We start from the raw sequence: 57671 nt of genomic DNA, 5'->3' as shown, positions 1-57671 counted from the left end.
ACTGAACCGGGAATTAAAGGTGATACGGCTAGTGGTGGAACGAAGCCAGCGACACTAGAAACAGGCTTAACCGTTCAAGTTCCTTTCTTTGTTAATGAAGGTGATGTATTAGTAATCTCTACAGCAGATGGTAAATACGTTTCCCGTGCTTAATATCCGATTAAAATCAAAACTACTAAGTGACCATCACTTAGTAGTTTTTCTTTGTATTAACTAACTTTTCAAATAGAACCATGACTATCAACTAAGCCACATAATCATGAACAGAACCCATAAACTGCGCAGCAACTTTTATGTTCCTTCCTCCCATCGTTTAGGAGATGAGTGCAAGTCCAACGCTGCGGAAAAACACTCCCTTTCCGTGGGGAACGCTTCAGTCTCCTCGCGAGCAAAGAACGCTCACTGCGGGGTCTTCAGACTGTTCCTCTCCCACAGGAGTGTCGCATTTTTCCGCAGCTTAGAGTAGTTTCCTGGATAAGTATGAGGGAATCCATAGAATATACTCCATTAGTTCTATTCCTCCAAAAATAAAAGAATTACTACTAGCGCAGGCAGAATACGTAGACTCCAGTGGGAACAGCGCGAGCTGAAGATCCACTTGGTAAAGTGATTTTCTTTACCAAGTTAGCTGAAGCCGTGCCCACGGAAAGCGAAGTATTCTGCCGGAGCGGTATTTCAGCACTTCCTATGGATTGAATGGAGCAGAGAAATTTGATTTTCACTATTTCGCAGTTTGTATCTACTATGTAATATAAGAGGTACGGAATCGGGCAGGCTACTGTCCGGTTTTTTTGTTTTATCACGAAGTTAATTATCTGTAAAACCCCCACTTATAGAAGTTTCACTCTATGATTGTATGAGTTAAGGATTATGGTATATGGGCTTTTGAGATAAGGACTCTGCAATAGTCCAAGTTTTTCTAATGCTCTTATCTATCTTTGGTAATATCTATTAATGGCTCGCATAGAATGTCTATAGAAATAGCTTAAGGAAAAGAGGAAATGTTTATGGATAGTGTTTTGAAAATACTTCCGAGCCACATCTCTGAAAAAATTAACTATTTCTTAGATAAGGAAGGTATAGATATACAGGAGATTAGACTAAGAGTGAATCAACCAATTGAATTAAACGATGGTAAAAGTGTCACATGGTTAAAACAGACATTTTTCAGCCAGTCAGATGCAAAAATGTTTCTCAATAAAATTAGTGACTTTTCTTTATATCGACTAGAAGAAGAGTTAAGACATGGATTTATTACTATCCAAGGTGGTCACCGAATTGGTATTTCAGGTTCAGTCATTTTAGAAAATAAACAAGTAAAGGCGATACACCATGTAAGTTCTTTTAATATTAGAATAGCCAAACCTCAATTCGGTATTATTCAGCCTTATCTATCTTATCTAATGACAGATACCATTCAAAACACATTAATTATAGGTCCACCACAATCAGGTAAAACGACATTTTTAAGAGACCTTGCTAATTATTGTGCAAGTCCAAGTTCAAAGCTTGAACTAAAAACAGCGATTGTCGATGAACGATCTGAAATATGTGCTTCTATTAACGGTGTTCCTCAGCATTTGCTAGCACCACGAATTGATGTATTAGATCGCTGTCCAAAGGCTGAAGGAATGATGATGTTTGTTCGTTCCATGTCACCTGATGTCATTATCGTAGATGAAATTGGAAGTGAGCGGGATGCTGAAGCAATTGATGAAGTCATCCATGCTGGAGTTCAACTAGTTTGTACCGTTCATGGCAGGTCATTGACTGATATAAGTCAAAGACCAGCTATTCAAAAAATACTTCAAAAAAACATATTTCAGAGATTTGTGGTCCTGTCGAATCAGCATCAGGCTGGAGAAGTAACAGATATTTTAAATGGTAAAGGACAACCTCTCTATCAAAGAAGTGTGATGTTATGATCAAGCTTTTGGCGTGTTTATTCATTATAGGATCTTTAACTTGGATTGGACATGAGTATGCCAACAACCTAGCTAATAGACCCAAGTTTATTAGATTGTTCAAAAATGGATTGCAAATCCTCGAGGCTGAAATTGTCTATAGTCAGGCAACCATTAAAGAGTCGTTAACTTCTGTAGCTCAACAGATACCAGACCCAATTTCTAATCTCTTTCAAAATATTGCAGATGATATTCAACAAGACAAAGAACAACTTTATCCAATTTGGGAAAGACACGTAGAAAAGTTTTATCACAAACATCCGCTACAATTAGAAGACAAAGAAATTCTTCAACAATTTGGGAGAACGTTGGGACAGCATGATATTGTCCAACAACAAAAATATATTCGCTTAACGATTAACCACTTAGAAAGAATGCTGTCAGAAGCAGAAGAAAAGAATCATCGCTATGGGAAAATGTCAAGAAGTGTTGGATTTCTTGTTGGTACTTTTATCGTTTTACTCTTGCTATAGAGAGGAGATATCACGTGATTGGAGATACAAGTGTTTTATTTCAGATTGCAGGCATCGGAATTATTGTTGCGATGATTCATACAATTTTAAAGCAAATGGGGAAAGAAGAATATGCACAATTTGTAAGTTTGGTAGGTTTTATTATCGTTCTGTTATTTGTGCTTAACAGTATTTCGGATCTCTTTCAGCAGATAAGAGCTGTATTTTTTCTAAAAGGATAATGGTTTATGGAAATCTTTGAAGTAATCAGCGTAGGAATCATAGCATCCGTATTATTTTTATTATTAAAGGACAAGCAGCCCAGTATTGCATTTCTAATTATTGTTTTAACCGTTCTCTACTTTTTTGTTTTTGTTATTCAGTATGTACAAGAAATTCTCCATCTCATTACTTATTTAGGTGAACAAGCAAATATTAATGAAGTATATATCAAGACCATACTTCAAATCATTGGGATATCTTATATTACGGAAATCGGAGCAAACATTGTAAAAGATGCAGGTTTAGAATCGGTAGCAGTTAAAATAGAAATGATAGGAAAAGTATTTATCCTCATTTTAGCTATTCCGATATTTAAATCATTAATTGAAACGATAATAAATATTTTTCCGATCACATAGTTAGGAAGGATATACATGAGATTTACTAGAAAACTTGCTTTCATTTTAGTACTTTTCTTTTTAATGATTCCAATACAACTTACAGCAGATGTCACCAATCAAAAAGACGCCTACCAACAAATGATTGAAGGGAGCGAACTAGAAGGTTATTGGGATTATTTGGGGGATGAATATCAAGAAGCACTTCCTGAACTTAATAAAGAAAATTTATGGTCTATAGTAAAAGGAGAAGGAAGTCTCTCCATAAAAGAATGGTTGAAAGGTTTTCTCCGCTTCTTCTTTTACGAGATTGTGGAGAATGGTAAATTACTTGCGACATTAATGTTGCTCACATTATTTTGTTTGGTCTTACAAACTATACAAAATGCTTTTGAAAAACAAGTCGTAAGTAAAGTAGCATATGCGATTGTTTATACCATGTTGATCATTATAGCACTGAAAAGCTTTCAGCTGGCATCTAGTTATGTACTTGATACAGTGGAAATGGCCCAAAATTTTTTAGTTGCTTTATTACCGTTGTTATTAGGTATATTAGCTTCTCTTGGACACCTTGTAACAATATCATTCTTTCATCCTATCATTATTTTTCTAATTCATACAAGTGTATTTGTTATTTCCAAAATTGTTATTCCATTAATATTAATTTCAGCTATTCTTCAAATTGTAAGTACCATTAGTACAGAGTATAAAGCAACGAAATTAGCAAATTTAATAAAAAATATAGCGATTAGCTTGATGGGGATTCTTCTAACGGTTTTTCTTGGGGTTATATCAGTGCAAGGAGCTGCGAGTGCGATCCAAGATGGTATTGCGATGAAAACTGCTAAATTTGTAACCGGTAATTTCATCCCGGTAATTGGTAGGATTTTTACAGATGCCACCGATACTGTATTAAGTGCAACTATTTTAATTAAGAATGGCATTGGCATGATTGGTGTAGTGATTTTAATTGGTATCGTGTTGTTCCCGGCGATCAAGATTTTTACTATCTCTTTAATGTATAGAGTGGCTACTGCCATATTACAACCTATTGGTGACGGGCCAGTTATAGAGTGTTTGGATATTATTGGGAAACATATTCTTTACTTATTTGCTGCGCTTTTATTAGTTACATTTATGTTTTTCTTCACTATTGTCATTCTCATTATATCCAGTAATTTAACAATGATGGTGAGATAAGGGGGGGAGAATCATTGAATACCTGTCAGGTTGGATATTGCAAGTTATTATCTTTATGATTCTAGCAATGATTGTTGATCTCATTCTGCCCAGTTCCACACTAAAACAATATGTGAAATTAGTAGTGGGACTATTGCTTATTTTAATTATTCTACAACCTTTGCTGTCTATTTTTAATGTGGATGTTCATAAAATGGTTGATCAATTTTTTGTGACAAATAGTGACCCATCGGTGGAATCCAAAATAGAAAGTGTAATGAATCAGCAGAAAAATGAAATAGAACAGATACAAGATGCATATGTATTAGAAGAGATGGTTGTCCAAATGAAAAATATAGTAGAGGAGGAGTTACAAGAAACATACAATTATCAAATTGAGGACCTAGAAGTAAATTGGGCGAGTCATCCGACTTCTGAAGAAAATGAGCTAGAGCGTATATATGTTCAACTTGCCATAAAGGATGATGCTTCTGCCAGAGTCGAAGAGGTGAATATACAAATTGGCGACTCATTACCTCAGACTTCCGAATCTCCACCACAGAATACAACAGAAATAAAAAATTTCTTAGCTGATCAGTGGGGAGTAGAGGAGGAGATAATTCATATTGGATGGAAGGAGGAATAAGGTGCCTAAATGGATGGAGAAGTTTCTGTCAAATTTAAAAGAGAAAGATAAAAAACCAACAAAAATGCAGTATATTGCTTTGCTGGTATTAATTGCAGTTTTCATATTGTTAGTTAGTAATGTATTCAGCTCCAATCAATCGAATAATCAAATTACTGATCCTCCTAGAATGATTGAATCGACTTCGGACGATGAAGAGAATGAAACATGGCAACAGTCAAATGTATCTGATGCAACTTCAAAGATTGGAGATTTAGAAGCATCATACGAAAGTGATTTAGTGGAATTACTCAACAAAATCACAGGGGTATCAGAAGTTGAAGTGATGGTCAATCTAGATGCAACAAATAAACAAGTATACGAGAAAAATTTAGTGATAGGCTCACAAACAACAAATGAAACAGACCAAAATGGTGGTACAAGAAAAATTGACGATGAAACGAGAGAACAAACCGTTGTCGTTATTCGCCAAGGTGAACAAGAAATTCCATTATTAATCCAGACTAAAAAACCAAAAGTTAGAGGTGTGCTGATAGTTGCGGATGGGGTGGACAACCTAGAAGTGAAAAAATGGGTATTAGAAGCCGTATCCAAAGTATTGGATGTACCGGCTCATAGAGTTTCGGTTATGCCGAAAAACACATAGAACTATTAGGAGGGAAAAGATATGTTGAAAAAGCAAACAGTATGGTTGTTAACGATGTTGAGTTTAATGATTGTGTTAAGTGTGTATTATTTAAATGCACCTTCTGAAGGGGATTTGGCATACTTTGATTCAGATCAGGAGCAAGAGGATCAAACCACATCATTATCCAATGTGGACAAATCAACTGATGAATCGGTATTAGAGGAGTCAGAAGAAACAGGAATGGAAGGTACAAGTACCGAAAACATAAATACATCATCAATTAATTCTGATGAATATTTCGCAGCAGTACGCATGGAAATTACCAATCAAAGAAGTATGGAAAAAGAAAGACTGGAATCGATTGTTGCTTCAAGCGAAGCTAGTTCAGACGAGAAGAATAAAGCTTATGAAGCAATGAAAGAAATAGAGATGGTAAATAAAAAGGAAAACATTCTGGAGGACACACTAAAATCTCTAAATGGATATGAAGAAGTTCTTGTCCGCAATGTATCAGACAATAATGTCGTGATAACTGTACAAGCAGACAGTCTTTCACGGAAAGAAGCAAATGAAATCATTCAACACGCAAAAGATGAATTTGGTGAAATACAAATTGATGTCAGCTATAAGCCAAGCTAAATCCGTTGTCTTTTGTTTCAATACACGTTAACATGTCCTTGAGATTTCTCGAGGGCATTTTTATTTTATAAGGGATAGTAAAAATGCGTGAAAACATAGACTGAGAAATAACAGTCATATGGATTACTTCTTCCATTCTTTTATTGATGAGTGCTTGAAGGTCACTGCGGAAAAAAACTCTCTTTTATCCAGGGCACAAGTGCAACATTTCAGCCTCCTCAGAGCAAAATCACTTCTTATGGGGTTCAGTTGTTGCTGTTTCGAAGAGCAGGACGATCAAGTGTCGGCGTTGGTCACTGGACGTGGCCTCTTTTAGCCGTTCCACGGAGTGTCGAATTTTCCCCAGCGATGAATTAGCATTCAACTTGAAGAATGGGTGAAAGCTACACTAATCAGAAGTTTCATTGGTTCGAGTTTTATATCTAGTACTAATACGTACTGTGTTGGTTTTTCTTATTTCACAGTCTCAGTATTTATTAATATCGCTCCTTAAAAAAGAAAGGTTGCAGTTTTTATATCTATTGCGTAAAATGTTAGAAGGAGTTATTAGTACCTGTTATTAATTGTAACAAAAGTTGAAGGGGTGCAAAAATGTTAACAATTCAAGAAATCAATCAATTAATTGACAAATTAGATCAATCGACTATTGAAGAGTTCTCTTATGAGGCTAATGGTGGCAAAATTAAACTGAAGAAAAATGCAGGTGAAACTACAACACATGTAGCGCCACGACCTGTAGTACAAACGGAAGAAGTAGTATCGCAAGCAAATCCGGAATCAACAACAAAACCAGAAGTTTCAACTGAAGAAACAGTAACAAAAGAAGAACCACAGCCAAAGGCGGATTATGATCATGAAATTGTTTCACCTATGGTAGGAACTTTCTATAGTTCACCATCTCCAGATAAACCAGCTTATGTACAAGTTGGTGATCAAGTTAATGAAGATTCCATTGTATGTATCTTAGAAGCAATGAAATTATTTAATGAAATAGAAGCAGATATAACAGGAACAATTACAGAAATATTAGCAGAAAATGGGGAATTAGTGGAATATGGACAACCATTATTCCGAATTAAGAAGGCATAAGGGGATGACATTGTGATTAAGAAACTGTTAATTGCGAACCGTGGAGAAATAGCAGTCAGAATTATTCGATCTGCAAAAGAATTGGGAATTGAAACGGTAGCAGTGTATTCAGAGGCCGATAGTGATGCATTGCATGTACAATTAGCGGATGAAGCTTATTGTATTGGACCGAAATTAAGTACGGACAGTTATTTAAACTTTACTAATATTATGAGTGTTGCAACATTAACTGATACCGATGCGATTCATCCTGGTTATGGATTCTTATCAGAGAACGCAGATTTTGCTGAGATCTGTGATGCCTGTAATATAACATTCGTTGGTCCTAGTGCCTATGCAATTCAAAAAATGGGAACAAAAGATGTAGCACGAGAAACGATGCGAGAAGCAGGTGTTCCGGTGGTGCCAGGTTCAAATGGTATCATTGAGGATGAAGAAGAAGGGCTTAAAGTAGCTAACGAAATAGGATTTCCAGTCATTATCAAAGCAACTGCTGGTGGCGGAGGTAAAGGTATTCGTGTAGCTCGTACGGAAGAAGAATTACTAAAAGGTATCCGTGTTACACAAAATGAAGCTGAAAAAGCATTTGGCAACCCGGGTGTATATTTGGAAAAATTTATTGAAGATTTCCGTCATGTAGAAATTCAAGTTCTAGCAGATAATCACGGCAATGTGATACACCTAGGAGAACGTGATTGTAGTGTTCAACGACGATTGCAAAAGCTTATTGAAGAAACGCCATCACCAGCAATCAATGAAGATATGCGAATGAAGATGGGTGAAGCGGCAGTTAAAGCTGCAAAAGCCGTTGACTATTCTGGAGCAGGAACAATTGAATTTATTTTTGATCAAAAAGAAAATAAGTTTTATTTTATGGAAATGAATACACGTATCCAAGTAGAGCACCCTGTTACTGAAATGGTTACAGGTGTAGATTTAATCAAAGAACAAATCAACATTGCCAATAATGAAAAATTGTCTTATGAACAAGAAGATATTACATTTGATGGATGGGCAATGGAATGCCGAATAAATGCTGAAAACCCTGCAAAAGATTTTATGCCATCAGCAGGTAAAATTGAAATGTATCTTCCACCAGGTGGATTAGGTGTAAGAGTCGATTCAGCAGCATATCCTGGCTATCGAATTCCGCCATATTACGATTCGATGATTGCAAAATTAATTACCTATGGCAAGACACGAAAAGAAGCAGTTGATCGTATGAAGCGAGCTTTGGATGAATTTTTCGTAGAAGGTGTTCATACCACAATTCCATTTCATCGAAGAATGATGGTACACCCAGTATTTGTTGACGGTGATTTTAATACAAGATTTTTAGAAAAATATAGTATAATGGAAGAAGAGCAAGATTAAATTTAGTCAAAAGGGGCGTTTATCATGGCTGAAAACCAATTACTTAATGTTAGTGAGTCTACTCCATTAGGAAAAGTTGAAATCGCACCTGATGTGTTGGAGGTAATTGCAGGTATTGCAACTACAGAAGTACCAGGTGTATCCAGCATGAGAGGTAATTTCGCAACAGGAGTAGCAGAACGATTAGGGAAAAAAGCACATGGTAAAGGAATTAAGGTAGAACTAACAGATGATGCTGTGTCGACTGACGTATACATTGTTGTGGATTATGGCCATTCTGTTCCTACTGTCGCTGAAAAAATTCAATTAAATGTAAGACATGCGATCGAAAATATGACTGCTATCCAAATCAAAGAAATTAACGTGCACGTTGTAGGAGTTCACATGGAACAAGTTAATGATGAAAAAGATGAGTAGTATTTTATAATGTGCGTAAGTGAATGAGGGTCCTGCAGTATTATCTGGTAGGGCTTTTATTCATTTATCGTAAACCCCCTGATAAGTTTCACTAACCATCAGTGGAGGGCAAAAACCCCCACTGATGGAAGTCTCACTTTATTAGGAATGATAAATTTTTGTGTTTATCCCAATAGAAAGGGATCTTTTTTTGCAATGTCGATTTAGCACTCAACCTTCCATAATGGAAGTAAACCTGACTAAATTAGATTTTTCACAACTTTACATAAAATGTTTACCTTATCTAGGTGGTATCAATATTTTTTATCGTGGTATTATAAGATTTAATGGCATTCCAAAAGATAACATGGTATCATTTGAAAGTGAAGAATATGACCGTGATAAGGAGAAGAATAAGTACATGAAACGAAGAACTGCACGTGAAAAAGCATTACAAATTTTATTTTCATTGGATACAGAAGAATATGATTTAGCAACTACCGTTGAACATACGTTAGAGGAAAATGAACATGATCCCTTTTTGTTGAATCTTGTAAATGGTGTTGCTACGAATAGACAAGCGATTGATGAGAAAATTAAAGGTCATTTAGAAAAATGGTCTTTGGAAAGAGTGGCCTTAGTGGAGAAAACGCTACTACGTATGGCAGTTTATGAATTATTTTATTCGAAAGACGCACCCGAAAGTGTGATAATCAATGAGGTAATTGAAATTGCTCATATTTTCGGTGATGATAAATCAGGAAAGTTTATCAATGGTGTATTATCAAAAATGATAAAATAAGGGGGAGCTTTTGTGTCTGCAGAAGTTATTTATGGCAGTGAGCTAGCACAATCTTTGAGAGATGAAATGAAGGAAGAAGTAGCTGGCCTTCGTGACAAAGGAATTATACCGGGCTTGACCGTAGTCTTAATAGGTGATGATCCGGCCTCGAAATCATACGTGAAAGGAAAGCAAAAAGCATCTGATTACGTTGGAGTAGACTCAGAATTAATTGAGTTACCGGAATCAACTACACAAGAGGAGCTATTATCTTTAATTGATACATTAAACAAAAAAGATTCGGTCCATGGAATCCTAGTGCAGTTACCTTTACCAGAGCATATTGATGAAGAAGTAATTATTGAAGCTATTTCACCTGAGAAAGACGTAGATGGTTTTCACCCGATAAGCATTGGACGTATGATGACAGGAAAAGATACATTCTATCCATGTACACCTTATGGCATTATTCAAATGATGAAATCCAAAAACATTTCATTAGAAGGAAAACATGCTGTTGTGATTGGGAGAAGTAATATTGTTGGGAAGCCAGTCGGACAATTGCTTTTAAGTGAAAACGCCACAGTAACTTATTGTCATTCGCGTACGAAAAATATGGAACAATACATAGCGTCAGCTGACATCTTGATTGTAGCAGTCGGGAAAGCTCATTTTATTAATGGTGATCACATTAAAGAGGGTGCCATTGTAATTGATGTAGGTGTTAACAGGATTGAAGATGGTTCTCTTACAGGAGATGTTGACTTCGATTCTGCTAGAGAAAAAGCTAGCTATATCACGCCAGTTCCAAAAGGTGTTGGACCGATGACTATTACTATGTTGATGCATAATACGATTAAATCCGCTAAAAAAGTGAATGGATTATCGTAAAAAGGAACTTGTGAAACAGTTTCACTTATTTTAATATGGAAAGAAAAGGTCATTCTTATCATTAGAATGACCTTTTCTTGCAAAAGTATACAGAGGGATGATGATGTGGAAGATAAATATTTGTCAGTGACTGCGCTAACAAAATATATAAAAAAGAAATTTGAAGTGGACAGGCATCTTAATCAAATATGGTTAAGAGGTGAAATATCGAATTTTAAACACCATTCCAGAGGCCATATGTACATGACCATTAAAGATGATTACGCAAGTATTCGTGCTGTCATGTTCCATAGACAGAATCAAAATCTCTCTTTTAGACCAGAGGATGGTATGAAGGTCTTGATTACTGGTTATATCAGTGTTTTTGAGTCACAGGGTCAATATCAGTTGTATATACAGGAATTGCAACCAGATGGAATCGGTGCACTTCATTTAGCTTTTGAACAATTAAAGGAAAAGCTCTCTAAAGAAGGACTTTTCGATCCGATACATAAGAGAGCATTGCCAAAATATCCTCAGCATATTGCGGTATTAACCTCACCAACAGGTGCAGCTATCCGTGATATATTAACAACAATGGAAAGACGCTACCCAATTACTAACATTTTAATTATCCCTGTATTAGTACAAGGGAAACAGGCTGCATCCTCTATCGTAGAAGGTATTAATAAAGCAAATCAAATTGATAAATTGGATCTTATAATTGTAGGACGTGGTGGTGGATCATTAGAAGAATTATGGAGTTTTAATGAAGAAGAAGTGGCCAGAACTATTTTTCAATCTGAACTTCCCGTCATATCTGCTGTAGGTCATGAGACAGATATAACCATTAGTGATATGGTGGCAGACTTACGGGCGCCGACACCTACAGCAGCGGCTGAATTGGCAGTGCCATCTCAAATAGAATTATTAGATAAGCTGAAGAAAATTGATCTATTTATTGAGAATAATATTCAAAATAAAATAGAGCGCTCCCGTGAAAAGTTAGATTCGATTGAGAGTTCCTATGTGTTCAAATATCCTGACCGTTTAGTGGAAGATAAGGAACAAAGGCTAGATCGAGCAGTAGAGCAAGTGACGAAACAGTTACAACATGTAGTTCGAGCTAAAAACGATCACTTTCAATATGTGGTTCAACGATACAATCGTCTCAACCTTGAAAAGCAGATGGAGCAACAAAACCAACAAGTGCAAGACTTATTAATGCGTTTATACCGTGCGAGTAAACAACAATTAGTGCAAAAGAACAATATATTTAGTAAAAACTTAGCACAGCTTGATTTACTAAACCCGACTCGGATTATGAGCAGAGGATATTCAGTTGCATATACAGAGGAAAATGAAATTGTTCGGAGTATCGACCAAGTTACCAAAGACAAGGCATTGACCGTTCAACTTTCCGATGGTCTTGTTGAATGTAGGGTAAAAGAAATTAGAAAGGGAGATAAAATATGAGTGAGTCAAAAAAAGAATTATCATTTGAAGAAGCATTGGAGCAATTAGAATCTATTGTCACTAAAATGGAAGAAGGAGAAGTACCGTTAGAAAAAGCGATGGAGTATTATGCAGAAGGATCAAAATTATCGAAAATTTGTCACGATAAATTAGTAAATGCGGAAAAACAAATGAAAGAAATCCTGCGTGAAGACAATGAGCGTGTCAGTTTTGAAATTCAGGAGGAAAAATAAGTGGATCAATCATTACAATCATTGTTACTGAAAGAACAACAACAATTAAATAGCGCACTGATGTCTTACCTTAAAGGGTTAAATATCCCCGATCGTTTACGTGAATCCGTTTTATATTCCATTGAAGCAGGCGGTAAAAGATTACGTCCACTTTTAATGAAATTAACTTGTACAGGACTTGGAGAAGATCCAGTAAAAGTGTATCCTGCTGCAATTGCATTAGAAATGATCCATACCTATTCTCTGATCCATGATGATCTCCCTGCAATGGACGATGATACGTATCGCAGAGGAATACTAACCAATCATAAAAAGTTTGATGAAGCAACAGCTATTTTAGCGGGCGATGGGTTATTAACTAATAGCTTTCATGTTATTACCACTTCCGATTTATATACTGACAGAGAAAAAGTTAATATTGTAGCCAAGCTATCGAAAGCAAGCGGATTAGAAGGGATGGTTGCTGGACAATTTTTGGATATGGAAGCAGAAAACCAAGACATTTCCATCAAAGACCTGGAAAACATTCATCATTTAAAAACAGGACGCCTTATTTCATTTGCAATAGAAATTGGCGGATTCTTAGCAGGTATATCTCAAGCTAAAATGGAAATTTTAAAGAAATATGGTGATTATTTAGGTATTATATTTCAAATTCAAGATGATATTTTAGACATCGAAGGTGATCAAGCAACAATTGGTAAACGTGTTGGCAGTGATATTGATAATGAGAAAAGCACATACCCAAGCATATTAGGATTAGACGGAGCTAAACAATATAAAGCAAAGTATGTAAAGGAAGCAGCCCAATGTCTGAAGGAAGTTGGTCTGGAAAACACAGATCTGGCTTTAATAAGTAGTTATTTAAGTGAGCGAGATCAGTAATTATTGAGAAAAAATAAAAAACATGTTATATTTGAAGTAAGTTAATGGGATGGTGCAGTATTCTAGTCAATCCTCCGTTTCTGAAGGCGGGCCTAAAAATCCGCCAAAGGGCACATCGATGAAGTTCCTTGTGTTGGCTTGAGGCGCCCAGCCTTGGGTCGATGCTGGGAGTTAAGGTTGAAGGGCGATCCACAAAGGCATGTGGGCGACGACCCTTCTTCCGCGGAGGCCCATATCTGTATTTTATGCTTAGCCAAGAATGAAGTATGGAATGGGGTATGAACCTACGTAATAAGGGTGAGGGAATCCTTATTTGTAGCGTAGCCTGCCTTGAGTGGTACGAAGGGGATTACAGGTAACAAGTGTTCTTAACTGGATGGCCACTAGTTTAGAACATGTTTTTCTGTATGAAATTCGTACTGCAAAAGAGGCTAGGAAACGGTTAAGGGTTGTTGAGGAAATCTCCTAGACTGTTCCAATAGGACATTTAAAAGGGATTATAGTGCGGACTAAGTGGTAATCCAGTCTAGCGTCGGGTGACTGCGCTAAGACAGGCTTAAAGGGGAACCGCCAGAGTGGCAACACTCGGTACCTGTCTGGGAAAACCTACTGGACCTAAGCCGCAGTTTTTACCTTTAAAATGACCATTCCATACCTGTATACATAATGTACCCAATTAACGAGGTTTTAATATGAATAAACAACATTTGCAAAAGTCGATAAAATTTAGTTTAAGCATTGCCGTTATCACGTTTGTGTTAGCGGCTATTTTTTCAGTAGTATCTTCGTCCATATTAAATGGAGTAATGTCGATCATTGGCTTAGTGATCGTATTTATTATTGTATTTATAGGTGTGTTTTTTGACATGCTAGGTATAGCAGCAACTGCAGCAGATGAAGTACCATTTCATGCAATGGCAGCAGAGAAGGTAAGCGGTTCCAAGCAAGCGATACAGATTGTCAGAAATGCTGATCGATTTGCCAGCTTTTGTAATGATGTGATTGGAGATATTTCTGGTATAATAAGTGGAACAGCATCTGCTATCGTTATACTGCAAGTTTCAAATGGGTTTGGCTATGGGGAAGGAACAACATTTCATCTATCCATTAACGTAATTCTTACAAGCCTTGTTGCTGCATTAACAGTAGGAGGTAAGGCACTGGGTAAGTTCTTTGCCATTCATTCATCAACTAATATAATATTTATAGTTGGTAAAATAATTGCATTTTTAGAAGAAAAATTTAAAATAAAAGTATTGTCGAATAAATAAGGCGAATCTTGAATAAAAGTAGGGAGGATTCCTTCATGGATCTAACCAAGATAAAAAATCCAGCATTTCTTAAACAATTAAATGCGGAAGAACTAGAAGTATTAGCTAGTGAAGTCCGTCAGTTCCTAATTGAAAAGTTATCCGTAACAGGAGGTCATTTAGGTGCTAATCTAGGAGTGGTAGAACTAACACTTGCGTTGCATAAGCAATTTAATAGTCCTGAAGATAAATTAATCTTTGATGTCGGACACCAATCCTATATTCACAAAATCTTGACAGGACGTACAGATCAATTTGATACGCTTAGACAGTATAAAGGTCTTTGCGGTTTTCCAAAAATGATCGAAAGTGAGCATGATGTTTGGGAAGCAGGACATAGCTCAACGTCACTTTCAGCGGCTATGGGTATGGCAGTCGCTCGTGACATGAAAAAAGATACCAATTATGTTGTACCAATTATTGGTGATGGGGCTTTAACAGGCGGCATGGCGTTGGAAGCTTTAAATCATATTGGTCATGAAAAGAAAAATATCACGGTTATTCTCAATGATAATGAAATGTCTATTGCAGGCAATGTTGGGGCACTACATAATGCATTGGGAAGAATGAGAAGTGCCGGAAAATACAATCGAGTCAAGGATGAATTAGAAATCCTGTTAAAAAGAATTCCAGCGGTTGGAGGCATGATTGCTCAAACAGCAGAACGAGTGAAGGATAGTATGAAATATTTTATGGTTCCGGGAATGTTGTTTGAGGAATTTGGTTTCACTTATTTCGGACCAGTTGACGGCCATGATTTTAAGGATTTAGAAGAGCATATTGAATATGCAAAAAAAACACAAGGGCCTGTATTGGTTCATGTTATTACGCAAAAAGGAAAAGGATATTACCCTGCAGAATCAGATAAGAAAGATAAATGGCATGGTGTTGGCCCGTATAAAATTGATTCAGGTGAAAAAATCAAGCCAGCTAATGCAGCACCTGCTTGGAGTCAAGTTGTAAGTGATACATTAGAATCTATTGCTGCGAACGAAGAACGCCTTGCAGTGATTACACCTGCCATGATTCTTGGTTCCAAACTGGATAAATTTCAGGAAAAATATCCTGAACGTTTATTTGACGTAGGTATTGCAGAACAACATGCTACAACGTTTTCAGCAGGTTTGGCAACGCAAGGAATGAAACCTTTTCTTGCGATATATTCAACCTTCTTACAAAGAGCGTATGATCAATTAGTACATGATGTCTGTCGCCAAAATCTAAATGTTGCATTTGGTATTGACCGTGCAGGGCTAGTTGGGGCCGATGGTGAAACACATCAAGGGGTTTTTGATATTGCGTTCTTACGTCATTTACCTAATATGGTGATTATGATGCCAAAAGACGAAAATGAATGTCAACACATGGTGAACACGGCTATTTCTTATGATAAAGGTCCAATCGCTGTTCGTTTTCCGAGAGGAAATGGTTTAGGTGTTGAAATGGATCAGCAACTAAAAACTGTGCCTATCGGTAAATGGGAAGTGTTAAAAGAAGGAAAGGATGCCGTTATCCTAACATTTGGTACTACAATTGAAATGTCTCTTGCTGCGAGCGACTATCTGCAAAAGCAAGGCATTCATGTTGAAGTAATCAACGCAAGATTTATTAAACCTTTAGATGAAGAGGTTTTACATGACAGAATGAGTAAAAATATCCCGATATTAACTGTGGAAGAAGCAGTACTTAAAGGTGGATTTGGATCTGGAGTTCTTGAGTTTGCCGAAGAAAATAATTATCATCCACAAGTTAAAAGAATGGGTATTCCTGATCAATATATTGAACATGGTAATGTTAATGAACTTCTGCAAGAAATAAATTTGACAAAGGATCAAATTGTTGTGGAATTAAAAAAATTATTAGCCGTTAGTAATGATGAGCAAAAAAGGGCATGATGAATAATGAGTAAAAAAATACGACTAGATCAATTAATAGTTGATCGAGGCTTAAGTGAATCCAGAGAGAAGGCTAAAAGAACAATCATGGCCGGTCTCGTCTTCTCAAAAGGACAACGAATGGACAAGCCTGGTACAAAAGTAAACGATGATATTCCGATTGATATAAAGGGTAAGGCGATACCATACGTTGGACGTGGCGGATTAAAATTAGAAAAAGCGATTGATTATTTTTCTTTAGATTTAAGTGATAAAGTGATGGTTGATGTCGGTTCTTCTACTGGGGGATTTACTGATTGCGCCCTCCAAAACGGTGTGAAGTTAAGTTATGCGATCGATGTAGGATATAATCAATTAGACTGGAAATTACGAAATGACCCACGTGTTGTAGTAATGGAAAGAACTAACTTTCGATACGTGACACCAGACATGCTAACAAAAGAGACACCAAATTTTGCTACAGTAGATGTTTCTTTTATATCTTTACGATTAATTTTACCATCGCTTTTCCAATTGTTATCATTAGATAGTCAGGCAGTTATCTTAATCAAACCTCAATTTGAAGCTGGGAGAGAGCAAGTGGGCAAAAAGGGGATTGTGAGAAACCCAGCTATACACTTGCAAGTATTACAAGATATATTATCTTTTGCAAAAAAAACAGGTTTTCATATTTTGGATTTAACCTTTTCTCCAATAACTGGAGGCGATGGTAATATTGAATACCTGGGTTTATTGGAAAAATCAGATTTCAATATAGAAGAGGAAATGGATTTTTTAGCTTTGACAGAAGAAGTAGTAACAGAATCCCACCAGGCATTAGATCGCTAAACCAATTGGACTACCGGTTAAGTAGTCCATTTTCATATGAACAAGTAACCGGGAGGAAGAGCAATGAATAAAGCTCAGCGACATATTAAAATTCGTGAAATCATTACGGAGAATGAAATTGAAACACAAGATGATTTAGTGGAAGAGCTTAGGAGCCAAGGATATGGTATTACCCAAGCAACCATTTCACGTGATATTAAGGAATTACATTTGGTTAAGGTCCCTACTACAGATGGTAGGTATAAGTATAGTTTACCGGCTGATCAAAAATTTAATCCATTAAACAAATTAAAAAGATTTATCATGGATGCATTTATCAGTATAGATACAGCCACACATTTCATCGTGATGAAAACTTTACCAGGTAATGCACAGGCAATGGGAGCATTAATTGATAATTTAGGTTGGGAAGAAATTGTAGGTTGTATTTGTGGTGATGATACTATTCTTATTATATGTAAAACAACAGAAGAAGCAGAAGCCCTCAAAGAAAAGTTTCTAAATATGTTATAAAGGTGGTGAGCATATGTTAACCGAATTGTCCATTAAAAATTTTGCTATTATTGATGAGCTGCATATATCATTTCAAAAAGGGTTAACTGTTTTAACTGGTGAAACAGGTGCAGGGAAATCGATTATCATTGATGCAGTTGGTTTATTAATTGGTGGACGAGGATCAGTTGAATATGTTCGACATGGTGAGAAAAAAGCTGAATTAGAAGGCTTATTTATCATAGAAGACACAGCACATCCTGTTTATCAAAAGGCAAAAGAACTAGGAATTGACATAATGGAAGATCATATGCTTGTTTTACATCGGACTATTTCCTATTCAGGAAAGAGTATCTGTAGAATCAACGGCAAATTAACCACTTTAGCAATATTGAAGGAATTTGGGCAAACGGTCTTAGACATACATAGTCAACATGAAACACAGGCATTACTTAATCAGGATAAACATATAGAATTGTTAGATTTCTTTTATCAATCAAATCATTCTCAATTTAAGAGGGATTATCAAAGAATTTATCAACAATGGAAAGAATTAAAAGATAAATATGAAGCTAATAACAAAAATGAACAGGAATTAGCACAGCGAATTGATTTATTGGAATTTCAAATAAATGAAATTCAAAAGGCCGACTTACAACCAAATGAAGATGAAGACCTGACAAATGAACGTAATAAATTACATCATTTTGAAACGATCCATAAAAATCTGAACGATGCCTACAATGCTTTACATGGTGAGCAAAGAGGCTTAGACTGGCTATCACATGCTGCTAATAACCTAGAAGAAGCTGGAGAACATAATAAAGACATTCAAAAAATTCATCAACAATACGTTGATCATTATTATTTAATAGAAGAATTATCATACCAAATTAGACAATACGTTGAAAATATGGATTATGAACATGGCAGACTTGAGCTAATTGAATCAAGGCTACATGAAATTGATCAGTTGAAAAGGAAGTATGGCCAAAGCGTTGAAGAAATCATGACGTATAGTGCTAAAATTGAAGATGAATTAGATGAAATAAAAAATCGTGATCAGCACCTCGCTAATTTATCTGACATGTTACAGGAAGTAGCAAATGACTTGTTAATAGAAGCAAAAGAGTTGCATAACATTAGAAAAAAAGCTGCAAAACACTTGGAGAAGGCTGTCTTGACGGAATTAAAGGATCTTTATTTAGAAAAAACAAATTTCCAAGTAGATGTATCGATACCTAATAAAGAAAGAGGCATATCTTTTGAGGGAAAGAAAGTATTTCCAAATGAAGATGGGATAGACCAAGTGAAATTTTTAATTTCTACCAATCCTGGAGAACCGGTGAAGGAATTGGATCGGATCGCTTCAGGTGGGGAAATGTCAAGAATCATGCTAGCTCTAAAAAATATTTTTTCGAGACATCAGGGAGTTACCAGTGTTATTTTTGATGAAGTAGATACAGGAGTTAGTGGTCGTGTAGCACAATCAATGGCAGATAAAATTCATAATATTTCAATTGGATCACAAGTTCTTTGTATTACACACCTGCCACAGGTAGCCTCGATTGCAGATACACATTTAAAAATTGAAAAGGTAATTCAGGATAATCGAACATATACAACAATACAAGAATTATCATTTGTAGAACGTATTGATGAAATTGGAAAGATGATTACTGGTGCCGAATTAACGGAAACATCGAGAATACACGCTAAAGAATTAATTGAAATGAATCATAAAAAATAATATCCCGTCAAAACATTTCTACAAGTGGAAAAGTTCCCCCGATTTTGTTATGTTTAACGGGTTTAAAAAGCCCTCCTTAAGGTCAAATTAATGATACAGATCAAAAATAGTCTGTATCCACAAGGAGGGCGATGTTGTGAAAAATGATTATATAAGAAAAACTATAGGATTAATACTCCTTGTCATATTATTTGTACTTCCATGGTATTCGCCATTTCAAATATACCTTTCCATCCCAAACCAGATCAAAACCTTTTCTCAATCAGAATCGGTTCAATTACCAACCTTAGGTGATAATGTTTCAGTATCCGCAATGAACGACGAGTCCGTTCACTACGCTACAGATTTAATGAATTATTCACTTGAAGAAAGCGGAAATGATGAAGTCACATATACATTAGGAAAAGTTCCCATAAAGAGAGTAAATGTTGAAGTATACGATGATTTCCGTATTATTCCTGGCGGGCAGTCAATAGGAATCAATCTGCATACAGAGGGAGTACTTGTAGTCGGTCATCATTTAGTAACAACTGATGATGGCACAATATCACCAGGTGAAGAAGCGAATATTCAAGTTGGTGATAGTATTATATCGATTAATGACAAATCCATTTCGAGCATGGAAGAAGTAGCACCAATGGTAAAGAAAGCAGGAAAGAACAATGAACCATTAAATGTGGAAATTAAACGAGGGCAGCAGACGATTGAAACTGATTTAACTCCTCAGTATGATGTTAAGGAAGAAGATTATCGTATTGGTTTGTATATCCGAGATTCAGCTGCAGGAATTGGTACTATGACTTTTTATGATCCGAAATCAGAAAAATATGGTGCATTAGGTCATATTATATCTGACATGGACACAAGAAAACCAGTAGAAATCAATGATGGATCAATTGTTCGTTCCGAAATTACAGATATTAAAAAGGGAGAAAATGGCGTTCCTGGGGAGAAGAAAGCAGATTTTAAATTTAATGATGTTCAATTAGGTAACATAACCAAAAATTCACCATTTGGTATATTTGGTAAACTACAAGAACCACCAAAAGAAGGAAAATGGGCAAAGCCAATGTCAATAGCATTACCTAATGAAGTAAAAGAAGGACCAGCAAAAATATTAACGGTTATTGATGGAGAAAAAGTGGAAGCATTTGATGTTGAGATTGTCAACAGTATTGATCAAACAGCTCCTGCAACAAAAGGGCTTATATTGAAAATCACCGATAAGCGATTATTAGATGCAACTGGCGGGATCGTACAAGGAATGAGTGGTAGTCCTATCATCCAAAATGACAAGGTTGTCGGTGCGGTTACACATGTCTTTGTTAATGATCCAACCAGTGGATATGGTGTGCATATTGAATGGATGTTAAATGAAGCAGGGATTAATATATACAAACAAGAAAATAAGAAAGCAAGCTAATTTTCTAGAGGAATCTAAGCCCGTTTCATCTTATGTTGAAACGGGCTTAGTTTTTTTGTCTAATTATCATGTTCTGATTATTTATATAAAAAGCATTGATATGATGGAATAATTTTGCTATCATAAAATAAAGATTTTTCGACATTTCCAATATTTTTAAGAAAAATAATTTTTTTAGAAAGATAAGAAGGATTTTTCTTCCTTTTGTCGAATTTATTAGGTGGGATCAAATTTGTTAGCATAAGAATTGAAGGAGGAGCTTTTTGTGGAAAAGACAAAGGTTATGTTAGTTGATGACAATCAAGAACTTGTAGATTTAATGGACGAATACTTACTAGATCAGGATGATATTGAAGTAGTAGGTAAAGCATATAATGGGAAGGAATGTCTGAATAATCTGGAAGAATTTAATCCAGATGTTGTTGTGTTAGATATTATTATGCCTCATATAGATGGCTTAGCTGTTCTTTCTAAATTAAAACAAAATGAAAACACAAAGCACATTAACGTTATTATGCTTACTGCATTTGGTCAAGAAGAAGTGACTAAAAAAGCTGTTGGTTTAGGTGCATCCTATTTTATCCTGAAACCATTTGATTTAGAACATCTTGCAGATCAGATTAGGCAGGTTCATGGAATTCAAACTGCAGTACATAATGAGCAGAGATCTGCTAATAGTAGTCAAAACAAAAAGTTCGATTTAGAAGCAAATATTACACACATCATTCACGAAATTGGTGTGCCAGCACACATTAAAGGTTATATGTATTTACGTGAAGCAATTACGATGGTGTACAATGATATTGAATTATTAGGATCGATAACAAAAGTGTTATATCCAGACATTGCAACCAAATTCAATACAACTGCCTCAAGAGTAGAAAGAGCTATTCGTCATGCAATTGAGGTTGCATGGAGTAGAGGTAATATGGACTCTATATCTTCATTATTCGGCTACACGGTCAGTGTCTCAAAAGCAAAACCGACTAATTCTGAATTCATTGCGATGGTTGCTGATCGGTTAAGATTAGAACATCGTGCTAGCTAAAAATTTTCCAACTCATTTGTCACGTATCGTTAGTGGCAAACTTTCACATTAATTTCCAAACAAGTACTAAATATAGAAAAGTATCACCCGTTTCTATTGTCATTAGAGCGGGTGATACTTTATTTTATTAGAATAAATCTACATCGATTAAATACTGGCAGGTTTTGCACAATATTTCTTATTCTTGTGAATGAAAGTGATTCATGAATTCATGGCTTTCTTGATCTAAATAAAGTGAACGGGAAGGGAATGCTACAGAAACATTTGCATCTTCCAATATTTCCATAATTTTAAAATTCACAGCTTCTTTCACTTCTAAATATTCTTCCCAAACGATTGTATTGGTAAAGAAATAAAGCATAATATCTAAGCTACTGTCATTGTACTCAGTGAACCGAACAAATATTGTTTCTGGATGAATATTTTCATTATTTTGTAAGTAGGTTCTAATTTGTTCCGTGACTGTTTTGAGCTGATCTTTTGAAGTGCCGTATTCTACGCCTAGATTAAAGAAAATACGTCTTTTTCCCATTTGACTCCAGTTTGTGATCGGTTCATTTGATAAAGTGGCGTTCGGAATAGTTATGACAGAATCGGCGAATGTACGAATAATAGTGCTACGAAAGTTAATATCTTCAACAATTCCCTCAATACTAGGTGACTGAATCCAATCACCGATTGAAAAAGGCTTTTCTGTAATTATCACAACTCCACCAAATAAGTTCTTGATTACTTCTTGTGCAGCTAATGCAAAGGCTAAACCGCCAAGGCCAAGCCCGGCTACAAAACCACTCACTTCATAACCAAATTCTTGTGCAATAATACTTATACTTATGGCAATGATAATTACTCGTACTGCTTTCGATAAAAACGGTATTAAAATTTGATCCATTTCAAAATTCAGTCTATCATTGATTTTCATAAATAGCAGTGAAGAACTAGAGGATAAATTGTACAATCCCCAAGTAATGGCGATAATAAAACTCACGCTAATTATTTGGCCAAATAATTTATTTTCTTGATCTAAATATGGAAAATAATCTATAGCAATATACACACCAATAATAATGATTAATGCTCGCAACGGTTTTTCAAATGCGGTTAAAACATAATCTAAAAAATCAGTTTTCCCTTTCCTTACCAATTTTAGTAATAGAAAGTAGATATATTTAATAAAGAGTTTTCTTAATATAAATGCAAAAAATATTATCCCGATACTTATGGCAATCTGTACATAATCATCATAAGTAATACTTTCCCAAAATCTCCAATTCAAGTCCAACCCTCCAACCTTTTCAGCCTATAGATACTTTATCACGATCAATTTTGTATTGCCAATTATTTGAGTGCATATATTTCTAGACATGTGAAAAAATATTACAAATAATTAAGGAGTTGAAAATATGAAACAGCTAGTGTTGATAATACTTACATTATTTTTGTTTCTGGTTCCGATACAATCTGTATTTGCAGCAACACATATCGTTCAACCTGGGGAAAGTCTTTGGAAAATATCGGTACAATATCGAATTGGTTTATCCGAAATTATTGAGGCGAATGAGCAAATCGAAAATCCAGATTTAATCTATCCTAATCAGAAGGTGACGATTCCATCTAAAGATCAAATAAAGTCGATTGAGCACCAAGTAATTCAGTATACCAATCAAGAGAGAGAGAAATATGGTTTAGCACCATTAAGACCTGATTGGCAATTGTCACGCGTTGCTCGATATAAATCACAGGATATGAAACAAAATAATTATTTTAGCCATCAAAGCCCCACATATGGATCTCCCTTTAATATGATGAGAGATTTTGGAATTAACTATCGTTCGGCAGCGGAAAATATAGCAAAAGGGCAAGAAACACCATATCAAGTTGTACAAGCTTGGATGAATTCTAGTGGACATAGAGCAAATATATTAAATGGAGATTACACACATATCGGTGTAGGATACGTAAGATCAGGAAATTATTGGACGCAAATGTTTATTAAAAAATAATAAAGAGCAATCACAATAGTGGTCTATGTTTATATGGTGTGATTTAATCCAAAATTTTAAGCTGTCACTAATCTCATTCACGTAAGCGATTGAATTCTCCAATATTTTTAAGTTTAGACACTACTTTTGTTTAACAATTCAGACAAAAGTATGATAATATTTTTATTGGCATAAAAATAATTATTGGAGAGGTTAAAACATGAAAGTAGCTAAATTTGGAGGAAGTTCAGTAGCTAATGCTGAACAATTGCAGAAAGTAGCAAATATTATACAAGATGATCAAGAACGTAAGGTAATAGTCGTATCTGCACCAGGGAAAAGATTTTCTGACGATGTTAAAGTAACGGATCTGCTTATTGAGCTAGGGGAAGCTTACTTTAATAAACAAGATTATGAAGAAAACTTACAAACTGTTTTAGATCGTTTTCAGGAAATTACGAAAGAACTTAAAATATCAGATCAGATTATTCAGGAAATTAAGGATGGGGTAGAAGGAATTCTTGCATCTGAGGATAGTGATGCATTAAAAATGGACGCTTTGAAGGCAACTGGGGAAGATTCACTGGCAAAAGTCCTAAGTGCTTATCTTCAATCATTAGGAATAAAAGCGGCTTATTTAAATCCAGCAGAAGCAGGGATATTGGTAAGTGACAATCCAGGCAGTGCACAAATTCTAGACGAAAGCTATGATCAACTATATAAATTAAGAGAACGTGATGAGATAGTGGTTATCCCAGGTTTCTTCGGATATACAAAAGATGGTAAATTAATCACTTTCTCCCGTGGTGGTTCTGATATTACAGGTTCTATTGTAGCAGCAGGAGTAAAAGCTGATCTCTACGAAAATTTTACAGATGTTGATTCCGTATACTGTGTGAATCCAACTATTGTCGATAATCCAAAAGAAATCACTTCGTTAACTTATAAAGAAATGCGTGAACTTTCATATGCCGGATTTTCTGTTTTTCATGATGAGGCACTTATCCCTGCTTTTAAAGCAGATATTCCAGTCTGCATTAAAAATACGAACAACCCTCATGGAATCGGTACGATTATCGTATCGAAAAAAGAGCCGCAACCGAACCCGGTTGTTGGAATTGCTAGTGATACTGGATTTATCAGTATTTATGTTAGTAAATATTTAATGAACAGAGAGTTAGGTTTTGGTCGGAAATTATTAACCATTTTAGAAGATGAAGATATCTCGTTTGAACATACTCCTTCAGGAATAGATGATATTTCGGTTATTATTCGTGAAACAAGTCTTACTGAAGATAAAGAAAAACGTGTAATTGCACGTATTAAAGAGGAGCTTGATCCTGATACAGTAAGTGTAGATCGCGATTTAGCTTTAATTATGGTTGTTGGTGAAGGTATGGATAGTACAGTAGGCTTAGCTGACAAAGCAACACATGCCTTTACAAAAGCAAATGTCAATATTGAAATGATGAACCAAGGTTCTTCAGAGGTATCAATGATGTTTGGTATAAAGGCAGATAAAGTAAATGAATCTGTCAAAGCATTGTATAATACTTTCTTTGAATAATTATATTAAGAAAGCCGGAAAAGCCCACCCGGTCCTTTTAGCAAACAAAGATTAATTGTTGACACATATGGGGATTGTGATATCAATGGTTATATACTTTCCTGCATGGTAATGAAATAACAGGTATTCCTCATTAGGAATACCTGTTATTTTTTCCACCTTTTATTAGATGTCGTTTCCGATCTCTATGCAGAATAAATCCACCGATAAAATATAATCCTCCTACAAATAGACCTAGTCCCACGATAAATTGAATAATAACATGCATAAATATAGCAGTTAATTCACCGAAAAATGCATCTCTCATTAATTTAATCCCGTACGTCGCTAATGCAGCAGGCAAGACCAATATTAATAACGCAATAATTCTCAACTTATGTCCTCCTAGTACGTTGGAAATAATTAAATTATAGCAAAAAACGACAATAAAAGAAAATATCTATATCTTGCAATAAATTGCAAGAAGTTTTATGATGGAACTATGAAAAAACATGCAAGGTGTGATGAAAATAACTGCAAATACATTGAGTGGATATGACCATTTATTTCATAACTTACCAGTTGGCTTATTGTTAATTGATAAAAACGATAAAATCACTTATATAAATCAGGTTGCTCTAGACATGTTTGATATTGATAGTAATACATTTCATATTTCTATTGATGCACTTTTGGAAGATGCATCGACAACAAATGTAAAACAACTTCGTCACCATGTTGAAACTCACGATACCATTAAAAGGAATGGAAAAAAAGTTATAACGCGATATAGTCCTTATTTAAGTGAACAAGGTGAACTGCTAGGGATAATAATTCTAGTGGAAACATTAACAACATTCCATAATCGTGTAAGTCATTTAACAAATATGGATTTATTTCAAGGTGTTTTACAGGAATTGTTAAATAGTGATACAAAATTTCGCGTTGTTCTTGTTGATCATAGTGAGTGGTTAATAAGTGATCAGTGGGATGAATTACGAAATGTCAGTTCTTATGCTGGCAAATGGCTAGATAAATTGGCCAAAACCGCAATGGAATCTAGGCGAGAAATTAGGGAGATTTTTCAAGATAATAACACCATGTCCAATCAAATTGAGATAATTAGTAAACCAATCCAAATAAATGGGAAGTTAATCGGTTGTGTGCAGTTTTTAAATACAGATAAACTAAATGAGTGTGAAAAAGAACTTCAATTTGCTAAAAAGATCATTAGAAAATTAGAAAAGACCTATCAATTAAACGATATCATTGGTAATTCACCAGCGATCAATATTGCACGTGAGCAAGCAAAGTTATACGCGAGAATGGAAACCCCCATATTAATTCGAGGGGAAAAGGGAACAGGTAAATATATGCTAGCAAGGGCAATTCATGCCTTGAGTGATAAGTATTCACATTCATTCCTAAGGTGTAATTTTTTTGAATTAGCTGGTTTAAACAATTTGAAAGCTAAGCTAGAATATTTAAAGAGGGCTGGAAGAAATGGAACCATTTATTTTTATATTAATGAAATAATTTCAAAAGATAAACAACTTCAATTACTTGAATTTGTAAATAATAGTCAAGGTATAAGGGTGATATTTGGAACTTCATTGGCGATAACATCTGAGTATTGGTATGTATCTTTTTATGACATGATTCTACGCTACCAAATTACATTACCAGCCTTAAAAGAAAGACAAGATGATATGTATATGTTAGTAGATACCTTACTAGCCAGACTAAATCAACAATATCACACTAATATATCAGAAGTAGATAGTAAAATTATTGAACATTGGAAAAAATGTGATTGGCCAGGTAATATTGTTCAATTAGAGAAAACACTCGAAAATATTGTATTACAAACTGATGTATATACAAAAGTCATCTCCAGTAAACAGCTAAGTCAAGCTGGTTTACAAGAAAACAATCATCTAAACACGTCTAGTGCTAATAGAAAATTGCAAACTGCAATCGATCAGTTTGAAAAGGATTATATTATGCAATCTCTACAAGAGCATGCTTATAATAAAACAAAAACAGCAAAATCTTTAGGTGTTTCTGTTCGTAATTTATATTATAAGATGGACAAATATAATATTGATCGAGGTGCTCCATGACAAAAAATATATTTCGTATTTTAGTTATTAATCCGTTGGTGGAAAGTACCAGGGTAGCTCTATACGAGAATGATGAGTGTTTATATGAACAGTTCGTAGCTTTAACTGATACGACACTGGAAAAAGAGATATTGGTGCAACGGAATCGAAGAAAACAAAATATTATACAGATTATTCAATCCATAGGCATTGATATTTCTACGATTGATGCAGTATGTGGAAGAGGTGGTTTGCTACGCCCAATCGAAGGTGGTACTTACCTTGTGAACGAGCAAATGATAGAGGATTTAACTAATAGTATTAATGGAACCCACGTCTCAAATCTCGGTGCATTATTAGCTTATGATATTGCAACGGATTGGAATATAAACGCTTATATTGTCGATCCTGTCGTGGTAGATGAGATGTTGGATATAGCTAAAAAAACAGGTTTACCTTCTATTGAGCGGAAAAGTATTTTTCATGCTTTGAACCAAAAATCTGTTGGAAGATCATTGGCTTATCAACTTCATGCTAACTATGAAGATCTTTGCTTAGTGATTGCGCATATGGGCGGTGGTATCACTGTTGGCGTTCATCAATACGGACAAGTAATAGATGTAAATAATGGTTTTGATGGAGATGGACCATTCTCATTCGAACGAGCAGGATCAATTCCGAATAAGGATCTTATACAGTTAAGCTTTAATTCAGGTCTGTCAAAAGAAGAGTTACAATACCAATTAATCAATCGAAGTGGTATAAAAGCATATTTAGATATTGAAAGAAGCGCAGATTTAAAGATATTATGGAAAGCAGAGCCTGAGAAAGTAAAGGGTGTTTTTGATATTCTAGCGTATCAGGTAGCAAAAGAAATAGGCAAGATGAGTACTGTTGTATCAGGTAATGTTAATGCAATTGCTCTGACGGGTGATCTGGCTAATTACGATTATCTTAATCAAAAAATTATAGAACAAGTAAGCTGGATTGCTGATACTTATATATACCCTGGAGAAAATGTGATGCTTGCTCTTGCGCAAGGTACGTTAAGAGTTTTAAAAGGGATAGAAAAAGTAAAGCAATATAATTAGAGGAAGGAGTGGGATACATGGCATTGAATTATGATCTCGTTATTCTTGGTGGAGGTACAGGTGGTTATGTTACTGCAATTCGAGCAGCACAGTTAGGTTTAAAAACAGCAATCGTTGAAAAACAAATGCTTGGCGGAACCTGTTTACATAAAGGTTGTATTCCTACTAAAGCATTACTGAAAAGTGCCGCTGTGTATCAACAAGTAAAACAAGCTGCAAATTTTGGAGTCGAAACATCATCCCCTTTATTTAACATCGAGCAAGCAATGAGAAGGAAGGACGATGTGATTGGCTCATTACATCAAGGTGTCGAACATTTAGTACGCTCGAATAAGATAGATGTTTATGAAGGCTTTGGTCGTATATTAGGACCATCTATTTTTTCGCCTATCGCTGGATCTATTTCTGTGGAATATGAAGAGGAAAAAGAAAATGATATATTAGTTTCGAAAAACGTAATCATTGCGACAGGTTCATCACCAAGTGTACTTCCTAATATGGAAATTGATCATATCCACATTGTTACCTCGGATGACTTAGTTGAAATGACTGAATTACCAAAATCAATCATCATTGTAGGAGGTGGGGTGATTGGATTGGAATGGGCCTCGTTCTTGCATGATGTAGGTGTGGAAGTAACGATCCTAGAAGCTCAAGATCAAATACTTTCGGCTTTTGACCATGATATTGTGAAACAATTAAAACGGATATTAATGAAGAAAGGAATTTCAATCCTAGAGGAAGCAAAGATCGATACATCTTCTATTGACAAAGGTTCTGAAATACAGGTAACGTATCAACAAGATAATGAAATACATAATATCTCAGCAGAAAAATTATTGATTGCAGTAGGCAGGCATGCAAATACTAAAAAAATCGGAATAGAAAATACAGATATACAGCTTGATCAAAGAGGATTCATCAATGTAAATGAGCATTTTCAAACAAAGGAAAGCCACATTTATGCAATTGGTGATGTAAATGGCGGTCATCAACTTGCACATGTTGCTACTTATGAAGGAAAGAGAGCAGTTGATCACATTGCTGGTATAAGTGGCAGCCAAATTAGTGAACAAGAAATTCCATCATGTATATATGGAAATCCAGAGATTGCCATGATTGGCTTGACAGAAGATCAGGTTAAACAAAAAGGCTATGACTACCGTGTAGACAAAGTATCCCTTCAAGCGATAGGAAAAGCTCATGTAAATGGTCATACCGAAGGTTTTACTAAAATAATTATAGATAAGAAAACAAATGACATTTTAGGTATACACATGATAGGTGAACATGTAACAGAACTAATTGGACAAGCAAGTATTGCTAAATATTTTGATGGTTCAGCTTTAGAAATATCGGAAGTAATCTATCCGCATCCGTCTTTAAGTGAAATTATTGGAGAGGCTGCATTGGCAGTCGAGGGGAGGAAAATTCATGGTTAATCAAACATACTCATTAGAAACTGATAAAGAAACGTTACTTGCAATGTATCGTGAAATGTTACTCGCAAGAAGAATTGATGAAAGAATGTGGTTATTAAATCGTTCGGGAAGTATTCCATTCGTTGTATCTTGCCAAGGTCAAGAAGTCATGCAAATTGCGGCATCTTTTGCCTTAAATAAAGACAAGGATTACGTTTTGCCATATTACCGTGATCTGGGTGTTGTTCTCCATTTCGGTATGACCACAAGAGAAATTTTCTTACAAGCTTATGCTAAAGGAGAAGATCCAAACTCTGGTGGACGACAAATGCCAAGTCACTTTGGCCAGAAGAAAAATCGTATTGTAACAGGATCTTCCCCGGTAACGACTCAAGTACCACATGCTGCTGGATTTGCTTTAGCTGCAAAAATGGAAAAAAACCCTGCTGTTTCCTTTGTAACATTGGGGGAGGGTTCCTCGAATCAAGGTGATTTTCATGAAGGATTGAATTTCGCTAGTGTTCACAAATTGCCTGCCATTTTTATGGTGGAAAATAATAAGTATGCGATAAGTGTACCGTTAAATAAACAAGTAGCATGTGAAAACATTTCAGATCGAGCAATTGGCTACGGTATAAAAGGTATTAAAGTCGATGGAAATGATGCGTTCGAGGTGTATGAAGCAGTAAAAGAAGCACATGATCGTGCTTTAAATGGAGAAGGTCCAACATTAATAGAAGCAGTAGCCTATCGCTTCACACCCCATTCAAGTGATGATGACGATTCGACATACAGAACAAAAGATGAGGTATCTAGTGAAAAATCCAAAGATGGAATTGAGCGGTTCAAGCAGTTTTTATTTGATAAAGGTTACTTAACTGACGCCTTAAATGAGGAATTAGAAACAACAATCAAACAAGAAATTAATGATGCGACAGAATATGCTGAGAATGCACCATATGCAGATGTTTCGACACTCAGCAATTATGTTTATGGAGAAAAGGGGGAGCAATAATGGCTGTTTTGACATATATCCAAGCAGTTAACCAAGCTTTAAAAGAAGAAATGGAGCAAAATGAGAAAGTCTTTGTACTTGGTGAGGATGTGGGAAAAAAAGGCGGTGTTTTCCTTGCAACAGCTGGCCTGTTCGATCAATTTGGAGAAGAACGAGTAATTGATACTCCTCTTGCTGAGTCTGCTATTGCTGGTGTCGGAATCGGTGCAGCAATGTATGGCATGCGCCCTGTTGCGGAAATGCAATTTGCTGATTTCATTTTGCCTGCGGTTAATCAAATTATGTCTGAAGCTGCCCGTATTCGGTACCGTTCAAATAATGATTGGAATTGCCCTATTACCATTAGAGCCCCATTCGGTGGCGGCGTGCACGGTGCGCTTTATCACTCCCAATCGATTGAAGCAATATTCGCTAATCAACCGGGATTAAAGGTTGTCATTCCTGCTAGTCCTTATGATGCAAAAGGATTACTTAAAGCTGCCATAAGAGATGAAGATCCCGTGTTATTTCTTGAACATAAACGGGCTTATCGTCTCTTGAAAGAGGAAGTTCCTGAAGAAGACTATACTGTTCCAATTGGTAAAGCAAACATTGTTCGAGAAGGTGATGATGTTACAGTTATTACGTATGGATTATGTGTTCATTTCGCCAAACAAGCAGCGGAAAAACTGGAACAAGAAGGTATCAACACCGAAATTGTTGATTTAAGAACCGTATATCCATTGGATCAACAAACGATCATGAAAGCTGCTTCTAAAACAGGAAAAGTATTGCTAGTCACAGAAGACAATAAAGAAGGAAGTATTATCGGAGAGGTATCTGCAATCATTAGTGAAAATTGTTTGTTTGATTTAGATGCACCCATTCAAAGGTTAGCAGGACCAGACGTACCTGCAATGCCGTATGCACCACCATTAGAAAAAGAATTCATGATTAATGCAGAAAAAATAGAACAAGCAATTCGCGAGTTAGCAGAATTTTAAGAAGGAGTTGAGAATTTTGACGGTGCAACGAATTAATATGCCTCAGCTTGGCGAGAGTGTGACAGAAGGAACGGTTAGTAATTGGCTTGTCCAAGTAGGGGATTACGTGGAAAAATATGATGCGATTGCAGAAGTAATGACAGATAAAGTGAATGCAGAAGTTCCTTCCTCTTATACTGGTGTTATTAAAGAATTAATAGCAGAAGAAGGAGAGACAATTGAAGTCGGTCAATTGATGTGCTACATAGAGATGGAAGGCGAAGAGACTGAACAATCAACTTCATCACCAGTAGCAGAATCAAAAGATAAACCGTCTGTTGATCAAAATATGAAAAGCCGTTATTCTCCAGTAGTTATGCGGTTAGCTGGAGAACATCAAATAGATTTAAATACGGTTACCGGGTCAGGTAAGGGTGGAAGGATAACAAGAAAAGATATTGAAAAAATAATTGCCACTGGACCAACAGCTAGTGCGGAAAAGACTGAACCACCAGCTACTCCAGAGAGTAAAGAAGAACAAGAAGAGATCGAAGAATTCACACCACCGATCATTCGTCGTCAACCTGTAAAAGCAAAACCTGGTGATCGCGAAATACCGGTAACAGGTCTAAGAAGAACGATTGCTCAAAATATGGTTCGATCAAAAACAGAAATTCCACATGCTTGGATGATGATTGAAGTTGATGTCACCAATCTAGTAGCATATCGGAATGCAGAAAAAGACAAGTTTAAGGAAAATGAAGGATACAATTTATCTTATTTTGCCTTCTTCTTAAATGCTGTAGCGAAAGCATTGAAAAAGTTCCCTGAATTAAATAGCTGTTGGGCAGGAGATAAAATCATCCAGCGTAATGAAATTAATTTATCGATTGCAGTGGCGCATGGACATGAATTATATGTTCCAGTGATTAAAAATGTGGATGAAAAGAGTATTAAAGGTATTGCTAAAGAAATTGCCCAACTATCCAATAAAGCAAGAACAGGGACGTTAACGAAAGATGATATGGAAGACGGGACGTTCACGGTAAATAATACTGGTTCATTTGGTTCTGTCGAATCGATGGGTGTTATCAACTATCCACAGTCCGCAATTCTACAAGTGGAATCCATTGTGAAACGGCCAGTTATTATTGATGATATGTTCGCAGCTCGTGATATGGTAAACCTTTGTTTGTCATTAGATCATCGTGTTTTAGATGGTGTGATCTGCGGAGCGTTTATGTCACACGTTAAAGCGATATTAGAGAATATTTCCAGTGAGACTACACCAATATATTGAAAATTGTAAATAACAGTTTCATTTTTAGTCTAACAACAGTATACTAAATAATGTAAGGGAAACCCGTAAATTGATGAAGAGGTTTCCCTTTAATTGTTTAATTGTAAATGTGTCAAAAATTTTAAAGATTAAAGTGTAAAAAGAACGAAGACTTTCGCGCTAACAACCTGAAGTAAGTGTGAAACCATAGGTCTTTCTTATGAATAACGGTGATAAGTATGCAACAAAAAGCTAGATTAATATATGACATGGTCATGATATTATTAGTAATGGTCACTATACTGACCCTTTGGGTTGACCATACAGTTAATTCTACAATTAATCTAATTGTTTGGTTAGTATTCTTAATTGACTATATCATACGAATAAGAAGGGCTGAAAAGAAGTGGGAATTTATTAGGAAAAATCCATTTTTGTTACTTGCAGTTATTCCATTAGATCAACTGTTTCAAGTAGCAAGAATTGTACGACTGTTTTATCTGTTTCGAATTAAAACCATCACGAAATATTATGTTACACCGTATATAAAACAGTTAACCTATGCGAAGAAAATATTTTTGCTTCTTTTCGTTCCAGCATTGTTACTAATAGAAACAATTATTCTTTGGTTAATGGATAATAAATTAGAATTTTGGCATGATGCATTTATTGTAGTTTTCCAACATTTATTTATATTTGCGAATAGTATGGATAGTATTAACCATTTTCCTAGTATTCTATTATTAACGATTACATCGATATTCGGTGTAATTATTCAAGGATTAGTGTTACAATGGTTATTTGATAAGTTAGAATATATTTGGCATAAAAGAAAACATATATTTTCATCTTAGAAAAGTGGGGGATTGGCATGTTTTTAATAGAAGCATTTGTTTATATCGGTACAATAGCATTTGCTATTTCTGGATCATTAATTGCTATTAAAAATAATTTAGATATATTTGGTGTCATATTATTAGGATTGACTACCGCATTAGCTGGCGGTGTTATACGCGATCTGATGATTGGTAATATACCACCAACTAATCTAGCGGATCCTCAATACTTTTTAGTTAGCTTATTAGCCAGCTTGGCTACTATATTATTTTATGACAAAATTAATAAATTTGAACACGGGATCACTTTCTCAGACGCAATCGGACTAGGCGTATTTACGGCAGTCGGCGCTAATGCTGCTTTAAGCTTGGATTATTCACAGCCATTTCTTATTGTGGCAATGGGATTAGTAACAGGTATTGGCGGTGGTGTTTTACGGGATGTATTTGTTCGTGAAATTCCATTTGTATTTCGTAAAGAAATTTACGGTATTGCGTCCATTGCAGGCTCCATTGCATTAATTAGCACCTATGAATTACTGTCGCCAACAATCAGCTTATATATTTGCTTAACCGTAACCTTAACGATTCGTATGTTGGCAGTCAAATGGAAATGGAATGTCCCGATAGTTCATAAAAAAGCACCAGTCAAGAACAAAACGGTAAATTATTAAGAGTTTTGTTCTGCTTGTTCATTGGTAATATAACCTGAAACTATTACACCGATTGTAAGAATTAAACTCAATAAAACTGTTATCCAGCCAGACTCTAATTGGAAAAACTGATAAATTATCGGCTCATGAACAATCATATCGACACCTGTGTAAACTAATATAGCTGATCCGATATACATGAAATATGGGTAGCGTTTTAAAAGAAGAACAATAAACTTAGCTCCAAATATCATTAATGGAATACTAACCATAACACCTAGTGTCAATAATGAGACACTACCTTTTGAAGCACCTGCAATTGCTACAACATTGTCTAAGCTCATAATGACATCTGCAATAATAATGGTCATTACTGCTTTATAAACAGTTTGATGTGATGTGATTTCTTGTGCTTCCTCTTCTTTTATTAATATCTTGTAACCGATCCAAATCAATAGAATGCCACCAATAAGATAGATTAATGGGAATTTGAGTAGATAAATAATTCCAGTCGCAAAGATAACTCGAAGGATAATTGCACCTGCAACACCAATCAAAATCGCTTTGTTTTGATTTTTTTTATGAAGATTTTTCGTTGCCATTGCTATAACTAAAGCATTATCTCCTGATAATACTATATCAATCGAGATTACCTGTAATAAACTTATCCAATCCATTCCTTCCAACCAAGACATATTCAATGAATTTTTCTCCTCCTTCATTGCTTATAAATCCTATACCATTTAACTATATGCTCGTCTACACGATGAATATGCATAATTTCCATTGAAAAAAATGTCGAAAATAATTGAAATTTGTAAAAGTGTGTTCAAATCTTGTCTTTTTATGTATAATGGAATTGTTACTATAAACTAAGGGAGAAGGCATATGGAGGCAAAGAGACAGATAAAATATATACTAGGAATTACGTTGATTGTTGTATCGATTTTTGTTGTAATCTTACTGTTCAAATCTAATCAGATATTAGATAATATGAAAGCTTCTGAATCATCCCCCACCAAAGTATTAATCTTAACGACAGATAGATTAGACGACCAGAGTTGGGGAAGTTTAGCTTACAAAGGTAAATTGCTAATTGAAGAAAAATACAATGTAACTGCTGAAGTTGTCGGGGAAGTGAAAGAAAAAGAGGATACGCCTACCCTTGTGGAGAAATATGTCGACAAGGGTTATGATTTGATTATCGGGCATGGGAGAGAGTTTTCGGACCCATTTTACCGACTAATCAATCAATACAAGGATGTCCAGTTTGTAACATTGCATGGTGATAATATTGCAAGAAACCTTGCTGTTTACACTTTTAATCAAAATGAGATTGAAGTTATTGCTGGTATGGCTGCTGGTATGAAAACAAAGTCAAATAAAGTAGGTGTCATTGATGCCATTAACAATAAAAATAAGGATTGGGGATTTAAGGAAGGTATAGAACTAGTTAATGATAATATTGAATTGAACTATAGAGTAGTACCAGAAAGAACGAGTAAATCAAAAGCTAAATCTGTTGCTGCTAATTTGATTGAGCAAGGTGTAGATGTCATCTATACGAAAGGAAACAGTTACAATCAAGAAGTGATTAATTATGCAAAAAAACAAGGTATTTATATTATCGGTTATTTGGAAGACCAAGCTTATATGGCCGAGGGTAAGGTGTTAACTAGTGTTTTGAATAACGTGCCAATGGCTTATGATGTTATGGTAAAAGATTATCTCAGCGATGATGGAATTAAGGTTGGAAAAAAATATCTGAATGAGAATGATGGGGTATATGGGATAGCACCGTTTGGTTCCATGTTTTCAGAAGAAGAAATTCGAAGAATCGAAGAAGCTACAGATCATGAAATAATACTGCGTTAATTTTATTAGGTGATAGGAGAAATGCCGGATGATTTCCTTTTTTCAAAAATTTTCATTACGCAATAAATTGTTATGCATTCTCCTTTCAGTAATGGTTATTTTTAGTGGCTTTTCTCTTTTATTAATCCAATCTATTGAAGAAGTGAGTAAAGTAACGAACACCATAAAGGATGATAATATACCGGAAATTGTATGGTTCAATCAGTGGGAAAAAGAATTGGAAATAAAAAAGCAAATTGTTCTCAATCATTCCAATACAGATTTTGAACATAACTTTCAACAGAAATTTGAAGATAATGACATTACAATCAGTAGTCAGGAATTAAGAGAACAAATTCCAATACCGGAAAGTATTGAGAGCATTCATAAGCAATTAATGTTACTAGATTTCATTGTGACTAATAAAGTATTTGGGTTACTTGAATATGATGAGGTAGAAGCTGCTAGAAATGTGATTGAATCAGAATATTTACCTGAATTAGAATCACTAAAGAAAACCATCATTACTCAAAGAAATGAAGAGTACAGTTCCTTACAACAAAATACGAATACATATCCCGAAATTATAGAAAAATCATTATATTTTTTACTTATCATTACTATAGTTGGAGTATTAATTTCTTTATATTTTTCATTTAAAATGAGTAAAAGTATTACAAAACCTATCGAATCAATTGTTACGAAAGTAAATAAAATTGCGAATGGTAATTATGGAGAGACAGTAACCAGTACGACTCAATTGGAATTGCAAAGCTTAGCTAAATCAATAAATCAAATGTCTTTCAGCTTACAGCAATCTTTCCAGCAAATCGTTTCAGATAAAATAAAGCACGAACAAATTTTAAACTCCTTACCTATTGGTATTATTACGTATGACAATAATGCCAAAGAATATTTGGCAAATTCATATGTTCGTAATTTATTTGAATTAAGTAATGAAATCATTACAGATAGTGACATTTTGTCAATGCAAAACAAGTATCCTATACTAAAAATGCTTATTTCAAACCAGTCTTTTCAAAATAAAAAGCTTACAATTACTATTCATAATAAAAAATATGTATTACTAGTTTCGCAGAGTAATTTAAAGGATCACGATCAAAAAACAACTGGAAAAATTCTTTTCTTTGTCGACATTACTGATTCAACAAAGCTGGAAAAACGAATCATTCAGTCAGAAAAATTGGCTTTAGTAGGTGAAATGGCGGCTAGTTCGGCTCATGAAATAAGAAATCCTTTAACCGTAATACATGGATTTTTATCGTTAATGAAAGAGTCAATGTCAAAAGAAGAAGTAGAAAAATATAACTTTCATTTAATGATGAAAGAAATTGACCGGCTTTATTCCATAGTGGAGCAGATGTTGTTAATGTCGAATCATAAAAAGCCAGAAAAAGATATGATATTATTGAAAGATATGTTGGCTGATTTGTTACCACTAATGAATAGTTCTTTGGAAGCGAAAAATATTAACGTTGTCACAGATATAACGGATGAGTACATACTTGCCGATCATAAGCAATTAAAACAAGTATTTTTAAACCTCTTACGTAATAGTAAAGATGCCATAGGGGATAATGGGACAATAAAGATAGTCAGTAGAGTCGAAGAAAACAAATATATCATTTATTTTAGTGATACGGGGGCAGGTATACAAGATTCCATTAAAGATGTCTTGTTTGAACCCTTCTCAACTTCTAAATCTAACGGGACTGGTTTGGGCTTAAATGTTGTCTCGAAAATAATTGATAATCATCAAGGTGAAATTGCAGTTGATTCCAGTGATTCTAAAGGAACAACATTTAAAATAACATTGCCTATCGTTAAAAATAAAAGTACTGTTAATTGAAAATGTTGATGTGAATTGTTACTATTTAAGAAGATACTATAATCAAGAGAGGGTCGAATAAAATGGACTTTAATTTATTTATGGGTGATATAGTGGAATCAGCTAGAAATGAAATAACGCAAGCGGGATTTGAAGAATTAAAAACACCGGAAGCAGTGAAAGAAGCATTATCCAAAAATGGTACCACGTTAGTAATGGTAAACTCTACATGTGGTTGTGCAGGTGGTGTTGCAAGACCAGCAGCAGCTAGTGCTATCCATTATGATAAAAGACCTGATCATCTAGTTTCGGTTTTTGCAGGGCAAGATCGAGAAGCAACAGAACTAGCACGTCAATATTTTGAAGGATATGAACCATCCTCACCATCATTTGCTTTATTAAAAGACGGCCAAATTTTGAAAATGGTGGAAAGACATGAAATTGAAGGGCATAGTCCTGTCGAAGTCGTTAATAAACTTCAAGGATTATTTGATCAATACTGTGAAGAGGTGTAATATCATTTTCATAAGGTAGCCTGAGAATATATAAACCCGTTTCAATTATTAATGAAACGGGTTTATATTTGTTCATAATAAAAGCCTGATTAGAGCAATGTAAAGGGGAAAATTAGTTTATAAACATTGCTAATCCTGCAGTAAAAGTAGATAGTACCATAGCAATGATCATAATATATATAACAAGTTTCATTCTTTTTTCTCGCTTAGATGCCATTTTAAATCCTCCTTTATGAGCAATACTAAAATATATTTTACAACTAAATAAAAGTTAGGACAAGTAAATATCAAGAAAAAGGAGCATAAACATTGATTAATCAACAACGAGTTATAAACCAATTTATTGAGTTAGTAAAAATTGATTCAGAAACAACAAAGGAAAGAAAAATAGCCGATTATCTTATTGATATTTTTCAGCAGTTACAGTTAGATGTGACAGAAGATCAAACTAATCAACAAACAGGTCATGAAGCAGGAAATATTATTGCACATCTGAATGGGACGGATAAAAATATTCCCGCTATCTATTTTACCGCACATATGGATACAGTTGTTCCAGGTGCAGGTATTCAACCAGAAATACGTGATGATGTTATTTACTCTGATGGCACCACAATTTTAGGAGCCGATGATAAAGCTGGAATATCAGCTATAATTGAGCTTATTCATATAATAGAAGAAAATCCAGTTCCACATGGAGATATTTATTTTGTCATTATGAGTGGAGAAGAATCTGGACTTGTTGGTTCTCAACAATTTGATGTTTCACAATTACCGGTGGAGTATGGATATGCACTTGATAGTGATGGAGAAGTTGGGTCGATCATCATAGGTGCTCCTGCTCAAGCAAAATTGTATGCCACAATAAAAGGAAAAGCTGCACATGCTGGGGTGAATCCTGAAAAAGGAATTTCTGCGATAAGTATGACTGCCAAAGCGATAACTAAAATGCCACTAGGCCGAATTGATGAAGAAACAACTGCAAATGTTGGTAGCTTTGAAGGTAAAGGACCGACAAACGTAGTCTGTGAACAAGTATTATTAGTAGCAGAAGCAAGATCATTGTCAAAAGAAAAATTAGAACGACAAGTGGAATCAATGTGTGAAGCTCTTGAGAAAACTGCCGAACAAATGGGTGGAGAAGTAGATATCGAAGTGAAACCAATGTATCCGAATTATAAATTTACTGAGAATGACCAAGTGGTACAAGTAGCGAAGAGTGCTGTTAAAGCATTGGGTAAAACACCGTTATTAAAAATTAGTGGTGGTGGTAGTGATGCCAACCATCTTTCAGGTAAAGGTATTCCAACAGTTAATTTAGCGGTCGGTTACGAAAATATTCATACAAAAAATGAGCGAATTAATATAAGTGATTTAACCGAAGTACCGGCTTTATTATTTGAAATAATCAAAGAATCAGCTAAATGAGCGTGATGATATGAAATCTTGGTATCCCAAAAATGGGCGTGTTATATTACATGTAGATATGAATAGTTTTTATGCATCGGTAGAAATTGCAGATGATCCACAGCTTAAAGGTAAACCACTTGCTATTGCTGGTAATCCAGATGAACGGAAAGGAATTATTGTTACAAGTAGTTACGAAGCACGAAATAAAGGTGTAAGAACTACGATGTCTCTTTGGGAAGCAAAGAAGCTTTGTCCTAAATTGATTGTAAAAAGGCCAAATTTTGACCGTTATCGAGAGGTTTCTAATCAAATTTTTCGTATCTTAGAAGATTATACGCCATATGTTGAGCCTGTCTCGATTGATGAAGCATTTCTAGATATTACAGATAGCTATGATTTAGGTAATCCACTAGATATTGCCAATGCTATTCAACAACATGTAGCACATGATTTACATTTACCATGTAGTATTGGGATTGCACCTAATAAATTTTTAGCAAAAATGGCTTCAGATATGAAAAAACCAAACGGTATTACGATATTAAGAAAAAGGGACGTCTCTTCAAAGCTATGGCCATTACCGATTGAAGAAATGTATGGAATTGGCAATAAAACTGCAGAGAAGTTAAAGAAATATCAAATAGAAACAATTGAAGATTTAGTGGAAACTGATACAGTATTGCTGAAGGGTTTATTAGGGGTGAATGGAGAGAGGTTAAAAACAAGAGCGCTGGGAGAAGATCCTCGTCCAGTTGATCCGGAAAATGCCAGCAGTTTTAAAAGTATTGGAAGTTCACAGACTTTTCCGACAGACGTATCTGACTATGACCAACTACTAGCACAACTACGATCTCTCTCTGAAAGTGTTGAAAAACGATTACATCGAAAAGTAGCAGTAGGTGAAACCATCCAACTCACCATTCGATACAGTGATAGAAAGACCATCACGAGAAGGATGAAATTGAATCAGTATGTTGAAAAGGCCACTGATATATTCTTTTACAGTGAACAATTATTAGAAGAGCATTGGAATTCCGAACCTGTCCGTCTATTAGGGATTACTGTTCAAAACGCAGTAAAAAAAGACGATATTACCTATCAATTAAATCTATTTCATTATTTAGACCAATTGAAATAGTTACAGTGCAATTAACTAACTTTCAACTTACATTAAAAGAGGCTGGGGACCTGGGGACAATTCAATTTTTTTCGACTCCAAAGACGAATAATGTAATGAATCAAAATGAACATAAGAAGGATTATGCTTAGTAACAGATGAAGTGTAACTATTGAACAAAGTGGTGATTTTGACATATATCAAATGCTTAAAAACCGCTATGGCTTGCCTACTTAACTTTCCGAGGATGTGTTTTCAGCTAATTTTTGTAAAGCAATTTACTTTACAAAGTGTATCTTCGAAGAAAACCGTTTCGTAGGAGTTGAAGCCGGATGTCTCCACTATACCTTTTTCTATAACGAATACCAGAAAAAGCATATCGGTATGATAACCATAAGAGTGATTCAAATGAGTTATTTATGCATTTTCACAGGGATAACAACCCAAGTTGCTAGGTCTGACAAATGTTGTAACGCATAAATTAAGCGAAGGTGCCCACTTCAACTCCTGTGGATCTTCAGGGCAAACCCCACGGAAGGACCAGCTATGGAAAGTCAACCCTAAAAACACTTAAATTAAAAATAATTATTTGTTTAAAAAAAGGCATGCGAAAATACACCTCATGTGAGAGGTGTTTCAAGGGAAAATATGTTCGATTTTTACTTACTTAACGTGTGGCTCATATGGCTTGTGATCTCGTAATATGGCAAAAATAATATGTGTTAGCTTTCTGGCTACGGCTCCAACAGCTACGTAATGCCCTTTTCCTTTATCTTTTAACTTATTATAAAACTGTGATAATGCCGGATCACTTAGGCTTAGGCTGTTACCTTAAAACCAAGTTGGTGAAGATAAGTGAACACAGAGAGCCAATAATGTCCAGTCGCTTCTAAGCCGCAAGCACAATTATCAGGGGTGAGTTGATGTTTGTTTACAAAAGCTAACAACTTGTCACTCCCGGGTATAGAATTAGAAAAACGAAGCGTTTTTCCAATCGCATTACCTTGCTGGTCAATCACTCCGGCTTCGTGTTCTTTTTTTCCAATATCAATCCCTAAGTAGTACATGTAAACACCACCCATATGATAGATTAATCAGAAAAGAGGAATCCTCCGCATCTTTATAGATATCCATCCTCGTTCGATATTCGACAACATGTGTCATCCAGCTGATACGAATCATTCTATAAAGAAGGAGGCATCAGACTTTCCGACGAAGACTAAGCTTCAAGGGAAGTAACGATACCTCCATCTGATTACCCCCATTATACAATTTCATGGGGATACCTTAAAATTAAGGTTACCTATATCATACGAGGGGAGTGGGCAGCCGAAGCGGTGGGCAAACGGTCGATGTATTTCATAATGGATACTAATAGCAATCGCCGTAGACCTACTTAAGATATAGTTAAGTCTGGGAGGGTTTTGCCCAGTTTTTCTTATAAGTAAAGAAAGTATATAATCCGCGGTATCAACGCATTTGTAAGCAGAGTAGCCATTTTGAAATAGCTTGGACAGGACCGGGTGGGCTTTCCCGGTTTTTCTTATTATAGAATCACTTTTGTCTCAACCTCTTAGTTTACGGAAGTTGAATAAAAGTCATGTGCAATAACTGTTTTTTCAAAATATCTCTTTGCTTCTGACAATAAGAGATCTACTTGATCCTGTTGAAAACGTGAAGAGATATGAGTCAATACTAATTCTTGAACATTAGCTTTTTGTGCTATTTTGGCAGCTTGTGCTGTTGTTGAATGGTAATAATTATAGGCCAATTCCTCTTGTTCTTTGCTAAACGTCGCTTCATGAACTAATAAATCCACATTTTCAATGAAGGAGACGATCTCTTGATTTACCCGTGTATCTCCTAAAATAGCCAAGCTTTTCCCTTTCTTCGGCATTCCAATATAGTCTTTAGACCGAACTGTATTACCATTGGGGAGTTTGACTGTTTCCTCCGTTTTGAATTGGCGATAGATCGGACCAGGATTAATACCTTCCTCTTTGAGTTTTTCTACTAATAAGGGACCAGGACTGTTCTTTTCATCAATGCGGAAGCCAAAGCTGTCAATTGCATGTTCTAACTTCTTGACAGTGATTAAAAATTGATCATCCTCGAAAATTACGCCTTCCTTTAGTTCTTTTATTATAATTGGATAGGATAATTTGGACTGACTTACAGTTAATGCTGTTTCTATAAACTGTTTTATTCCTGTAGGACCGTAAATGGTAACAGGCTCTTCTCCGCCTTGAAAAGACCGGCTGCTTAACAAGCCAGGTAATCCAAAAATGTGATCTCCATGCAAATGGGTAATGAATATTTTTTCTATTTTTCTTGGTTTGATTGAAGTATGTAAAATTTGGTGTTGAGTCGCCTCTCCACAATCAAACATCCAAAGAACATTACGTTCTTGTAATAGATCTAGCACAATGGATGTAACGTTTCGATCTTTACTGGGTAATCCAGCCCCTGTTCCTAAAAAGTGTAATTGCATCGGTTATATCCTTTCTGCAAACCTTCTTTTTTTGACGTCAATAGCTAGTTTAGGTACATCTGTAAAGAGTGCATGACAACCTAAACGGATCGCCTTACTGATGGTAATCGGTGAATTCACTGTATATACTGCAACATAAAGATTATTCTCATTTGCTAGCATAACTAATCTGTTCGATAGAAGACGATACCTAATATGGATACCTTTTGCTTTAATCTTTTTACTGTATGGAATCAATGCTTTATTTCGTTTACCTGTTAATAAAGCATAGTCGATGTTCGTTTTATTCTCATTGATTCTTGTTATACTTTTGTGGTTAAAACTTGAGATAACTGTTTTGTCTGCCATATTGTATTCAACTAATTTTTGACAAACAATGTCTTCTAATCCTTGATATGAAATAATATTATTTTTTAATTCTACATTCAATTTTAATTGTTTTTCCTGGTTCCATGCAAGCAAGTCATCTAAGGTTGGTATTTTTGTGTCTATGTAATGAGGAGATTTCCAACTTCCTGCATCTAATTGGTTTAGTTCGTTATAGGTAAAATCTTTCACAAAACCAGTACCATTTGTTGTCCGATTTAATTGCTCATCATGAATTAAAACTGGGATGTTGTCCTTGGTTAATTGTACATCTGTTTCAATCCCATCCGCTCCGTGTTTATAAGCTAGTTCAAATGCAGGCATTGTATTTTCGGGTGCATGCTTGCTGGCACCACGATGTGCATAAATAATGGTAGACATCATTTCACCTCTAATATATAAGTTTCACTTCTTCATGATTGTCTTTAATTTTAGTAGAAAAGTCAATGGTATAAATATTATATGCACTATTTCTAACAGAAATTTTACATACTTTCTCAAATTGCATTTTTCTCTATCCATGTTATGGAGTATGATATGATAGAAGTGGAGTTGATAGAATGAACAAGTTGAAAGACAAATATGTACTGATAACCGGTGCTTCAAGTGGTATTGGTGAAGCGTTAGCGTTCGACTTAGCACAACAACAAGCAATTCCTGTTCTAGTTGCCAGAAGAGAAACTAAATTATCACAGGTTTCAAGGAAAATAGAAGAAATGTATGCAATCAAACCGATCATTTATCCGATTGATATTACTGATCGTGACGAATGGCAGAAGGGAATAGATAGTATTCTCAGGGAATGTGGTAAGATCGATGTACTTATTAACAACGCTGGTATAGGTTATTTTGAGACATTTGATCGAATAGATTGGGAAAGTATCGAAAATATGATTAGACTTAATATCGATGCATTGTTTTTTACATCTTATTATTTATTACCTGAACTAATGAAACAACCTGTTGCACATATTGTTAATATTGGTTCACAAGCAGGTAAAATTGCTACGCCTAAATCTGCTGTATATAGTGCAACTAAAGCAAGTGTTATCAGTTTCTCCAATGCTTTGCGGATGGAATTGGAAGGAAAGGTTTCTGTCACGTCTGTAAATATTGGTCCGGTTGAAACTTCTTTTTTTGATACCGCTGATCCAAAAGGTGGTTATCGAAAAAGTGTAGCAAAATATATGTTAGATCCAACTGATGTAGCTAAGCACATAACTAAATCACTTTTTACGAATAAAAGGGAAATAAATTTACCGTATTGGATGCATATAGGAAGTAAAATGTATCAAAATTTTCCACGAATAATGGAAACAATTCTGAAGCCGACTTTCAAGAAAAAATAGTGGAGGGATATTATGCAATTAACGATAACTAATAATGCTCTAGATCAATTGAAGTCCTTAACTAAAAATAAATCAACTACTTTAGCCTTAACCTATGATACAGAAGGTTGTGGTTGTGGTGTCAATGGCATGCCTACTATTGCACTTATTGGTCAAAAAGAAAAGAATCATAAAAAGGTAGAATGTGATCAACATGATGTGGTAGTTCATGTACAGGAAGCTACATTTTTCAGTGAAGAAATGACGTTAGATTATAATGGCACTACATTTCGTCTAACAAGTCCTAATGAAATGTTAAATCCGTTTATTCATGTTAATTCAGTAATAGCGCAATAATAAAAATTTCAGAATTTCAGCAACTTGCACAAAAAATATAAACTAAGAAGTTATTCCTATAGATTTGCTTACTCCCATTCTTACTGAATATAGTGCTATGAAGTATTTTCCACAACGACGAATCAGCACCTCATTTCAGAAAGAATGGAAGAAAGCCACATTAAACAGATTTTTCATTGGTTTGGAAGTTTGTATCTTTTTCGGCTCTGAACAAAGAGGGTTTCTTCCGGTTTTCCTTGTTATCGGTGTTGTTGGTAGGTATTTGCTTTGGTAATTTCTTTTACTTTTGCAAATTGTTCAGGATTGAAATGTTGATTTAAGGCATTAACATTCTCTTTTAGTTGATCGCTCGAGCTAGCACCAGCTACAACAGAAGTAACAGCTTTTTCTCGTAATACGTATTGCAACGCTAGGCCATTTAATGTTTGATTTTCTTGTAAAATATCTTGTAACTGATTAACCGTGCTTTTTAATGTGTTAGCATCATAATCTAAATAGCCTTTTTCGCCTTTCTTAGAAGCGATTTTTGGACCTTTGGAACTTAACATTCCCTTTGCAAGTGATCCCCTTGTAACCACGCTAATATTATGATCAGCCAGTTGCTCTAGCACTTCTTCTTCTGGTCGACGATCAAGCATACTATATTGCATCATTACACTGTTGATATTAGATTTGGCAATATATTCACGAATTACATTCGGCCTTATAGAAGAAATACCATAATAGCGTACAACACCTTCCTCCACTAATTCTTCAAATGCTTCAATTGTCTCTTCAATAGGGTCTTCAATTGTACCACCATGTAATTGATATAGATCAATATAATCAGTATGTAATTTTCTTAAGCTTTTTTTTACTTGTTCTTTAATATAAGCTTTACTTGGGTCCCAAAACCAACTGCCATCGTCCTTTAAATGATTTCCCACTTTTGTAGCTAAAATGACTTGATCACGTTTGTTTTTGATCGCTTGACCAACAATTGCTTCATTTTGACCTTGATCATATAAATCTGCTGTGTCTAAATAATTAATACCCAGATCTAATGCTTCATCTATAATTTTACTAGCTTTTGTCCGTTCTGTTCCAAGTGACATACAACCAAGTGCAATGGGGGAAACTTTTAATTCAGAATTACCTAGCTTTCTTTTTTCCACATTAATCATCCTTTCTCGTTCATCTGTATAAATTCATTGTACAAATAGCAAGAAAGAAATACAATAAAAGGGACTGTTTGAATGAGAAAGGAAGTTTTTATGACGAATTTTAGTGAGAAAACAATTCATACTAAACCAATTTTTGACGGGAAAGTAATTAGTGTTCAAGTAGATGACATTACCTTACCTAATGGTAAAACATCAAAACGGGAAATTGTAAAACATCCAGGTGCTGTTGGAATAATTCCGGTAACTACGGATAATAAGATTATTTTTGTCAAACAATATCGTAAACCTTTAGAAAAAACATTAGTTGAGATTCCAGCTGGAAAACTGGAACAAGGAGAGGCACCTGAAGTAACAGCATTAAGAGAATTAGAAGAAGAAACAGGGTATACAACAGATCAACTAACATATGTGACTTCATTTTACACCTCGCCTGGCTTTGCTGATGAAATAATGTATTTATATAAAACCAGTTCTTTGGAAAAAGTAGAGAATCCAAAAGCAATGGATGAAGATGAATTTGTCGAATTAATGGAACTTTCGTTAGAAGAGGCGGAAACACTAGTTGCAAATCAGGAGATACATGATGCAAAAACTGCTTATGCAGTTCTTTATTTAAAACACAAGGGTTTGAGGTAAAATGCTGAAGGAATTTTTTACTGACTTACATATCCATATTGGTCGTAATTCGTTGGGAAAACCAGTGAAGATCACTGCTTCCAAAAATTTAACACTGATGAATATTATGCAAGAGGCAAGTGAACGAAAAGGATTAGATATTGTCGGTATTATAGATTGTCATGCCCCTACTGTTTTAAATGAGATAGAATTAGCTGTCAGTAAGGGGGTTGCATCTGAACTTGTAGATGGAGGCATTCAATTTGGAAATACTACACTAATTTTAGGCAGCGAAATAGAAGTATATGATGAAAATTGTAAAGGTCCAATACATGTTTTATGTTTTTTTCCGTTTCTTAAAAATATGAAGGAGTTTTCCAGATGGTTGTCCTTTCGAATGAAAAATATAGAACTTAGTTCACAACGTTATTACGGCGATACCATGACGTTACAAACGCAAACACATGAACTTGATGGTTTATTTATACCTGCCCATGTTTTTACACCTTTTAAGAGTTTGTTTGGCAAAGGGGTATCCCATTCATTAACAGAAGTATTAGATCCTAATCAAGTAGACGCAATTGAACTTGGATTGAGTTCGGATACAAAAATGGCTGATCAAATCAAGGAGTTACATCAGTACACGTTTCTAACCAACTCAGATTCCCATTCATTGCCGAAGATAGCAAGAGAATATCAACTATTACTTTTAGCAGAACCAAGCTTTAAAGAGTTGAAAATGGCTTTAAAGAATGAATACAAACGTAGAGTAATGCAAAACTTCGGGATGAATCCTAAATTAGGGAAATATTTTGCAACTGTATGCGCGAATTGTCTAGCTCCGTTTCAGGGAAAATATTGTTCAAAGTGTGGTTCTACTAAATTTGTTAAAGGTGTTTCAGATCGAATTCAAGAGTTAGCTTCCAAGCAATTAACGAGTCAGGAACGTCCAGATTATATATATCAAGTTCCACTTGAATATTTGCCTAAACTAGGTCCAAAAACCTTGGAAAAATTATTAAGCCACTTTGGTAATGAAATGAATATTATACATTATGTACCTAAGGCTTCCTTGGCAGAAGTTGTTGGTGAAAATCTTGCTACAATGATTTTGGACTTACGTCAAGGAAAATTGATGGTTGATGAAGGTGGAGGTGGCCGATATGGGAGAGTGAAAGGTTAACGATATTAAATTTTATGTTCAATCAAAATAAACTCTAGTTGTGTTCTATTTCTATCAAATCATTCATAGATTGGAAACGAGAACATAATTAGAGGATGTGAATGAATTGAAATTACCTAAAAGTAAAAAGCCTATTTCCAATCATTTTGCAAAATACCATACCATCTATATATTTACAATCATCCTGTTTATCACAGGAATTATATTTGGAGCGATTATAGTCAATAGTATGACTTTCATACAAAAACAAGATTTATTTTTTTATTTGGAACGATTTTTTCTTGGATATTTACAAGATGAAGATATTTCTAAACAAGCTTTATTTAAAAATGCAACATTTTATCATATTCAATTTTTATCTTTACTTTTTTTCCTTGGGTTAGCTGTCATAGGATTACCAATTATTTGGGTATTGTTATTTGTTAAAGGTGTGGCCATCGGATTTACCGTAGGTTTTTTTGTCAATCAATTAGGTTTCAAAGGATTATTGTTCTCGTTTTCTGCTATTGCTCCTCAAAACCTTATTATCATTCCGATATATGTTATAGCTAGTAGCTTTGCAATGATATTCTCATTAACTTTGTTGCAAAGTATATTTTCTAAGCGATATAAACAACCAATTTTACAAATTTTCTATCGTTATACCGCTGTATTTATTGGCTTAATGATCGTGGTTGGCGTAGCAGCATTATTAGAATCCATAGTCTCCTTTGAAACGATGAGGCTAATTTCCGACAGGATTATTAAATAATAATTATTGTTAAGAAATAAAGGGTAATTGTCGTTTTTTATAATTATTTTAATTGACACCTTACATGGGACTATTTATAATTAACTTATGTAAGGAGGTCTTCATTATGGAACACCGTTTAGACCGTATTAAGAAGGAACTACACGCTCAAAGTTATAAATTAACACCACAGCGTGAAGCAACTGTTCGTGTATTATTAGAAAGAGAAGAAGATCATCTTAGTGCGGAAGATGTTTATTTATTAGTAAAAGATAAAGCGCCGGAAATTGGTTTAGCAACTGTATATAGAACATTAGAATTATTATCAGAACTAGAAATTGTTGATAAAATTAACTTTGGTGATGGAGTTTCCCGCTATGATCTTCGGAAAGAAGGGGCAAAACATTTCCATCATCATTTAGTATGCACAGAATGTGGATCTGTTGAGGAAATAATGGATGACCTATTAGAAGAAGTTGAACAAATTGTTCAAACTGACTGGGGATTTATTGTCAAAGATCATCGATTAACATTCCATGGAATATGCCAAAAATGCCAAGACAGAATTTGTCGAAACTGTGAAGCGAAAAAATTATCTGCTAAATAGGTATATTTTTATATAATACCGGTATAAATTCTAATAGAGTCTATTCTATTAGGAGAATGCGATATGTCATCTATTATGAAGGTTTTTTTTGAAATGATGAAGTTTTTTATAATTTTTGTTTTATGTACCATTTTATTTTATTATGTAATTAAAGCATTACATCAGGAATATGAAAAATTAGATCGTTATGAGTACCCTCAGGGAGATGCAGTAAAAGTATTTCAACAGGAAGGTCCTGATGTTTGGGAGCGGTTAAGTATTTTTTTTCGATTGGGAGAATAAATGATGGATGAAATGCAATATCCAGTAGATGAGTTTTTTCACTTTTTACAAATCGAAAGAGGACTATCTGATAATACATTACAAGCCTATAAACGGGACTTGTTAAAGTATTATCAATTCATTAAGGATGAACGAGAATTGACTGAATGGAAACAAACTGGTCGTCATGATATTATGCAATTCTTATATCATTTGAACGACCAGGGTCAATCATCGGCAACTATCGCGAGAATGTTATCCACTTTAAGACTATTTCATCAATTTTTAATTAGAGAATATCAACTAACAGAAGACCCTAGTTTACATATTGAAACGCCAAAAGCGAACCGTAAATTGCCGAAGGTATTATCAACGAAAGATATTGATAAATTATTAAATATTCCGGCGGCAGATAAATATTCAATCCGAAATAAAGCGATGTTAGAAACACTTTACGCAACAGGATTACGAGTATCAGAACTGATTAATTTAAAGATGAACGATTTGCATTTAACAATGGGATTTGTTCGTTGTTTTGGAAAAGGCTCCAAAGAAAGAATTGTCCCATTAGGAGATATAGCGAAAGACGCATTAGAATTATATATTCAATCTGCTAGAAACGATTTTGTAAAGACAAAACAAACGGAAACTGTATTTGTCAATCATCATGGTAATCCATTGTCACGTCAAGGGTTTTGGAAAATCATAAAAGGAATTGCGAAAGCAGCAGGTATTGAAAAGGAGTTATCTCCGCACACATTACGACATTCCTTTGCAACACATTTACTTGAAAATGGTGCGGATTTAAGAGCAGTTCAAGAAATGCTTGGTCATGCGGATATATCTACTACTCAAATCTATACCCATGTTTCTAAAACACGATTAAAAGATATTTATAAAACACATCATCCAAGAGCTTAACGCGTCACGATTGTTATCGTGGCGCTTCTTATTGTTTAGAAATAATTAAATTGGTAAGAACAAAGTATAGTAGCGCCACGTAATCGCACTAGGCTTTTTGTTCCTTTTGGAAAGTGAGTGAAATAGACAGTAACTATAAATACTTATAATGAGCTAATGAAAATAGTATTTTGAGGGATAATACTATGATAGAGCGGGTATGGAAGAATAGGAGGGATTGGCTATGACATCTTTTAATCGAATATTTTTAGTTGTGCTCGATTCTGTTGGTATTGGTGAAGCACCTGATGCAGCAGATTTTAATGATTCTGGTGCAGACACATTAGGCCATATTGCAGAACATCGTAATGGGTTAAATATGCCTAATTTAGGCCAACTGGGTTTAAGTAATATCAAAAAAATAAATGGCATAGAAAAGGCAAGTAATCCTAAAGGGTATTACACAAAAATGCAAGAAGCTTCTAATGGTAAAGATACAATGACAGGACACTGGGAAATAATGGGGTTATATATTGACACTCCTTTTCGCACATTTGAACAATTTCCAGAAGAATTAATAGAGGCAATTGAACAGAAAACTGGAAGAAAAGTAATAGGGAATAAACCAGCTTCTGGGACAGAGATTATTAAAGAATTAGGTCCACAACACATGGAATCAGGAGACTTAATTGTTTATACTTCAGCTGATTCGGTATTGCAAATTGCTGCACATGAAGAGGTAATACCGGTTAAAGAGCTGTATGAAATTTGTGAGATTTGCCGTGAATTAACATTAGATGAGAAATATATGATCGGCCGTGTAATTGCCAGACCGTTTGTCGGTCAATCTGGTAATTTTGTTAGAACTTCAAATCGTCATGATTATGCATTAAAACCTTTTGGTTATACTGTTATGAATGCGTTGAAAGATGGAGGATTTGATGTAATTGCCTTAGGGAAAATTTCTGATATTTATGATGGTGAAGGTGTCACTGAATCAATTCGCACAAAAGATAATGATGATGGAATGGAAAAGTTTATTCAATCGATTGATAAAAATTTCCATGGTCTTAACTTTTTAAATTTAGTTGATTTTGATGCAAAATATGGTCATAGGAGAAATCCTGATGGTTATGCCGAAGCTCTAGAGAAATTTGATCAACGGTTACCACAAGTGTTAGGTAAATTAAAAGATGATGATTTACTGGTCATAACAGCAGATCACGGAAATGATCCTACTCACCATGGGACGGATCATACTAGAGAATATGTACCATTGCTTGTTTATCATCATGGTATAAATGGCGGAAAAGAGCTGCCACTAAGAGAAACATTTGCAGATATCGGAGCAACAGTGGCAGAGAACTTCCATGTGAAACCACCTAAATATGGTAAAAGTTTTCTGGATGATATTAAATAATTAAGAAGTGTTTTAAAAAGAGTGCCACTTTTTGTACGAATTCCTGTTTATCTAATAAAAAAGAGGTGACTGTAATGAGAATGGTTGATATTATTGCAAAAAAAAGAAATGGTGAACCTTTAATAGAAAAAGAAATTAATTTTTTTATTGAAGAGTATATGAAAGAGAATATCCCAGATTATCAGGTGTCTGCTTTGATGATGGCTATTTACTATCAAGGTATGACACAAGAAGAAACGGCTTATTTAACAAAAAATATGGTGGCGTCCGGTGATATCATTGATTTAAGCCTAATAGAAGGACATAAAGTGGATAAACATTCAACAGGCGGGGTAGGTGATAAGACAACGTTTATCGTCGGTCCTTTAGTTGCTGCAGCAGGAATCCCGGTTGCAAAAATGTCTGGAAGAGGGCTAGGGCATACTGGTGGTACGATAGATAAACTAGAATCAATCCCGGGCTTTCAAGTTGAATTAACGAACCAGCAATTTATTGATAATGTCAATAAATACAAACTATCAGTAGTTGGACAGACCGGTAACTTAGCTCCTGCTGATAAGAAATTGTATGCTTTACGTGATGTTACGGCAACCGTTGACTCGATTCCGTTAATTGCTAGTTCGATAATGAGTAAAAAAATTGCTTCAGGTGCTGATAGTATTGTATTGGATGTCAAAACTGGTTCAGGTGCTTTTATGAAATCATTTAAAGACTCTAAACGATTGGCTGAAGAAATGGTTACGATCGGAAAACAATTAGAACGGCAAACTATAGCAGTCATAAGTGATATGAACCAACCTTTAGGCTATGAGATCGGTAATGCTAATGAAGTAAAAGAAGCGGTAGAAGTATTACAAGGAAAAAGAGTGGAGGATCTTCGTGAATTAGCAATAGAACTTGCGGCTCACATGACATTATTAGCTGGTGTATATCAGGATTACACAGAGGCAACACAATCTTTGGAAAAGCTAATTGATAATGGTGATGCCTTAAAGTATTTTATGAATTTCATAAAAGCACAGGGAGGAGATATATCGGTTATTGAAGATCTTACTAAATTACCTAAATCATCCTATAAAGTTGAAGTGAAAGCTGATCAAGAAGGTTATATACACGAAATGGAAGCAGATGAAATTGGGGTAGCAGCAATGCACCTCGGTGCCGGAAGGGCAACTAAAGATGATAATATTAACCATGGGGTCGGGATTACCTTACAGAAGAAAATAGGTGATCATGTCGAACAAGGAGAAACGTTAGCTATTTTAAACAGTGATCAAGAAGATGTTGATAATGCAATCAATATTGTGAAGAATGCTTATACGATTAAACCCGAAAAAGCAAACAAACAAAAAATGATCTATGAAGTCATTAAATAAATAATTACTCGAAAGATAGCGGGAACTTACCGCTATCTTTTTTTGCGAAATAGAAACAAAATAGTTATTGCGTTCAGTATCTAATAAAGAAAGCGTGAAATAAAATAAATAAATTGTATTTACTAGTTATACTTTCAGATTATTATGGAAAAAATAGAAATGTTATAAATCGGAGGTGACAATGTTGAAAAGAATTAGCTTATCTTTACTCGTTGTAATAAGTATGGTGGTGATCGGTAGTGGAAGTGTATTTGCAGATCATGATGAAAATCATGTAGCAAGCGAAGTAAGTGATTCATTAGATTTAGCTACACATTCAAAATCAGCGATACTTATTGAACGTGATACAGGAAATATATTATATGATAAAAATGCTAGCGAAAAATTACCACCAGCAAGTATGACTAAAATTATGACCATGCTACTTATTATGGAAGCAATTGAGAAGGGTGAATTATCCTTAGATGAGCAAGTTAGAGTAAGTGAAAATGCGGCATCAATGGGTGGATCACAAATCTTTTTGGAAGCTGGAGAAGAAATGTCAGTAGATGACTTATTGAAAGGAATTGCTATTGCATCAGGTAATGATGCAAGTGTTGCAATGGCAGAAAGAATTGCTGGCAGTGAGAAAGTTTTTGTGGAAATGATGAATGAAAAAGTAGAAGAATTAGGATTGAAATCTACTAAATTCCAAAATTCAACTGGCTTACCAGCAGAAGACCACTATAGTACTGCTCATGATATGGCCGTTATGGCTAAGGCATTACTAAAATATGAAGATATTACAAAGTATACGAGTATTTACGAGGATTATTTGCGTAAAGGTACTGAAGATGAGTTTTGGTTGGTCAATACTAATAAATTGGTTCGGTTTTATGAAGGTGTGGATGGTCTGAAAACTGGTTACACAAATGAAGCTAAATACTGTTTGACGGCAACTGCAGAAAAAAATGGCATGAGAACAATTGCTGTTGTTATGGGAGCAGAAAGTACAGAAGATCGTAACAGTGATGTAAGTCAATTGTTAGACTATGCTTATGCCAAATTCGAGACGAAACCTTTATATGAAAAAAATCAAGCTGTGACATCGTTCGAATGGTTAAAGGCAAATAAACAGAAAGTGGATGTAGTTACTAGTGACTCCGTTTCCATTCTGTATCCAAAAGGAACAAACTTGGATAAAATCAATACGAAAATAACCATTAATCAAGATATAGAGTTACCACTTGAAAAAGGATCAATGGTTGGAAAGCTTCAAGTGGTAGAAGGTGAAGATATTATTAGTGAAACAGATTTAATTGTACTAGAGGATATTAATCATGCAAATGTACTCCAATTGTTTAAAAGAACCTTTCAATCCTTCTTTTGATGAAAAGGTCGAATTTAAGCTATTTTAGACGATTTCCTTCTAGTTTTGTCAACTAGAAGGATTATGAATAAGAGATATAGAAAAAAGTATTACAGAAATAAACTGGGAGGGAAAAATATGCAATTACAGACACAATTTACAGTAGTCAAAGATGTATTAATCGTCCGATTGGATGGTGAACTGGATCACCATTCTGCAGCTCGATTAAAAATAGAATGGCAAGATCGTCTACATCAAGAAGGAATTAAACATGTTATTTTAAATCTTGATGCTTTACATTTTATGGACAGTTCAGGTTTAGGGGTTGTATTAGGAAGGTATAAAGAAGTGAAACAATTAGGTGGAGAAATGATTGTCTGTTCTGTCAATCCAGCTGTTAAAAGATTGTTTAATATGTCTGGATTATTCAAGATTGTCAGGTTAGAGTCAAATGAAAACTTTGCTCTTTCCAGCTTGGGGGTGGCGTCATGAATAATGCAATGGAATTAAAGTTTAGAAGTGTAAGCGAAAATGAAGCATTTGCTAGAGTGTCTGTTGCCGCATTTGTATCTCAGATTGATCCAAACATGGATGAATTAACAGAGATTAAAACTGTTGTATCTGAAGCAGTAACCAATGCTATTATTCACGGTTATGAAGAGGACCCTAATCAATATGTCTATATCTCCTGCAGCTTAACTGATCAAACATTATCGGTTTTAATCGAGGATGAAGGGATGGGTATCGATAATATCGATTTAGCAAAGGAACCGCTTTACACATCTAAACCTGAACTTGAAAGATCAGGCATGGGTTTTACCATCATGGAGAACTTCATGGACAAAGTTGAAATTATATCACATCCAGGAGAAGGCACAAAGGTGAGAATGACAAAAGATTTTCAGACTAGCAAAACCATGTGTAATTAGGTGATGCCCATGAAAACAAAAATGTCTAACACATCACCATTAGATGACAAAGATGTTAAGAGGTATATCCAGTTAAGTCAGCAAGGAGATGAAGAAGCAAGATCATTATTGGTGGAAAAAAATATTCGCCTGGTCTGGTCTGTTGTTCAACGTTTTCTTAATAGAGGCTATGATCAAGATGATTTGTTTCAAATCGGTTGCATTGGATTATTAAAGTCTATTGACAAGTTCGACTTAGAATACGAAGTGAAATTTTCAACCTATGCTGTACCGATGATTATCGGTGAAATCCAACGTTTTATACGAGATGATGGTACAGTAAAGGTTAGTCGTTCCTTAAAAGAAATTGGTAATAAAATTAGACGCGTTACAGATGAATTAACAAAAGAATATGCTCGAGCGCCAACTGTACAAGAGATTGCTGATAAGTTAGATCTAACACCTGAAGATATCATCCATGCGCAGGAAGCTACAAAGAAACCTCAATCCATTCATGAAACAGTTTATGAAAATGACGGTGATCCTATTACGTTGCTGGATCAAATTGCAGACGTTAATGATAATTGGTTTGATAAACTGACAATGGAGCAGGTAATAAAAGATCTGGATGAAAGAGAACGTTTGATTGTTTACTTAAGGTATTACAAAGATAAAACTCAAACAGAGGTGGCCAACCGACTGGGCATTTCACAAGTTCAGGTTTCGCGAATAGAAAAGAAAATATTAGAGAAAATAAAAGAAGAGATTTTAAATTAAGATTATCCACTTGGATAATCTTTTTTTTGTTCGCCCGGCATGGGCGAACTCTAACGGGTGAAAGTCCTGAGTGCGACCTAGTAGCGGTAAGCACATAGCCAAAGGCAACGGTGTCCACGGTGACGTGGAATCGGAAGGAAGCTCAAGGCAAACCTCTGGTCTGACGAACAGAAATCATATAAGAGGCAACGTATGTGGATAAGGGTGCAAAAGAATCTGAAGTCCAATAGC

General features: G+C 35.0%; 60 protein-coding genes and 1 pseudogene (1 of these 61 running past the window's edge). 53 read left to right on the top strand and 8 right to left on the bottom strand.

What is annotated here, in order from left to right; all coding sequences use genetic code 11:
• From efp to spo0A, 24 genes are all read left to right on the top strand, one after another.
• Positions 1 to 153: the end of an elongation factor P gene (gene efp / locus ACTWP4_RS20800; protein ID WP_443130705.1), read on the top strand. It extends 405 nt beyond the left edge of the window; only the last 153 of its 558 coding nucleotides appear in the window; its start codon lies off the left edge, out of view; it ends in the stop codon at positions 151 to 153.
• A gap of 854 nt (positions 154 to 1007) precedes the next feature.
• Positions 1008 to 1925 carry a stage III sporulation protein AA gene (gene spoIIIAA, locus ACTWP4_RS20795; RefSeq protein WP_443130704.1) on the top strand — a complete coding sequence of 306 codons (918 nt, stop codon included), beginning with the start codon at positions 1008 to 1010 and terminating at the stop codon, positions 1923 to 1925.
• Positions 1922 to 2437, top strand: a complete 516-nt coding sequence (spoIIIAB, locus tag ACTWP4_RS20790) for a stage III sporulation protein SpoIIIAB (protein WP_443130703.1) — start codon at positions 1922 to 1924, stop codon at positions 2435 to 2437. Before spoIIIAA ends, spoIIIAB begins: the two co-directional genes overlap by 4 nt.
• 14 nt (positions 2438 to 2451) lie before the next feature.
• A complete protein-coding gene (gene spoIIIAC, locus ACTWP4_RS20785; protein WP_018934528.1) occupies positions 2452 to 2658 on the top strand; it encodes a stage III sporulation protein AC in 207 nt (68 codons plus the stop codon).
• 6 nt (positions 2659 to 2664) lie between these two features.
• The gene (spoIIIAD, locus tag ACTWP4_RS20780) at positions 2665 to 3057 is read left to right on the top strand and encodes a stage III sporulation protein AD (RefSeq protein ID WP_443130702.1); all 393 of its coding nucleotides are present in this window, start codon (positions 2665 to 2667) and stop codon (positions 3055 to 3057) included.
• Positions 3058 to 3072: 15 nt separating this feature from the next.
• Positions 3073 to 4236, top strand: a complete 1164-nt coding sequence (gene spoIIIAE / locus ACTWP4_RS20775; RefSeq protein ID WP_443130701.1) for a stage III sporulation protein AE — start codon at positions 3073 to 3075, stop codon at positions 4234 to 4236.
• 10 nt (positions 4237 to 4246) lie between these two features.
• The gene (gene spoIIIAF / locus ACTWP4_RS20770; protein ID WP_443130749.1) at positions 4247 to 4861 is read left to right on the top strand and encodes a stage III sporulation protein AF; all 615 of its coding nucleotides are present in this window, start codon (positions 4247 to 4249) and stop codon (positions 4859 to 4861) included.
• Between the two features lies 1 nt (position 4862).
• Positions 4863 to 5507: a stage III sporulation protein AG gene (gene spoIIIAG / locus ACTWP4_RS20765; protein WP_443130700.1), complete on the top strand. Its 645-nt coding sequence runs from the start codon at positions 4863 to 4865 to the stop codon at positions 5505 to 5507.
• A 21-nt stretch (positions 5508 to 5528) separates the two neighbouring features.
• Entirely contained in the window at positions 5529 to 6128 is a 600-nt protein-coding gene (locus tag ACTWP4_RS20760; protein ID WP_443130699.1) for a SpoIIIAH-like family protein, read from the top strand.
• A gap of 591 nt (positions 6129 to 6719) precedes the next feature.
• Positions 6720 to 7217: an acetyl-CoA carboxylase biotin carboxyl carrier protein gene (accB, locus tag ACTWP4_RS20755; protein ID WP_443130698.1), complete on the top strand. Its 498-nt coding sequence runs from the start codon at positions 6720 to 6722 to the stop codon at positions 7215 to 7217.
• A 12-nt stretch (positions 7218 to 7229) separates the two neighbouring features.
• A complete protein-coding gene (gene accC / locus ACTWP4_RS20750) occupies positions 7230 to 8591 on the top strand; it encodes an acetyl-CoA carboxylase biotin carboxylase subunit (RefSeq protein ID WP_443130697.1) in 1362 nt (453 codons plus the stop codon).
• Positions 8592 to 8615: 24 nt separating this feature from the next.
• On the top strand, positions 8616 to 9008 hold the full coding sequence (locus ACTWP4_RS20745) for an Asp23/Gls24 family envelope stress response protein (protein WP_443130696.1): 393 nt from the start codon (positions 8616 to 8618) through the stop codon (positions 9006 to 9008).
• A 400-nt stretch (positions 9009 to 9408) separates the two neighbouring features.
• Entirely contained in the window at positions 9409 to 9789 is a 381-nt protein-coding gene (gene nusB / locus ACTWP4_RS20740) for a transcription antitermination factor NusB (RefSeq protein ID WP_443130748.1), read from the top strand.
• A gap of 12 nt (positions 9790 to 9801) precedes the next feature.
• On the top strand, positions 9802 to 10659 hold the full coding sequence (gene folD, locus ACTWP4_RS20735; protein ID WP_443130695.1) for a bifunctional methylenetetrahydrofolate dehydrogenase/methenyltetrahydrofolate cyclohydrolase FolD: 858 nt from the start codon (positions 9802 to 9804) through the stop codon (positions 10657 to 10659).
• Between the two features lie 105 nt (positions 10660 to 10764).
• Positions 10765 to 12114 carry an exodeoxyribonuclease VII large subunit gene (gene xseA / locus ACTWP4_RS20730; protein WP_443130694.1) on the top strand — a complete coding sequence of 450 codons (1350 nt, stop codon included), beginning with the start codon at positions 10765 to 10767 and terminating at the stop codon, positions 12112 to 12114.
• Positions 12111 to 12347, top strand: a complete 237-nt coding sequence (gene xseB / locus ACTWP4_RS20725; protein ID WP_443130693.1) for an exodeoxyribonuclease VII small subunit — start codon at positions 12111 to 12113, stop codon at positions 12345 to 12347. Before xseA ends, xseB begins: the two co-directional genes overlap by 4 nt.
• Positions 12348 to 13232: a polyprenyl synthetase family protein gene (locus ACTWP4_RS20720; RefSeq protein WP_443130692.1), complete on the top strand. Its 885-nt coding sequence runs from the start codon at positions 12348 to 12350 to the stop codon at positions 13230 to 13232.
• A gap of 692 nt (positions 13233 to 13924) precedes the next feature.
• Entirely contained in the window at positions 13925 to 14503 is a 579-nt protein-coding gene (locus ACTWP4_RS20715; protein ID WP_443130691.1) for a hypothetical protein, read from the top strand.
• Positions 14504 to 14538: 35 nt separating this feature from the next.
• Complete coding sequence (gene dxs / locus ACTWP4_RS20710) at positions 14539 to 16437, top strand: 1-deoxy-D-xylulose-5-phosphate synthase (RefSeq protein ID WP_443130690.1); 1899 nt, start codon at positions 14539 to 14541, stop codon at positions 16435 to 16437.
• 6 nt (positions 16438 to 16443) lie between these two features.
• Positions 16444 to 17265, top strand: coding sequence for a TlyA family RNA methyltransferase (locus tag ACTWP4_RS20705; RefSeq protein ID WP_443130689.1), 822 nt, complete (start codon positions 16444 to 16446; stop codon positions 17263 to 17265).
• Positions 17266 to 17328: 63 nt separating this feature from the next.
• Positions 17329 to 17778: a transcriptional regulator AhrC/ArgR gene (ahrC, locus tag ACTWP4_RS20700; RefSeq protein ID WP_443130688.1), complete on the top strand. Its 450-nt coding sequence runs from the start codon at positions 17329 to 17331 to the stop codon at positions 17776 to 17778.
• A gap of 13 nt (positions 17779 to 17791) precedes the next feature.
• Positions 17792 to 19507 (top strand): DNA repair protein RecN, encoded by a 1716-nt coding sequence (gene recN, locus ACTWP4_RS20695; RefSeq protein WP_443130687.1) that lies wholly within the window; start codon positions 17792 to 17794, stop codon positions 19505 to 19507.
• 136 nt (positions 19508 to 19643) lie between these two features.
• Entirely contained in the window at positions 19644 to 20930 is a 1287-nt protein-coding gene (gene spoIVB, locus ACTWP4_RS20690) for a SpoIVB peptidase (protein WP_443130686.1), read from the top strand.
• Between the two features lie 265 nt (positions 20931 to 21195).
• Positions 21196 to 21978: a sporulation transcription factor Spo0A gene (gene spo0A, locus ACTWP4_RS20685; protein ID WP_443130685.1), complete on the top strand. Its 783-nt coding sequence runs from the start codon at positions 21196 to 21198 to the stop codon at positions 21976 to 21978.
• A 178-nt stretch (positions 21979 to 22156) separates the two neighbouring features.
• Here spo0A and ACTWP4_RS20680 read toward each other — a convergent pair whose 3' ends face one another.
• The gene (locus ACTWP4_RS20680) at positions 22157 to 23254 is read right to left on the bottom strand and encodes a mechanosensitive ion channel family protein (RefSeq protein WP_443130684.1); all 1098 of its coding nucleotides are present in this window, start codon (positions 23252 to 23254) and stop codon (positions 22157 to 22159) included.
• A 127-nt stretch (positions 23255 to 23381) separates the two neighbouring features.
• Here ACTWP4_RS20680 and safA point away from each other — a divergent pair, with 127 nt between their 5' ends.
• Positions 23382 to 23981: a SafA/ExsA family spore coat assembly protein gene (gene safA / locus ACTWP4_RS20675; protein ID WP_443130683.1), complete on the top strand. Its 600-nt coding sequence runs from the start codon at positions 23382 to 23384 to the stop codon at positions 23979 to 23981.
• Positions 23982 to 24180: 199 nt separating this feature from the next.
• A complete protein-coding gene (locus ACTWP4_RS20670; RefSeq protein ID WP_443130682.1) occupies positions 24181 to 25527 on the top strand; it encodes an aspartate kinase in 1347 nt (448 codons plus the stop codon).
• A gap of 133 nt (positions 25528 to 25660) precedes the next feature.
• Here the strand turns inward: ACTWP4_RS20670 and ACTWP4_RS20665 are convergent, their stop codons facing one another.
• The gene (locus ACTWP4_RS20665) at positions 25661 to 25900 is read right to left on the bottom strand and encodes a DUF2627 domain-containing protein (RefSeq protein ID WP_443130681.1); all 240 of its coding nucleotides are present in this window, start codon (positions 25898 to 25900) and stop codon (positions 25661 to 25663) included.
• A 130-nt stretch (positions 25901 to 26030) separates the two neighbouring features.
• Between ACTWP4_RS20665 and ACTWP4_RS20660 the strand changes: the two genes are divergently transcribed.
• The 8 genes from ACTWP4_RS20660 (at position 26031) to ACTWP4_RS20625 (ending at position 34886) form a co-directional block, all read left to right on the top strand.
• Positions 26031 to 27629 carry a helix-turn-helix domain-containing protein gene (locus ACTWP4_RS20660; RefSeq protein WP_443130680.1) on the top strand — a complete coding sequence of 533 codons (1599 nt, stop codon included), beginning with the start codon at positions 26031 to 26033 and terminating at the stop codon, positions 27627 to 27629.
• Positions 27626 to 28699 (top strand): butyrate kinase, encoded by a 1074-nt coding sequence (buk, locus tag ACTWP4_RS20655; protein WP_443130679.1) that lies wholly within the window; start codon positions 27626 to 27628, stop codon positions 28697 to 28699. The genes ACTWP4_RS20660 and buk overlap by 4 nt, the downstream gene beginning before the upstream one ends.
• A gap of 17 nt (positions 28700 to 28716) precedes the next feature.
• Positions 28717 to 30141, top strand: a complete 1425-nt coding sequence (lpdA, locus tag ACTWP4_RS20650) for a dihydrolipoyl dehydrogenase (protein ID WP_443130678.1) — start codon at positions 28717 to 28719, stop codon at positions 30139 to 30141.
• The gene (locus ACTWP4_RS20645) at positions 30134 to 31135 is read left to right on the top strand and encodes a thiamine pyrophosphate-dependent dehydrogenase E1 component subunit alpha (protein WP_443130677.1); all 1002 of its coding nucleotides are present in this window, start codon (positions 30134 to 30136) and stop codon (positions 31133 to 31135) included. The genes lpdA and ACTWP4_RS20645 overlap by 8 nt, the downstream gene beginning before the upstream one ends.
• Positions 31135 to 32118 (top strand): alpha-ketoacid dehydrogenase subunit beta, encoded by a 984-nt coding sequence (locus ACTWP4_RS20640; RefSeq protein WP_443130676.1) that lies wholly within the window; start codon positions 31135 to 31137, stop codon positions 32116 to 32118. Before ACTWP4_RS20645 ends, ACTWP4_RS20640 begins: the two co-directional genes overlap by 1 nt.
• A gap of 16 nt (positions 32119 to 32134) precedes the next feature.
• Positions 32135 to 33397: a dihydrolipoamide acetyltransferase family protein gene (locus tag ACTWP4_RS20635; RefSeq protein ID WP_443130675.1), complete on the top strand. Its 1263-nt coding sequence runs from the start codon at positions 32135 to 32137 to the stop codon at positions 33395 to 33397.
• Positions 33398 to 33615: 218 nt separating this feature from the next.
• Positions 33616 to 34230, top strand: coding sequence for a transporter (locus tag ACTWP4_RS20630; protein ID WP_443130674.1), 615 nt, complete (start codon positions 33616 to 33618; stop codon positions 34228 to 34230).
• A gap of 17 nt (positions 34231 to 34247) precedes the next feature.
• On the top strand, positions 34248 to 34886 hold the full coding sequence (locus tag ACTWP4_RS20625) for a trimeric intracellular cation channel family protein (RefSeq protein ID WP_443130673.1): 639 nt from the start codon (positions 34248 to 34250) through the stop codon (positions 34884 to 34886).
• On the opposite strand, the gene ACTWP4_RS20620 is transcribed toward ACTWP4_RS20625, so the two are convergent.
• Positions 34883 to 35560, bottom strand: coding sequence for a TerC family protein (locus ACTWP4_RS20620; protein ID WP_443130747.1), 678 nt, complete (start codon positions 35558 to 35560; stop codon positions 34883 to 34885). The genes ACTWP4_RS20625 and ACTWP4_RS20620 overlap by 4 nt on opposite strands.
• Positions 35561 to 35753: 193 nt before the next feature.
• On the opposite strand from ACTWP4_RS20620, the gene ACTWP4_RS20615 reads away from it, so the two are divergent.
• From ACTWP4_RS20615 to ACTWP4_RS20605, 3 genes are all read left to right on the top strand, one after another.
• A complete protein-coding gene (locus ACTWP4_RS20615; protein WP_443130672.1) occupies positions 35754 to 36740 on the top strand; it encodes a BMP family ABC transporter substrate-binding protein in 987 nt (328 codons plus the stop codon).
• A 28-nt stretch (positions 36741 to 36768) separates the two neighbouring features.
• Positions 36769 to 38589 (top strand): ATP-binding protein, encoded by a 1821-nt coding sequence (locus ACTWP4_RS20610; RefSeq protein ID WP_443130671.1) that lies wholly within the window; start codon positions 36769 to 36771, stop codon positions 38587 to 38589.
• 62 nt (positions 38590 to 38651) lie between these two features.
• Positions 38652 to 39083, top strand: coding sequence for a BrxA/BrxB family bacilliredoxin (locus ACTWP4_RS20605; protein ID WP_443130670.1), 432 nt, complete (start codon positions 38652 to 38654; stop codon positions 39081 to 39083).
• Between the two features lie 112 nt (positions 39084 to 39195).
• On the opposite strand, the gene prli42 is transcribed toward ACTWP4_RS20605, so the two are convergent.
• Complete coding sequence (prli42, locus tag ACTWP4_RS20600; protein WP_443130669.1) at positions 39196 to 39300, bottom strand: stressosome-associated protein Prli42; 105 nt, start codon at positions 39298 to 39300, stop codon at positions 39196 to 39198.
• A 92-nt stretch (positions 39301 to 39392) separates the two neighbouring features.
• Between prli42 and ACTWP4_RS20595 the strand changes: the two genes are divergently transcribed.
• Both ACTWP4_RS20595 and ACTWP4_RS20590 read left to right on the top strand, forming a co-directional pair.
• A complete protein-coding gene (locus ACTWP4_RS20595; RefSeq protein ID WP_443130668.1) occupies positions 39393 to 40511 on the top strand; it encodes a M20/M25/M40 family metallo-hydrolase in 1119 nt (372 codons plus the stop codon).
• A gap of 10 nt (positions 40512 to 40521) precedes the next feature.
• Positions 40522 to 41613: pseudogene (locus ACTWP4_RS20590) on the top strand (DNA polymerase IV); the annotation flags it as partial.
• Between the two features lie 815 nt (positions 41614 to 42428).
• On the opposite strand, the gene ACTWP4_RS20585 reads toward ACTWP4_RS20590, so the two are convergent.
• The 3 genes from ACTWP4_RS20585 to ACTWP4_RS20575 all read right to left on the bottom strand — a co-directional run bounded on the left by ACTWP4_RS20585 (position 42429) and on the right by ACTWP4_RS20575 (position 44848).
• The gene (locus ACTWP4_RS20585; protein ID WP_443130667.1) at positions 42429 to 42677 is read right to left on the bottom strand and encodes an IS110 family transposase; all 249 of its coding nucleotides are present in this window, start codon (positions 42675 to 42677) and stop codon (positions 42429 to 42431) included.
• 506 nt (positions 42678 to 43183) lie between these two features.
• Positions 43184 to 44101: a ribonuclease Z gene (gene rnz, locus ACTWP4_RS20580; RefSeq protein WP_443130666.1), complete on the bottom strand. Its 918-nt coding sequence runs from the start codon at positions 44099 to 44101 to the stop codon at positions 43184 to 43186.
• Positions 44102 to 44104: 3 nt separating this feature from the next.
• Complete coding sequence (locus ACTWP4_RS20575) at positions 44105 to 44848, bottom strand: glycerophosphodiester phosphodiesterase (RefSeq protein ID WP_443130665.1); 744 nt, start codon at positions 44846 to 44848, stop codon at positions 44105 to 44107.
• 179 nt (positions 44849 to 45027) lie between these two features.
• On the opposite strand from ACTWP4_RS20575, the gene ACTWP4_RS20570 reads away from it, so the two are divergent.
• Both ACTWP4_RS20570 and ACTWP4_RS20565 read left to right on the top strand, forming a co-directional pair.
• On the top strand, positions 45028 to 45816 hold the full coding sequence (locus ACTWP4_RS20570; protein WP_443130664.1) for an SDR family NAD(P)-dependent oxidoreductase: 789 nt from the start codon (positions 45028 to 45030) through the stop codon (positions 45814 to 45816).
• Between the two features lie 12 nt (positions 45817 to 45828).
• On the top strand, positions 45829 to 46152 hold the full coding sequence (locus ACTWP4_RS20565; protein ID WP_443130663.1) for an iron-sulfur cluster biosynthesis family protein: 324 nt from the start codon (positions 45829 to 45831) through the stop codon (positions 46150 to 46152).
• 239 nt (positions 46153 to 46391) lie between these two features.
• On the opposite strand, the gene ACTWP4_RS20560 is transcribed toward ACTWP4_RS20565, so the two are convergent.
• The gene (locus ACTWP4_RS20560; RefSeq protein ID WP_443130662.1) at positions 46392 to 47306 is read right to left on the bottom strand and encodes an aldo/keto reductase; all 915 of its coding nucleotides are present in this window, start codon (positions 47304 to 47306) and stop codon (positions 46392 to 46394) included.
• Positions 47307 to 47405: 99 nt separating this feature from the next.
• Between ACTWP4_RS20560 and ACTWP4_RS20555 the strand changes: the two genes are divergently transcribed.
• The 12 genes from ACTWP4_RS20555 (at position 47406) to sigF (ending at position 57440) form a co-directional block, all read left to right on the top strand.
• On the top strand, positions 47406 to 47951 hold the full coding sequence (locus ACTWP4_RS20555) for an NUDIX hydrolase (protein ID WP_443130661.1): 546 nt from the start codon (positions 47406 to 47408) through the stop codon (positions 47949 to 47951).
• A 1-nt stretch (position 47952) separates the two neighbouring features.
• Positions 47953 to 49113 (top strand): endonuclease Q family protein, encoded by a 1161-nt coding sequence (locus ACTWP4_RS20550; protein ID WP_443130660.1) that lies wholly within the window; start codon positions 47953 to 47955, stop codon positions 49111 to 49113.
• Between the two features lie 106 nt (positions 49114 to 49219).
• Positions 49220 to 49864, top strand: a complete 645-nt coding sequence (spoIIM, locus tag ACTWP4_RS20545; RefSeq protein ID WP_443130659.1) for a stage II sporulation protein M — start codon at positions 49220 to 49222, stop codon at positions 49862 to 49864.
• A gap of 106 nt (positions 49865 to 49970) precedes the next feature.
• A complete protein-coding gene (fur, locus tag ACTWP4_RS20540; protein ID WP_443130658.1) occupies positions 49971 to 50450 on the top strand; it encodes a ferric iron uptake transcriptional regulator in 480 nt (159 codons plus the stop codon).
• Between the two features lie 63 nt (positions 50451 to 50513).
• Positions 50514 to 50732 carry a DUF4227 family protein gene (locus tag ACTWP4_RS20535; RefSeq protein WP_443130657.1) on the top strand — a complete coding sequence of 73 codons (219 nt, stop codon included), beginning with the start codon at positions 50514 to 50516 and terminating at the stop codon, positions 50730 to 50732.
• A 12-nt stretch (positions 50733 to 50744) separates the two neighbouring features.
• Positions 50745 to 51632 (top strand): site-specific tyrosine recombinase XerD, encoded by an 888-nt coding sequence (gene xerD, locus ACTWP4_RS20530; protein WP_443130746.1) that lies wholly within the window; start codon positions 50745 to 50747, stop codon positions 51630 to 51632.
• A gap of 223 nt (positions 51633 to 51855) precedes the next feature.
• Positions 51856 to 53031 carry a phosphopentomutase gene (gene deoB / locus ACTWP4_RS20525; RefSeq protein WP_443130656.1) on the top strand — a complete coding sequence of 392 codons (1176 nt, stop codon included), beginning with the start codon at positions 51856 to 51858 and terminating at the stop codon, positions 53029 to 53031.
• A 74-nt stretch (positions 53032 to 53105) separates the two neighbouring features.
• The gene (locus ACTWP4_RS20520) at positions 53106 to 54407 is read left to right on the top strand and encodes a pyrimidine-nucleoside phosphorylase (protein ID WP_443130655.1); all 1302 of its coding nucleotides are present in this window, start codon (positions 53106 to 53108) and stop codon (positions 54405 to 54407) included.
• 181 nt (positions 54408 to 54588) lie between these two features.
• Positions 54589 to 55776, top strand: coding sequence for a D-alanyl-D-alanine carboxypeptidase family protein (locus ACTWP4_RS20515; RefSeq protein WP_443130654.1), 1188 nt, complete (start codon positions 54589 to 54591; stop codon positions 55774 to 55776).
• Between the two features lie 117 nt (positions 55777 to 55893).
• A complete protein-coding gene (spoIIAA, locus tag ACTWP4_RS20510) occupies positions 55894 to 56247 on the top strand; it encodes an anti-sigma F factor antagonist (RefSeq protein ID WP_443130653.1) in 354 nt (117 codons plus the stop codon).
• Entirely contained in the window at positions 56244 to 56684 is a 441-nt protein-coding gene (gene spoIIAB / locus ACTWP4_RS20505; protein WP_443130652.1) for an anti-sigma F factor, read from the top strand. The genes spoIIAA and spoIIAB overlap by 4 nt, the downstream gene beginning before the upstream one ends.
• A 9-nt stretch (positions 56685 to 56693) precedes the next feature.
• Complete coding sequence (gene sigF, locus ACTWP4_RS20500; RefSeq protein ID WP_443130651.1) at positions 56694 to 57440, top strand: RNA polymerase sporulation sigma factor SigF; 747 nt, start codon at positions 56694 to 56696, stop codon at positions 57438 to 57440.
• Positions 57441 to 57671: the final 231 nt, after the last annotated feature.

It is taken from the genome of Gracilibacillus sp. D59, from assembly GCF_052246695.1.
In the GTDB taxonomy this organism is placed as follows: Bacteria; Bacillota; Bacilli; order Bacillales; family Amphibacillaceae; genus Gracilibacillus.
The sequence above is the reverse complement of the archived record's forward strand: the minus strand, read 5'-3'. Positions and strand labels throughout refer to the sequence as shown.

Excerpts from the sequence above, each read along its gene's own strand:
- spoIIIAA (WP_443130704.1), top strand. The coding sequence starts at position 1,008 with ATGGATAGTGTTTTGAAAATACTTCCGAGCCACATCTCTGAAAAAATT.
- fur (WP_443130658.1), top strand. The coding sequence starts at position 49,971 with ATGGAACACCGTTTAGACCGTATTAAGAAGGAACTACACGCTCAAAGT.
- safA (WP_443130683.1), top strand. The coding sequence starts at position 23,382 with ATGAAACAGCTAGTGTTGATAATACTTACATTATTTTTGTTTCTGGTT.
- ACTWP4_RS20705 (WP_443130689.1), top strand. The coding sequence starts at position 16,444 with ATGAGTAAAAAAATACGACTAGATCAATTAATAGTTGATCGAGGCTTA.
- ACTWP4_RS20565 (WP_443130663.1), top strand. The coding sequence starts at position 45,829 with ATGCAATTAACGATAACTAATAATGCTCTAGATCAATTGAAGTCCTTA.
- ACTWP4_RS20610 (WP_443130671.1), top strand. The coding sequence starts at position 36,769 with ATGATTTCCTTTTTTCAAAAATTTTCATTACGCAATAAATTGTTATGC.
- dxs (WP_443130690.1), top strand. The coding sequence starts at position 14,539 with ATGGATCTAACCAAGATAAAAAATCCAGCATTTCTTAAACAATTAAAT.
- buk (WP_443130679.1), top strand. The coding sequence starts at position 27,626 with ATGACAAAAAATATATTTCGTATTTTAGTTATTAATCCGTTGGTGGAA.
- ACTWP4_RS20620 (WP_443130747.1), bottom strand. The coding sequence starts at position 35,560 with ATGTCTTGGTTGGAAGGAATGGATTGGATAAGTTTATTACAGGTAATC.
- rnz (WP_443130666.1), bottom strand. The coding sequence starts at position 44,101 with ATGCAATTACACTTTTTAGGAACAGGGGCTGGATTACCCAGTAAAGAT.
- xerD (WP_443130746.1), top strand. The coding sequence starts at position 50,745 with ATGCAATATCCAGTAGATGAGTTTTTTCACTTTTTACAAATCGAAAGA.
- ACTWP4_RS20670 (WP_443130682.1), top strand. The coding sequence starts at position 24,181 with ATGAAAGTAGCTAAATTTGGAGGAAGTTCAGTAGCTAATGCTGAACAA.
- ACTWP4_RS20645 (WP_443130677.1), top strand. The coding sequence starts at position 30,134 with ATGGTTAATCAAACATACTCATTAGAAACTGATAAAGAAACGTTACTT.
- ACTWP4_RS20535 (WP_443130657.1), top strand. The coding sequence starts at position 50,514 with ATGTCATCTATTATGAAGGTTTTTTTTGAAATGATGAAGTTTTTTATA.
- ACTWP4_RS20520 (WP_443130655.1), top strand. The coding sequence starts at position 53,106 with ATGAGAATGGTTGATATTATTGCAAAAAAAAGAAATGGTGAACCTTTA.
- ACTWP4_RS20555 (WP_443130661.1), top strand. The coding sequence starts at position 47,406 with ATGACGAATTTTAGTGAGAAAACAATTCATACTAAACCAATTTTTGAC.
- ACTWP4_RS20615 (WP_443130672.1), top strand. The coding sequence starts at position 35,754 with ATGGAGGCAAAGAGACAGATAAAATATATACTAGGAATTACGTTGATT.
- recN (WP_443130687.1), top strand. The coding sequence starts at position 17,792 with ATGTTAACCGAATTGTCCATTAAAAATTTTGCTATTATTGATGAGCTG.
- accB (WP_443130698.1), top strand. The coding sequence starts at position 6,720 with ATGTTAACAATTCAAGAAATCAATCAATTAATTGACAAATTAGATCAA.
- spoIIIAB (WP_443130703.1), top strand. The coding sequence starts at position 1,922 with ATGATCAAGCTTTTGGCGTGTTTATTCATTATAGGATCTTTAACTTGG.
- ACTWP4_RS20660 (WP_443130680.1), top strand. The coding sequence starts at position 26,031 with ATGAAAATAACTGCAAATACATTGAGTGGATATGACCATTTATTTCAT.
- prli42 (WP_443130669.1), bottom strand. The coding sequence starts at position 39,300 with ATGGCATCTAAGCGAGAAAAAAGAATGAAACTTGTTATATATATTATG.
- ACTWP4_RS20625 (WP_443130673.1), top strand. The coding sequence starts at position 34,248 with ATGTTTTTAATAGAAGCATTTGTTTATATCGGTACAATAGCATTTGCT.
- ACTWP4_RS20715 (WP_443130691.1), top strand. The coding sequence starts at position 13,925 with ATGAATAAACAACATTTGCAAAAGTCGATAAAATTTAGTTTAAGCATT.
- ACTWP4_RS20745 (WP_443130696.1), top strand. The coding sequence starts at position 8,616 with ATGGCTGAAAACCAATTACTTAATGTTAGTGAGTCTACTCCATTAGGA.
- spoIIIAD (WP_443130702.1), top strand. The coding sequence starts at position 2,665 with ATGGAAATCTTTGAAGTAATCAGCGTAGGAATCATAGCATCCGTATTA.
- spoIIAB (WP_443130652.1), top strand. The coding sequence starts at position 56,244 with ATGAATAATGCAATGGAATTAAAGTTTAGAAGTGTAAGCGAAAATGAA.
- ACTWP4_RS20760 (WP_443130699.1), top strand. The coding sequence starts at position 5,529 with ATGTTGAAAAAGCAAACAGTATGGTTGTTAACGATGTTGAGTTTAATG.
- ACTWP4_RS20570 (WP_443130664.1), top strand. The coding sequence starts at position 45,028 with ATGAACAAGTTGAAAGACAAATATGTACTGATAACCGGTGCTTCAAGT.
- ACTWP4_RS20605 (WP_443130670.1), top strand. The coding sequence starts at position 38,652 with ATGGACTTTAATTTATTTATGGGTGATATAGTGGAATCAGCTAGAAAT.
- xseB (WP_443130693.1), top strand. The coding sequence starts at position 12,111 with ATGAGTGAGTCAAAAAAAGAATTATCATTTGAAGAAGCATTGGAGCAA.
- sigF (WP_443130651.1), top strand. The coding sequence starts at position 56,694 with ATGAAAACAAAAATGTCTAACACATCACCATTAGATGACAAAGATGTT.
- ACTWP4_RS20575 (WP_443130665.1), bottom strand. The coding sequence starts at position 44,848 with ATGTCTACCATTATTTATGCACATCGTGGTGCCAGCAAGCATGCACCC.
- lpdA (WP_443130678.1), top strand. The coding sequence starts at position 28,717 with ATGGCATTGAATTATGATCTCGTTATTCTTGGTGGAGGTACAGGTGGT.
- spoIIAA (WP_443130653.1), top strand. The coding sequence starts at position 55,894 with ATGCAATTACAGACACAATTTACAGTAGTCAAAGATGTATTAATCGTC.
- spoIIIAE (WP_443130701.1), top strand. The coding sequence starts at position 3,073 with ATGAGATTTACTAGAAAACTTGCTTTCATTTTAGTACTTTTCTTTTTA.
- ahrC (WP_443130688.1), top strand. The coding sequence starts at position 17,329 with ATGAATAAAGCTCAGCGACATATTAAAATTCGTGAAATCATTACGGAG.
- ACTWP4_RS20550 (WP_443130660.1), top strand. The coding sequence starts at position 47,953 with ATGCTGAAGGAATTTTTTACTGACTTACATATCCATATTGGTCGTAAT.
- nusB (WP_443130748.1), top strand. The coding sequence starts at position 9,409 with ATGAAACGAAGAACTGCACGTGAAAAAGCATTACAAATTTTATTTTCA.
- ACTWP4_RS20585 (WP_443130667.1), bottom strand. The coding sequence starts at position 42,677 with ATGTACTACTTAGGGATTGATATTGGAAAAAAAGAACACGAAGCCGGA.
- deoB (WP_443130656.1), top strand. The coding sequence starts at position 51,856 with ATGACATCTTTTAATCGAATATTTTTAGTTGTGCTCGATTCTGTTGGT.
- ACTWP4_RS20630 (WP_443130674.1), top strand. The coding sequence starts at position 33,616 with ATGCAACAAAAAGCTAGATTAATATATGACATGGTCATGATATTATTA.
- ACTWP4_RS20515 (WP_443130654.1), top strand. The coding sequence starts at position 54,589 with ATGTTGAAAAGAATTAGCTTATCTTTACTCGTTGTAATAAGTATGGTG.
- ACTWP4_RS20640 (WP_443130676.1), top strand. The coding sequence starts at position 31,135 with ATGGCTGTTTTGACATATATCCAAGCAGTTAACCAAGCTTTAAAAGAA.